The sequence below is a fragment of the Bacillus sp. RB3 genome (assembly GCF_030164735.1).
GTDB classification, from domain to species: domain Bacteria; phylum Bacillota; class Bacilli; order Bacillales; family Bacillaceae_G; genus Bacillus_A; species Bacillus_A cereus.
Genome location: NZ_JASNGE010000032.1, coordinates 1 through 49,482 on the forward strand (window position 1 = coordinate 1; position 49,482 = coordinate 49,482).

Consider the following 49,482-nt stretch of genomic DNA (forward strand, 5'->3'; position numbering starts at 1 on the left):
TAATTTTCCCCATAAAAAATCCCCTCCATAATAAACAGTAAAGTAACTTTCTTTCAACTGTCTACTATAAGAGGATCATATCAGAATACAGAAATCATCTTCTTAATGTTGCTTAACTTTTTTAACTTCCTTTACATGGGGTACAAATTAAAATTCGTATCCTTTTATATTTCAGAGACTGATAAGACTATTTAAAAAATTTTTAAGATGCTAAATAGAAATTAAAAGTTTGTCTCTCTATGTTCTCTCCTTCTCTTTCTATATTAGCCTATAACTTACAGATAAGAGATTATGTTACGATTGATCTTGGATTAAATGCCTAGTCTCAAAGTACCAATTTAAATTATTTATTACTCAATAAACCTTTGATAAATCAAAATACAAAGATCTATTTCTCTAAACAATAATGCTTTAGAGAATATTTATACCCTTGATATAGAACTGCCAGTAAAGACACCTTCTGAGATTTTCTGTTCAAAATATTCTCGTACCTCTGGGTCTTCAAAATAAACTCTACATCCACTAATTCCTCTCGTTAATAGTATATAGTAGATATTTAAGACATAGTTAGTAAACTCTTCTTCATTAAACTCTGACAATAATGGCGTACCACCTTTATCTTTGTAGTTTTCTTTAACTACTCTAAGTTTACCCTGCTCCCCAACTTGAATATCATTACCGATAATCACTCCTATATGATCAAGATCTGCTCCTTGAATAGCATGAATAGAACCGATTTCTGTTTTCGACTTCTCAAGTTCAACCCATCTTTCATGTTGGCTGTTCCAACGCCACTTGTTACCCTCTTCTATCCAATCATAAGGTAGATTTTCTCTATTAATCCCTTTGTTTTTTTTCAAATTCGGATTAGATGCCCATTCTTTCGTATATCCAGCAATAACTCGATTCGTTGTATCACCCCAAGAACAATCCATGTCCTCCACATAATTAAATAATTCTTTAATCGAATTCACCACTCTAAAATAAGAATCCTCATTTTTATAGGTAAATATTTCCGGATTAAAATTGTTATCATTCGAGAGATTGAGTGCATATAAAACACCTTTAACGAAATTATCACCGCTAAATTCACCATTGCTTGCTATCCTGAATTGTTGATTTAAAGGTAACGTTGTAAAGGATGAGGTTTGTTCAAGATAAGTCCCTCTTAAAATATCTTGAGGTCGCACCGATTGAAACGGGTCGTAAAATAAAACAACTCTCTCTGAAACCTCCTGTAGCATTTGGAGCTCATTAATCATCGGGTTTTCTATATCAAAATGTTTTTTAGCCTCAGGATGCCCCTTTGGATAATACCTCTGTAATCGATGTGACTCATCTACCAATATAATATGATATTTTTCATTGTTTTTCCTAGCATCAAGAATGAGCTTACCTGCTCTTTCGAACCTTAGTTTATCCTGTAATTTTAGTTGTTTTAATATTTTATTAAACTTATTTGTTAAGTTACCCGTCGTTACTAACCCAATTTTCATATTTGGATTTTCAGTAGTGAGTCTATACATTAATGACATTAAAAGTACAGTTTTTCCTGTACCTGCCCCACCGGTAATCAAATGATTTATTTTAGGATTACTTACTATTTCATTTTCATACTGTGATTGCATTTTACTTAATTGTTTAAATGGTGAGTATTTATATAAAATCTTATTTTTAATTTGTTGTAAATTTTTTGTTTTCACCAAATTCCGTTTAAATAATTCTTCTTCCCATAAAGTTATGAAATCCCCTGGATTAAAAAAATCTTTTGGTTGTCTTTGTCCACTATTACCATTATGAATAGTGAATTTTGTAATATCAGTCTCAGCAAACATATGATTAATTAACATATATTCTAGATCCTTCACATGGGAGGCTGAGAATTCAGAAGCATTATAAACAATCAGACAATTATCAAATTCCCCTTTTTTAAATTTTTCCTCATTTATATGCTGATTATGTCTAATTAAAAAATGCTTCGTTTCTCCAATATAAATTCTTTTTTTCGTTAAGTTATAATAAATGTAGGTAACAAAAGAATTTTCCAGGATATTGTACTTGGTATCTGTTACAGACTGTAAATCATCTCGATTGGAAATTTTTTCATTAACTTTTAATTCTAAATCTATCAAACGATACGTCATAAATAACCTCCTAGCCCCAATTCCGATCATACACTACTTCATACTTACTATACTTTTATTCTATCTTCATTATCGATGTACCCAAAAGAAAAAATATGTATCTTCAAGCAATGAAAGGGATGTGGCATATTATATTAAAATTTTGATTTTACAAACTAGATACTTATAATCAGATAGCGCTGTTAAGATAATAATAGCTAGAAATACTATCACCTGCATGAATTTTAAAATGTTATTACTATACATAAAAGTATCTTTTACTTTCAGGCTTAATAAAATTCGATAATAAGAGATACTTTTGAGTAAAAAAGAAAACTTATAATACGTACCTATTTGTGTTCAGCAAATAAATACGCCTTTCCATTTTCACATTTAAAATTAGGGTCACTTAGTCTAACAGGTATAGGTATAGAATTATCCTCCAGATCCCCCTATAACACACACATATATGTATAATTGACACTTTTAATCATATATACACAATATACTAATATATATTATAAACGAATACTATTATCTCGGTAAGAAAAATAATCCCTGAAATTGTTCTACCTATAATATATTTACTCACTTCATATACCTTATTGTCTTCTTCAAAAAGAATAGGAGCTTCATTTCTATAAACTATGCCTTCTTTATTTAAGTCTCAATTTGTATTTTTTTGATCTAATGCATATAAAATTAGTCCAGCATTTATCATAATTAAAAACACCCACGAAGAGAAAAATAAGTGAGAAAAGAAAAGTATAGTTTATAAAACCTTAACTTTTCTAAAATTACATCCATTCTATACATATTCTTGTATGTACAGCAGGAAATCTTATAAACTGATACTTACTAGATCTCCATAATATATATTTCTTATTTATCTTTTTTCCTTTTATATATTTTCCAATAAGCTCTAAAAATATATAAATGTAGAGATAAATTTACTTATAGCGACCTTATTAGTTGTAATTTTCTATATTTTTAGATAAAATATATCCAAATTCTGTTATTATTAATACATATACTGCAATAGGATGAGGAGGATACAATGGATACTTTAGTCACAGAATATGAAGTAGTCGCTAATATGTTAAATGATTGGTATATTGAAATCCGTGCGAGACGCATTGATAATGCTCACCAGCTAAAAGAAGAAATTGATAATAGAATGAAAGATGTCTCGGATCAGAGCTTACACTTATATTATTCACTATTAGATTTTCGTTATAAATATATAGTAGACAATTTAAATATTTCAAAGGATTGCTTCGACAAAGTAGAATCTTTTCAAATTCCACATGATAATATATTAACCTACTACTATCACTTCTTTAAAGCAATTCATGCAAGTACTGTAGGCAGCTATTCATTAGCAAGAGATCATTATGATAAGGCAGAAGAACTTCTAGATGAGGTATCTGATGAAATTGAACAGGCTGAGTTTTACTATAAAATTGGTGCTTTCCATTACGATATTTACGAATCACTCCAATCAATTAAGTATGTTAACAAAGCTAAAGAAATATTCTCTAAACATGAAGGCCATGAACGAAATATTGGATTCTGTGAAAACCTTTTAGGCATGGCATGTACCAATTTAAGAGAATGGGCATTAGCGGAAGAACATCTTGTAAAAGCAATGGATCTGTTCCAAAAAATTGGAGAAGAAAAATTCACTATAATGGTTCGTCATAATTTAGGTTTATTATATGCAGGGCAAAATATGTCTGAATTAGCTATTCGCTACCTCTCTGAAGTATCCGAGAAGAAACCTAACCACTATAAAGCCCATTTCATCGAGGGCAGGGAACACTCTAAACTAGGAAACCAAGAAACTGCTAATACTTTATTTGAAAGAGGATTACAACTCTGTACAGAACTAAACAATGAAGAATATCAGCATCGGTTTAAAATTTTAAGAGACATTAATAATAATGTCCCTGCCGAGAAATTAGAAGCTACCGTTCTTGCAGGAATTGAATACTTTGAACGAGAAGATTTATATGAGTATATCTATGAATGCTGTAATGTTCTAGCAGAAAAGATTTTTGAACAAGGGCAGCATGCCAAAGCAGGTACATACTTCTATAAAGCAATTCAAGCTAAGAAAAAAGCCGATGCGAAAGGAGCTTTAAAATGAAAAAGCTAATTAAAGTGATGAGTATTGCTACTGCTCTAATATTTACATTGGGAATTACATCTCAAACAGATAGTCACGTAGTAAAAGTCGTTCAAAGTATGATGGCAGACGGAGACCATGGTGGTTGATGTCCTTTGACCCGGAATATATTTCTGGGTCTTTTTTATTGATACAAGATATAAGTCGTTAGTTTAAACTATATTGTTGGGAAGGAAGGCTTATAAAAAGGAGGGGGAAAATGATTAAATACCCAGGAATTTCACCTTGTATTAGATCCGTTGTAATATTTTTCAAAAAGCATCTGTTAATAAAAATTCTAATCTGTCTAAATAAATTAAAAATTCCGGTTTATTATAATCTCTAATAAAATCCCCTCAAATTAGAAGTGTAACATCCATGTTTACTCACAGTCTTTTACACATTCTACTTTAAGGGGAGAGTATCCTATATTCTTATATATTCTCATAATAATTTGATAAACTAAAGAAAATTTCTATGAAGCTATGAGTTAAGAAATTCTTTGTTTACAATTAGAAAACTAATTAACTATGTCATAAATACAATAAATATTACATTATTATAAAACGATATATTTATTATTAACTTTAACCTATAATGTATCGATATTAGTAAGCTTTATTATAATTTAATATGCAGATCGTTTTGGATTTGCTAGTCCCCATTCTTTAATTTGTGCCACCACTCTCCCTCTCATCTATTCAATCAGTAATTTTATAAAGCTCCCGTTTAAAAATATTCCAATTTGTACGAATATGAAACAAATTAATAGATTGACAACAACTAATCTTTAAGTTTCACATACATGTATTTTCTTAAAAATTTCTTAAATTATTAAATCAGCAAAAACAACATACTTAGAGCATTGAATAGAATGTCCTTAAATGTTGAACATAAAAAAAGAGCGGTGTGTATTTTCCGCCCACAAATTAGAGAACATAATCGTTTTAATATGTGTTATTTTTTAATAATATCTATATCATTTACTTTTTTAAACTCAATAACTGCGGTTTCTATGTTGGCACTGTACTGATTAAGGTACTCATGTGCCTTATTTAGAGCTTCAGGGTCGTTTGTTTCTTTAAACAAACTAATAGCTTTTGCTGCTAATACAAGGTAACGCGTAGCTATTTCCAAATCTGTATGGGCGGAATTGTATTCATCAGGTATTTTCATCTTTTTGATTTCTCTTTGTGATTCTTCTAGATTTTTTACAGTGTCCTGAATATTAAGTATATCTGTTAATATAGTATTTGCTTCTTCTTTCGAATACACTACATTACCCTTTTCATAGTAGTTAAAGGAGTTTTCAATAGCTTTTTGAAATTGTATAGCATCATGTTGGAAGCCTTCAACATTAGATACAATTTGTTCTTCATACGATTCTTTTGATATAGGTACGCAACCTTTAGTTAGCCAAATTAATACAAAAATACAAATTACACTTCCAAACATTTGTGAGATAGTAGCGTCTCCGTTACGAATCCCTGATATTATAACCCATACAAAAACAAGTATTAGCAGAATACCAACAATTAGTCCTAAATTCAATTTGAATTACCACCCTTTTGAAATGATTTTTTAAAATTATATATCTATATATAATCTTATTATAATTAAAAAAATAGATAGTTCAATGTTCTTACTAAACATAGTTTGTAACGACTCTCAATTCAACGCAAGGGGAGTATTATACGGAGAATATTTTAGAAATGGCAGCAACCCGCTGAGAAATTAGAAGCTACGGCTCTTGTAGGAATTGAATACTTTGAACGAGAAGATTTATATGAGTATATCTATGAATGCTGTAATGCTTTAGCAGAAAAGATTTTTGAACAAGGCCAGCATGCCAAAGCAGGTACATACTTCTATAAAGCAATTCAAGCTAAGAAAAAAGCTGATTTGAAAGAAGCTTTAAAATGAAAAAGCTAATTACAGTGATGAGTATTGCTGCTGCTCTAATGTTTACATTGGGAATTACATCTCAAACAGATAGTCACGTAATAAAAATCGTTCAAAGTATGATGGCAGACGGAGACCACGGTGGTTGATGTCCTTTGACCCGGAATTCAGTTCCAGGTCTTTTTTTATTGAAACAAGATATAAATCATCAGTTTTAACTATATAGTTGAGAAGGAATGCCTAAAAAAAGAAGGAGGATCATGATGAAATATCAAACCTTATTTCCCTTATTAAAAAAATCGCTTTTTATCTTTATACTTTCTTTCAGTATGTTAATTTTCACACTCCCTACCTCTACCTTTGCACAATCCAATAGCAATGTAATTTCTGTTACAAATTACTATGTATCTTCAACAGGGAGCGACCTCAATCCCGGTTCATTAGATCACCCTTTCGCTACCATTCAAAAAGCTGCTAATGTCGCGAAAGAAGGAAGTACAATCTACATAAGAGGCGGAGTTTATAACCAAAAAGTTCGTGTCACTCATTCTGGTGCCTCAGGCGCACCCATTACTTTTCAAAATTACCAGGATGAAAAAGTCATTCTCGATGGTTCTAAAGTCAAGTTAGAAGATGATGGGTTATTTACAATAGAAGACAAAAACTATATTCAAGTAAAAGGATTAGAATTTCGCAATTTAAAATCAACGAAAGTTAACGAAACCCCTATTGGTATTTATATCACTGGAACAGGAAGTTACATTGATATTAGAAATAATTATATCCATCACATTGAAGCGAATGTAAAGAATGGGAATGCACACGGGATTGCTGTATACGGTACTTCATCTAGTGCACAAAATAATTTAAATCATATTGTCATTGATAATAACGAAGTAGCAAATTTAAAATTAGGATTGAGTGAAGCAATTGCTGTGAATGGAAATGTAGATTCTTTTGAAGTTACCAATAACAAAGTGCATGATAACAACAATATTGGAATTGTACTGATTGGACATGAAGGCGTATCTCCAGTAGCTGCTTTAGATCAGGCACGAAATGGAGTTGTTCGTAATAACATTGTCCATCACAATTCATCCATCAATAATACGAGTTATAATGAATATTCAGCTGATGGTATTTATGTGGATGGTGGGAAGCAAATTATCATTGAGCAAAATCAAAGCTATGAAAATGATCTCGGTATTGAAGTAGCTAGCGAACATGCAGGAAAAAGCGCAAGCCGTATTACTGTTAGGGACAATACAATATCCAATAATATCATGAGTGGCATTGCAATTGGTGGATATGATAGTCAGCAAGGATATGCAGAAAATAACACAATTACGAACAATGTAATTTATAAAAATGATACAAAAGATCAAGAGAGTGGCCAAATCGAATTAAATTACGATACTCGGAACAATGTAATTACCAATAACCAAATCTATGCAAATAATAGCCGTATCTTTATTAGCAATAGTTTTAATAAAAACACTGGGAACAAACTTGATTATAATCATTACTATGGTGATTTCGATCAAAGTAATGGTTTGTGGCAATGGAAAAGAAAAACGTATAAAGGATTTTCATCTTATCAAGCAAGTATGAAACAAGAAGGAAATGAACAACATAGTGAATTTAGCAAATTATCCCCTTCATTCAAACTAATTTCAAAATAAAACAAATTTACTAACACTTCTCTATTTCTGCCCAGTACCTCTCCCATGTAAAAATTATACAAAAACAAAAAGTTGTAGTTTCATTTTCATTGAAACTACAACTTTTTATTTTCCAAACTCATTTCAATTAAATTATAACAAAGTACTATTAGTGATGATCTCCATCTGCAAATCTTGTAAACTTTGTATTATGTTGTTTTTCTACAGATGTTTGCACGCCCAAAGTTAAAGTTAATACCGTTATCATTCCCATTAAAATAGTCATTGTTTTTTTTCATTTCAAAGCCTCCTTATCAAATACTTTTTTTCTCGCCTTTGTACTTAAATAAAAATACTTACTAGCATTAGAGTGATTATCTTCTTGATAAAACTTAATCGCTAACTCTTCCATAGACTCTTGCATATACATGTATAACTCTTCTCTCTCAAAATACTTAACTCCTGCTAATACTACTTTTTCAAACTTTTCTGCAGGAGCATCTCCATTCAGCGCTTCTAAAATCATAAAACGATGCTGATATTCCTCAAGTTTCAATTCCTTACAGATTTCCAATCCTTTTTCAATAAGTTCTCTTGCTATTTCATGTTCCTTAAGTTTATAATGCTCCTTCGCTTTAACAAAGATAGCTTTATAATGGTTAGGCTTCTTCTCAACCACTTCAGAAAGATAACGAATTGCTAATTCAGAAAGATTTTGACTTGCATAAAATAAACCAAAGTTGTGTCTAGCCATTAAAATATAATAGTCTTCATCAATCTTTTGAAATTGACTCATTGCGGCCGCAAAATGTTCTTCAGCTAGTCCCCACTCCTTTAAATGGGTACAAGCCAAACCTAATAGATTTTCACAAGAAGCAATGTTTGTTTCACATCCATTAAATTTACGGTAAATCTCTTGTGCTTTAATAACATACTTAATTGCTAAAAGCCCTTGAAATATATTATAATAAAACGAACCTAATTTGTAATAGAATTCAGCCTTTTCCAATTCATCAGGTATATTCTTCAAAAAAACTTCTGCCTTTTCAAAATATTAGCTCGCTTCATTATATTTGCCTGTTACACTCTTATGAATAGCTTTAAAAAAATAATAATAATAAGATAAAAGCTTATCCTCTGGTATTTCGAAAGTCTCTATCTTATTAAAGCTTTGTTCAGATAAGCTTACATTATCAACTAGATAACTATATCGAAACTCGAGAAGAGAATAATATAGTAGTAACTTCTTAGTTTCTAATGAATCCCATTCATCCTCTTTTAATTCCTGGATCAGGCTATCAATTTGCTCTTTCATACGGTGTGCTTTAGAAATGTTTCTTGAACGAATTTCTACATACCAATTATTCAATAACTTTGTAACTTGTTCGCTATCCATAATTACCGACATATAAATCCCCCTCACCCATATTATGTATATCCATTTAATCCTATCAGAATATTCCGTCTATACAGATGCCCCCTTCAATCCTGATATTTCTAAATAGGAGATTGAGTATTCCGAATTTCAATCTTTGCAAAATTAGAATAAATAACCCTCGACTTAGGAATGAAGTGTCAATGGTTGTATCAATTCGTAGAGAATTTCATATGAAGATAGATTGAATAGATGTTGGAGTTAATTGAAGGAAAAATCATTAGTTGCTTTAGGTCTTATATCAGGAGTTTTATATGTTGGAGGAACCGCTGCTTTTGCTGGATTAGATTCTCTAAATATACTTAATTACACATATTCATCAGGCAAAAATGTGAGTTCTCCAGTAGAGGGGAAACATAAATATGGTACATGGACAGTTACAACAAATGCTCGAACAGTTAACTCAGCATTATATGAGAACTGCGGTGGTACAGATAATATAGTTGCTAGAATGTCAGGAGACAATTCTAATGATTATTATATGAATGGCTCTTGTACGTATAAGGTAGCAATTAGTTCTGGAGATGGACATGCTACAGTATCTAATTATAAACGGTAATATATAAACGTATATTTCGTCTAATTGAAGGGGATATTACTCTTAAACTCACGAACAAAAAGGAGGATATTTATGGCTAGAACAATTCGTGTTTATTGGGAAAACCAAACTTCAGGATGGTTAAATTACACATGGCGGGGCGTTATGCGAGGAGATTCAGTAATTCATATTTCTGCTAGTGAAGCTATTTATGATTATAATACACCCTCATTAAGTGGACCCTTGCAGAATATGAGTTTTTATAAAGGTGATTTCCCAGTTTATGTAAAAAATGTAAGTCCACATTGGTATAATGATGGTACAGCTGGTTGCAACTTTTGGCTACAAATAGATGGGCCACATTCACTTAATATAATTACTGATATTACTGTTTTTGATCCACCGGAACAGGGAGATACATTTCCCCCGAACCTCTAATTAACAGCTCCCTAAATAAAAAAGCTTTCCATAGCAGTGATATTATCCCCTTTAGGTAGACAGTGTGAAAAAGACCATGTATAAACATGGATGTTACACTATTACTTGGAGGGGATAATATCACTTTTATCAAGGAAGTAGTCTTTTTCTAATTAACTATTTATACATTGCACAGCTTCACAAAGTGATACTTATTACATCATTCAGCCCATATAGTTGCAAACTGTAATATGTTTAACCACAGTAGAAACAAACTACGTAAAATCAAGGTTCTGCAAGTACGAAGTGTAACATCTTTAACCTGAATTTAATGTGATTTATTAGATTTCGTTAGCAAAATGTTTGCATGTTGTTAGCAGTCAATGATATTTAATTGACTTGATGACTCTTATAACGAAAGCGATGCAAGGTCTAGACGCATCGCTTTTATACAGTGGTTACACATACCATATGTGCGGCGTGTGTGTGGCAACACATGAGGTGTTGGTGAATTTTCAATTACTATATTTACCGAGAACAAATTAAAGGGGATGGGGCTTTTAAAAATTACTACAATTCTAAGTTCATTTGTTCATGTTCAAATGCTTCTTTTTTTTGCTTCTTGATACCTACTGGTACTTCTTCTTCAACAATCGCAATATCCTCATTAACTTCGCACAATTCCATCATTTTCTTTAATATTAGTTTTTTTCTTGCTGCTATAAATCCTTCATAATCATCTTCAAGTGCACATCTATAAGCATCATCATCTATGAAATTACTTAACAGTATATCTTGTAAACTACTACCTAGCCTACTTTTAATGGTTAAAAAATATTCACTTGGTGCTTTATTTGATATCGTTCGATTGTTTCCAAGGTTTAACATACATATGTTTGCATGCTGATTTATCTGACTATTATCGTAATCTCGTTTCTTTAAATAATCCTTGGGAAAAATATGGTGAAACTCATTTTTATTAACTATTGCTAATACTGACTCTATATTTATACCAGCACCATCCAGTAGGCTTTTGGGTTTATTACTTGCCAAAATAAGTGCAAGTGTTTTGCTTAATGCATTTCTTAATACAAATGAACCTTCCATAAACTCTTTATAATTAATTTCCTTATTAATTGAAATAGTATTTGTCATACCTGCGGCAAAATTTCTTATAGTTCGTAGTTCCGCATTTAATTGTGCAGTATTAAATGATGCAAAATACCTAGTTATAGATGTTCTCCAAAACCATTTTTTAATTTCGTTTCTTTGAGCAATTGTCGGTACTGGACAAAGATTAAATAATTCCACTAAGAATGTTAGTTGTAATGAATAAGGTAGGTATCCATGACTAGTAACCTGTAGATCAGTTGTAATGAAATCTACGGCGTGCATGTATGCCTTCTTACACCTTTCCGCAATGACCTTCAATTCTTCCGAGGAAAAGCCCCTTAATTTATTTATATCATCCCTTGTTACCCCTAATCCGGCACATGTAGAAAGGTTTCTAAGGATTTCTATTTCTGGGACTGTTTCAAAATTTTTCTCTTCCAATACTCCCCTAACCATATTTATAGTATCACTTAAATCAAATTCTCCGCTCCATGTTGCTGCTCTCATTAAATCTACCATAGTAAGCCTGCGACCTGTACTATTAATCCTTTCAAAAATAGGAGCAACCTCATCGAGACTCATATCACCTATTTTCACAGATGCAATTTTATAGTCTTTTATTGAACTTAATAATTTTTGGGCATTTTTTGTGTATAGAGCTTGTTTGGGATGACCCGCAAATCTTGAGCATTGATTAATAAAATCCATTGTTTCTAGAAGTTTATTTAGTCTAAAATATTCAATCTTTTCATTATCAGGATCATATAAAAATTCTTCTCTTTCCAAGTCAAACACTATATTCCATACACTCTTTTTATTTTTTCCATCCCAAAATAATATTCCGCATAGGCTTGATAATCTTTGTTGACCATCTAATAAATAATTTGTGGGATATTCTTCTTCTAACTCATTTATCTCTAAATCTGCTATATTTCTTTCACTTGCCAATTTTTGCTTAGTCAACCATAACAAGATACTTCCAATCGGATACCCTTTATATATACTATCCATCAATTCCAGTATATTACGCTTAGTCCATACGAAGGGCCTTTGAAATTTTGGTAATTTAATATGCCCATCCTTTACCAACCTTACCAAACCCTCTATTCTTTCTACTTCTGGCTTTGGTTCATAATTTCCCATTAGCTTGCCTCCCTTAAAAAGCTACTATTAATATTCTATATTACATAAAATATCATTAACAGCTATCAAAATCCATATATTGTAACGAAAAGTCCCCTCAGTGTACCAGATTTTTCAATTCGCATTTTCATATCACGCTCAAATTATCCAGCCAACCGCCCATTGGAAACAGTGTCACGCCTCGAAGTTGAATAGATTTTGTCAAATTTTTTATTTATACGGAAATGTTAGCATACAATAGGGTAGATTACGCCTATGCAAAAAAGCGATGCAATTCAATATGCATCGTTTTTTGCAGTGATGACACACTCAACATGCCTGGAGTATATGCGGCAATACATGAGATGCTGTTGAGTTAGTTCACGTGCTTTTATCAAGAATTTATCCTTAATTAAAAACAGCTTCCCACAAATTACAAATTCGCTAATTTACATGAGTAGGGATTTTTTTGCTGCAGCATCTCTTTAGTCTTCTCTATATAAATCCCTTATTTATTCAAATTAAGAATGAATGGGAGTAACAACATTTATCAAATTATGAACCCTTGTAACACAGTAGCTGGCCATTTTCATCTAATACTCTTACCCCATTATTTTCATACAAAAAACTAGTTACAGCATCTTGTTTTTCATCATAAACGAGTTCCACTGAATTTCCATAAGTAATAAAAAAGTATTTTAAAAACATAAAATACTCTTTGTGATGGAACATAAGTTGTATATTCGGTTTATTTCCTATATATGTAAGTGCCTCTTCATCCATAATTATCAAAGAGTAGTTTTCATAATTCACCTGTGAACGAGCGTATGTAAACCTTGCCGCTATTTCTTGCAACTGGATTGGATGAACTATTAATTCTTTGAAGTCACCTATTAATTTACTATTTCCTGACCTAGCATACCCCCAGTCGCCAAAACTATATACAATTCCAATATCCCCCAAACGAATGCAGCCTGTTATGAATATTGTATCTATGTATTCGTAAGCTTCCAGTTTAGAATCATTATGCACATGAAAAATTTGTATAGACCAAGGAATATCACCAGTAAATCTTATAGGCTTACGCAGGGATTGTAAAAACTCATGTAAACCTCTATAAGAAAATATTTGTTCTTCATTTATCATTTTTCCTAAGCTTTTATTTTTTCTATCAAATAGAAGATTTAGTTTTTTGAATAATTTTCCATAGTATAATTTTGTAACCCATTGCAGTATTGTTAATTCGTCTAATTTCTTAAATCTTTCATACCCACCATCAACCGCCTCTTTAATTTTATTTTCTAATTGGGATAAAGATTCATTATTACAATTCTTACAACAAGGGATTTTTAAATCTTTGTATTGTATAGTAGTTTCATTAGGGAATTGGATTCTTTGATTCCAAAGATTATACTCTCTCTGCAGCCACTTAGGGAAAACATGCTCTTGTGAATCTGCTATACTTCCGCATAGAAAACATTTATCATAATCAAAATGTAAGTCCTCAAATGGGGAATAAATTTTTGATCCCACGTAATCATCTCCTTATTTTCCTATGTATAGTAAGCCTTACATCTTTCTCTTGAGTACTCTTAATTTTAAATTATACATATTAACTTCACTGATCCAGCCCAATTTTAAAAGTTGTGCTGAAACTGAATGAAATTACTCCTCGACTTCATATCCTCTTCTCAATAGGATAATTTGTAAGTCAACTGGTACTGTAACAACTCATTATAATTTTATAAATCCATTTTAAGAAACCCAAAAGACAACGCCATACAGATTAGTTGCCTTCTTTCAATACTATCTTAGCGACCATTTCAACATTTCCAGAGTGAATGTAGCAACAGATGAGGTGTTGGTGGTTTACAATATACCAGATCATTTCTTAGACTTTTTTGCAATAAGTTCTTTTGTTTTATTAGTAACAAACGCCTCAAAATCTGAATGCTGAATCACATCTTTAAGTATTTCTTCCCCTAAAAACCTCATTTTAAATTGTTTATAAAATTCATCAAAATCTGTTAAGTTTTTATTATTAAGGGCTCCTATCATCCCATTAATTTTCCTGCTATATTTATCTCTTAGAGATTGACTATCATAACAGTCATTAAGAATTTTTTTAAGAATATCTTTGGATAATCTTTGATCAATAACTTGAGCTATAGAGGGGATTTCTACTATAAAGTGGCCCCAAATATAATAATATCCATTGTATTTAAAGTGACCGCTTTTATAAGAATTTTCTTTAAACCATCTAATTGTATCTACCAATTTTGTATAATGAGGTGGCGCTATATTAGTACTTGGAGCTTTGAACAGTCTGTTGTAATCACCTTTACTCACTTCTACTACATACCCCTGTGGAAGAAGTGGTACTAAATTTGCAAATGTGGCAGCAAAAAAACCTTTACCAAAGCTATTAATTTTTTTGCAAATTTCATCAAAATTGGATTGACCCTCATCTTCGATAATTTCTTGCAAGTCCTCTTCCGATAAACTCCCAGGAAGTTTCCACCAATTAACATTAATTGAATCAAAATCAAAAATACCTTTATCTATTGCACAATTATCTAACCAATCCGTATCATACTCACTGTTTTGGGTGGGAATAGCGATATTTGTTCCCTTTGCTCTTCGAAAACTCCCAAAATGCCAATCATCATTTTCTATATAAAATATATAGCAACTTGGTAGATGATCTATTACAGAAAAAAAGGCTGCACTTAAAGAAACTTCAGCACCCTGTGAAATTTGCTCTAATAATTCAGTAAATCCCTTTTTTTCGTGCTTAGTTACCATTTCTTCTAACCACTCTGATGGCATAAGAATTTCGGCTGCAAATTTATTTGCTTCAGCCTCCATTAATTGATAAGAATCACCATCCACATCGTCATTCTTATCGGTGTGACAAGATATCATACCACTATGCCAAGGAATAATTAAATGACCTAATTCATGTGCCAATGTAAATCTCTTACGATTATCAGATTTAAAACGATCTAATATTACTAGCGGTCTATCAATATTCATAATACAAATTGCATCTGTATTATTGGGTAAGGAATCTTCCACGCAATTCGCATAATTTTCTAGTAGTTCTCTAATATTAATTGGCGGAGAAAGGGAATATTTATTTATAATCCTATTAGCAAGTTTTTTTACCCTCAGAAATGAATTAGCCATTTTATTTTAACCCCTATAATAATATGCCTTTTCTCTTTAGCCATTCTCTAACCTGCGTGGCCTCTTCTGGAGTAGAAGCTCTTGCAACAAGTTTTTGTACATCATTTTCTTTAATATATTCAGTAATAGATTTACCTATTTCTCTAGCGTAAAAAATAGTCTTCAGCATAGAATCATTTTCTACCCAGATACCATATTCTTCAAATGTCATACCGAGGTAATCATGTAGCTCCTCTTTAGAATCACTTTCATGCCATTCATCAATATAATCATCTATTTCCTCTAGTAGAGCATCCCCTTCTAGGCAAGCTTCCATAAATTTCAACTTAGACATCTAATTTCCTACCTTTCACTGGTGGTTTTATAGTTAACCCTGTTATTGGATCAGCACTCCCTAAATGTCTACCACGTTTATTAAAAACCTCGATTTCACCATGCAATGAATCCCATGTATAAAGCCTTTTACCATCTTGGGATTGCCAAACCTTTCTATCTCCAACAACCTTTAAATAGATACATGTATCTAAAAATGAAGGTCTTGGAAGTATAACGTGAACCATTACATCTCCCCCATAAGTTTAGATATGAAATTTCTACCATTACCTCCTAATTATACATAATTATATCCGAGTCTTCCAAAAATTTCGATTCCTAATAAAAATCTATAGTAAATTCTTGCAATATATATCTGAAAGGGTTGTATTAATCTCAACAATAAATAAATTCCAACTGGATCAGAGCCGCTACCTCTGTCAAAACGCTGTCGTTTTAGTAAGTTCGACATGGAAAACTACTGAAAAGAATAACCGTGGGAGCGCCCTTAAGTCACGCAAAAGAAGAGGTCTTGTGAGTTGGGCCGACGCAGAAAATCAACGTAGCAATCATTAGGCAAGGTCTTTACTGCTGTTTTCAGACTGGATTGTGAGCCTTAGAGGAGTGGGAGCGACTTCTTGCAGTAACAGTTCGGTGGAACGTTTCGATTGGCTATGGTCAATGGTACTTGTTATTGGCGGTTCAAGTATTCGTTCTCCACTTACTTTTCCTTGATAGCTTTTAGAATTGAACCAGTTGCGATTAACATTGTACCTGCTACAAAGAATGACGCACTAAGTACAAAGAAACCTGTAAGTACATTTGTATTGATAATATAATTATACGCATCTCCGCCTACGTAGGCATATTTATTCGAATCGGTATATGATTCAGAATTTTGATATCCTCCGAGTCTATCAAATCCTAAGAAAAGTAATACTGCTGAATGGATGTAAAAGATAATTTCCCAAATTGTCCATTTTTTGTTTTCACGATAATTCTCCTTTTTGTGTCTATCATTAATTAATTCATTTATAAAGCTTAATTGTTTTTTATTGTAATGTAAACTATATTAATTTCGACTTTCTTAACCTCAACATCTTTTCCTAGCTTATCAACTTCTGATGTTAATTGATTCTTATTATCAACAAGATTTAAAATCTCTTCGACTTCTTTCTATTGTCAAGTTTCTTTCGCTCAGCATCCATACCTTCTTTAATCTTCCTCTTTATGTATGTTAATTCATTCTCTTTATCATCAAGTTTCTTTTTCAACTTCCACGCTCTCATATTTCTTTCTCGGACACTCAACATCTCTATACCATGTGTATGAACCATACCTATACCTATTCCCTCCATAAGTCCTCCTCTGATTGTGGAAATTGTCCCTCTCTCTACTTCAAAAAAAGGAATGAGTTCCCTCATTCCCCTTACCATTATACAGACAGCTAAGCACATAATTTTGTGGTCATAAATGGTCAAAGAACTTGCAAAAATCACTGCTTTTTAATAGAATTCCGTTAATACAAATCCGTAAAAACATCTTTAAATCATAATTTCTCCCGTAGCTCAGCAGTGAGAGCGCCACCTTGCCGGAGAAGAGATCGCAGGTTCGAATCTAATTGGAATTATTATGAGTCAGATTTATTCTATTTGACCCATACTGGCCTACCGAAAACATGTTGAGGTAACACTATGCAAAAATTAATAGTACTTTATTAACTTCAGGTGTTTTGAATAGTAGATGTTTAGGTTCTCTTTGCTATCTACCAATAAACTCTTCCACATCATTGTTTTAAGTATTTTTCATATCAAATTTTATAGTGGGAGTGGGAGTAACAGATACTCTCACTAATAAATTGAACGAATGCTTCTTCAAAATTTCAACCTCATTTTTATTAAATAAGATAAAACTTCAAATTATAGTTTCTTCCAGCTAGGGGAAATTACTAACAAATGATTATCTTCATTCAAAACTAGATACCATTGATCATTGTAATTTATAAGACTAGGTAAAGGTTTTTCTGGTGGAACTACAAGGAAATTAGCTGCATCATATTGATAGTTGTAACAATTTAACATATCAATATTTAATGATACTTCTTTTCTTAATGAATTTTCTATAAAATTAGCATTCATTAGAACCGTCTCAAAATCATTATGATACTTTAAATATAGGGCATTTAATGGAACTGTTTTAACTTTATTATCTTCCTCTATTGTCAGTGTATACGATTGATTAAAACCAAGAGTTATCTCAAACTCTTGAGTAGAGAAATTTTTATAGATATTCATTGCTACTTCTTTAATTAATTTTGGTCTAGTCTTATCAAAGCTAAATGCTTTAGTTTTATTTAAATCTTCATGGGCAAACGCTAAGTTCTCTATACTGCAATTGTGAGGATTATTATCCAAGTGTTCTATAATAAACTTATTATCTCGCATTTTATCAACTATCTTTTTTCCGTACCATAAACACATTACTATTTCATAAAGTTTCCTATACCTTTTAGTAAAAGGAGCACTTCCAGTATAAATGTATGTTCTCTTTCCTTTTTTTATATTACCATCACTAACATACCAATTTAATTTACCGACTATATCCCAGATTTTTTTTGTATATTCAGTAAAACCGTACACACTTCTGTCTTCAGAAATAAATATAATTCTTTCATTATCATGTGAAACTTTTAATTTCATTTTTTACCTCACTTATGATTTATATAAAAACTTACATACTCAATTTTATATGTAATAAACTAAGTACAATTTCTCTTATTCTCCTTCAGCTTTCAGATACGAAAAAATTACTATCCCCCAAATAAATAATAGATAATACATTTTAAAGATGAACCATCTTATTTATAAGTTAAATTACATTGTTTAGTCGCGCCAATTTGAAATGATATCATTTTAAATCCTTCAATTTTATTTTAGGAGAAAAATCTTCTTTTACATTATATATACTTCTTTATAGGAATATAGTTACCTCAAAAAAACTTACAATATCTTTTTTCATTCCTTTAATCAGGCTATCATAACTAGCATTCAACATCAGATGGTCTTCATCACTATATTCATCCTGATAAGTACACATTTTTATACGTTCGTCCATTTCCGCTACTATTAAAAGCATATCCTAATCTAACAAATGATAATTTCCATAAATACTAGGACGGAAATTATTATTGTAAGCTTTTGTATAAAACTTTAACATTTGACTTCCCACATCATTATGCATCATGTATTCCCCATCTAGTTTAATAACACGGTTATACAGCTCTAATACGTTGTTAATCCAGTGTATTTTTATTTTGTAAGCTGTAAAACTTTCATAACACCCTCATTCACTTTTAAATTTTAATCTCTTCATGTGCTATAGTACGATGTATCTCTTTTTTATTTCAAGTAATATAATTAACAATCCCCCCATATTAACAAAAACTCTCTTAATTTATTATTAAGAGAGTTTTTAAATCAAATTTAAATTCTGTATGAATTTTACTATATAAAACTAATCATCACGATAAAACTAAAAGAAGACCTACAATTAAGTTCTATGTAATATGCAAAATAATACCGATTAAAATAGATTGTGTTTTATGATATAGCATCACAAATTTTATTCCCATAGTCCTTGCTGTAAAATGAAGCAAATTTACTAAAACAACTTTATCTTAGCTCACTTCATCTCACCTTCTCAACCTCTTCATTTTAATCGGAAAATTAAGAAAGAAAATGCTAAAATAAAGGGATTAACTCTTTTCTTATTCCAAACTAGTTATATCATTTCGTATAATAGAAATATACATATATCCTACTACACTTCAAGGGGGCCTTTATCTTGAACTATGGCTGGGCTGGAACTATTGAACAATTTAAGAAATTAGATGTACAGTTTTTCGTTAAACAATTGCTAGATCATGTCTATAAAACCAATACAAATGATCCAAAAATAGCTTCTCAAAAGAGAGCATGGATTGATAGTTATAATAAACTACAAGATTTATTTAATCGATTTTCTAATTTAGATGCATCACTTATTTTTGAATATGAGATTTTACGCGGAGGCGGTCGTCGCCCAGATGTACTTTTACTGATCAATGGTTATCTGATAGTCCTCGAATGTAAAAGTTATAATAGCGTTTCACCTTCTGAATATATTCAAACATCTCTTTATATGCGTGATCTTGAACATTATCACTCAGCTATTCAACAATCTAACATGCAAGTCATAGGTGTTTTGCTGCTTACAAACTATGAAGGTGAACGCTGGGTTTTCCAAAAAGAATATCAAGTAACCCTCTCCACTGTTGATGGATTGGAAAGCATTCTTAAACGAATCATCAATAAAACAAAAGTACCAACTTTGACGCTAGAGGAAATAATCGATGGTGTCTATGAACCCTCACCTTCTATGCTAGAAGCTGCTCGATCCATTTTAAATAATGAACCGCTCCCTGACATTAAAGCTGTATCAAGCAGTAACTTTCCAGAAGTACAACAAACTGTACGCTCAATTATTGAAGAAGCTCAACGTACAAATACCCATCATCTCATTTTAGTATCTGGTGAGCCGGGAGCAGGTAAAACATATTTAGGTTTAACTATTGCACACGAGATGAAAAATGCAGTTTATTTATCTGGTAACGGCCCATTAGTAGACGTATTACAAGATACGTTAAAAAATAGAACCTTCGTACAAGGTTTATATGGATATAAAATGGATTTTCTCGAAAAGAGAATGATTCCAAAAGAACAAATCATCATTTTTGATGAAGCCCAACGAGCATGGGATGCAAAAAAAGTCGACCAATCACTAACTCGAAAAAATCGAGAAGCTCAAAACTTAAGCGAACCGGATATTATAATGAATATCACAACAAACAATAAACCGTGGAGTGTAACAATTGGCTTAATTGGTGAAGGACAAGAGATCTATTCTGGTGAAGAAGGCGGTCTCGCTCTATGGAATACTGCGATCGCTGGAAAAAACGTGACTGTTCACTCTAAACATCCTAATTCTCTATTTACAAATGCAGCACATTATAGAACTCATTCTCAGCTACATTTAAACTCATCTTTCCGTGCTCATGCAGCTTTAAAATACTATGAAATTATTAATACTTTATTAGATGCTAATTTTGAACAAACAAAACAACTTATTCATAAGCTACCAAAAGAACATTATCAACTTTTTATTACGCGTGATTTAGCCAAAGCCAAACACACTTTACATCAGCTTTATCAGGATGATACAAAAACAGTTGGCGTTGTCTGTGCTGGTGGCGCTGATCATCAAAAAGAAGTCCCTGTTCTACCAAGAGATGAACGATATGAACGCCCTAGTAAAATCGCTCAATACTTTAACTATCCCGAATCCCAGTACTATTGTAGGACGCTTAACTATAGCTCAACTGAATTCCAAACACAGGGACTTGAACTAGATATGACGCTTGTTCATTGGGATGATGATCTATATCTACAGAATGGGACTTGGAAGGGGCAGCACTATCAATGGGGTGTTGAAGATCCGTTCCAAATTAAGCTCAATGCGTATAGAGTTATTTTAACAAGAGGTCGGGATGGAACAATTATTTACATACCACCAAAACCGATTCTAGATGAGGCTTGGAACTTATTAAAAAACCATTTGCACATTCCTGAATTGAAGTGTTAGAGCTTAGGAATATAAGAAGTGTAAAAAACGTTATTCTTTCTAAAAAGATACTAGAAAGAATAACGTTTTTATGAATTTTTCGATTCAACATGAATTACAACCTTTTGCAGGAAAATTACAGTGATATTTGACAATTTCATACATAGACAATTATTCAATGGGATTATCTGTTCCTTTAAAAACTTGCACCAGAACCTTTCTTAGATACTAGTAGGTTCAGAGACTAATATTGTTTTAATGGAATTAATCTCTTTTCTTTCATTAGTAGTTGGATCAAATCCCATTAAGTTATCAATAGCTGTATCAAAATTTTCAAGTGCTACCTTTTCCGTAATTAAATTCGATAATTCTGGAAGATCTATAGCACAGGATAGAGCCTTTTCCATCATATGATGCGCTTCTCCAGTTCCAATAATTGTAATACCTTTTGATAGTAATTCAAACGGTTTAACCGTAAACTCATAGGTATCATCAAACCCCATTGGAATAAGTCTTCCACCTTTTTCAATCAATGGATATGCCCAATCTAGTTGATTACCTATGGCATCAAAAATTACATCGAACTTTCTTCCTTGATTAATCCGGTAGATTTCTTCTAAAGTAAGTTTTTGCGGATGATATACATATTTAGTTATTTTTCGTGCAGCTTCTGCTCTAATGGGACCAATTTCCGTGGCAACTGTAATTCTAGAAAGCTTTCTAGCAATCATCTGAACTAATAGTCCAATTGGCCCAGACCCTAAAACTAGAACGGAGTCATCTGGTTTTATATTAGCTTTTTCTATAACGCTAAGAACACATGAAAGAGGTTCAATTAATGTTGCTCTCTCCCATTCCATTGATTCAGGTAACTTGTAAATAAATCTATCTTCTCCAACGTAATATTCTCCAAAAGTCCCATGAGCACCATTTCCTAGCTGCCATTCATCAAACTCTTCGCAATAGCATGTTAAACCTTTTCTACAGTAATAACATTTCCCACAAAACTGGGTAGGATCAATTACAACACGATCTCCCACGGTTACATTTCTAACCTCTTCTCCAACCGATTCATGTCCCATAACCATATTTGGAGCGGCATACATCTTCCCTTTTAATACATTTAAATCGGTCCCGCAAATCCCAGTACCATAAATCTTGATTTTTACATCATTATTTTTTTGTATTTGAGGTTCTTCCACTTCTTTATATTCTAATGCTTTATTTTCAGTCCATACCAATGCCTTCAAACTTTTTCACGCTCCGTTTCCAATTAATTTTCTCCAATAAATTTTGGTGTAATTCTTTGGTAGAAGTTGCTATACATGACTGTTGGTTAGTATAACTGAGATCTGTTAAAAGAGTTTCATCTAAAGAGTTACCTTAATATATGGAAGTTTTCGTAATTCCCTCCATTTTTTTAAGTTTCTTTACAATTAGGAGATTTATGTATTCATGATTTGGGTTATTTTTCATTGGTAGACTTAGATCAAATGGATCAACGAGGTACATACTATTTTTCTCATTTGAAATTAAACACGAAGGTATATGTAAAAAATCTAAACCTGGATATCCCAGTCAGTAGTCGGGATTAGATTTGGCTTACTACGTTAGGGAAAATTTCCAAATCAGTAAATAGTGGAATAAATCTCAATAAAATATACACAATAAACATATTGAAAAGTCTTTTCGAGGGGAGTCTATGTTGTGTTTCCTATTTTTAAATTTTTGAAACAAGGACGTTATTCTGTAGATAATCAAGACAATAGAACTTCAAATATACAGAAAGAAAATGTAGAGAATCATAACATCCACTGTGACTTATTCCAAAACATAAATAATCTTCAAAAAAATTTTCAACAAGCTCCAGATCTGGTAATTCGTCAATTTCAACTAGTAAATAGATCAGAAGCTGCTCTAATATATTTATCAGGATTAACAGATACACAATCTATTCATAATAATATACTGTCCCCTTTGATGCATACAACGTTTGAAATTAGTAATGGTCTCCCTGTCACAATAGGAGAAGTTCAAATAATTAATACTTGGAATCAATTCGAAAATGCTATTTTTCAAGGGGACAGCATATTATTAGTTCACGGTCTAGACGCAGGATATCAACTAAATACAAAAGGGTGGCCACAAAGAGATATAACAGAACCTAAAAATGAAATCTCTCTAAAAGGGACTCATCAAGGATTTGTAGAAACGTCTAGTCAAAATATAGCTTTAATACGAAGGTATATCCCTAACAGAGAATTAGTATTAAAAGAGGTTTTTATTGGTAGTAGAGGAAAGACCAAAGTATCTATTTTATATTTAAGAGATGTAGCTTCTGAAGATGTACTTAAGGAATTGGAAACTAGAATTAAAAATATTGTGGTGGATTCGATTATTAATACTGGTGAAATAATCGAGTTTATTGAGGATAACCCTTATTCACCATTTCCACAGTTCATCTTGACCGAAAGGCCTGATTCAACTGTATCTCACATTCTTCATGGGAGATACGTCATTGTTGTGGATCGAAGCCCAAATGTATTGATTACTCCCGTAAATTTCATTTCTTTCTTTCAAGGGATAGATGACTACAACACACGTTGGTTAGTATCTTCCTCTGTTAGATTACTACGTTTTATAGGTTTTTTTATAGCTTTATTATTACCTGCAACATATGTAGCGTTTATTTCATTTAATTATGAAGTTATCCCTGTACAGCTCTATTTATCAATTGCAGAATCAAGAGAACGTGTTCCGTTTCTTCCAGTGATAGAAGCTTTACTTATGGAGATTACCTTAGAAATGATGAGAGAGGCTGCCCTTCGTTTACCCACTCCCATTAGCCAGACCGTAGGGATTGTTGGAGGTATTGTGATTGGACAAGCTGCTGTTCAAGCAGGGATTGTGAGTAATATTATGATTATTATTGTTGCTGTTACAACTATAGCTTCTTCTATTGTTCCTAATTATGAAATGGGTTTGGCAATAAGATTATTACGTTTTCCTATGATGTTATTAGCTGCTTTATTTGGAATGGTAGGAATTATTATCGGCTGGATGACTATAATTGCACATCTTGTAAGTTTAGAATCCTTAGGTACTCCTTATGGTAGTCCTTTGTCCCCTTTTCACATTTCAGGTATGAAGGACACGTTTGTTCGCTTTCCTTTGTGGTCAATGAAGAGAAGATCCAAAAATATTACAAAGAATGACAAAGAAACTAATCCTGATAAAGGGTGAAAATATGAAAAAATATGCACATAATGACATCACTGTCATGCAATATATTTTTATTATTAATGCCTCACAAGTGGGAACTGGAGTCCTATCCCTTCCAAGGGTACTTGCAGAAAAAGCTGGCACAGATAGCTGGATAGCACTATTTATTGGATGGTTTTGCGCTATGACCGCCAGCATTTTACTAATTCAAACAGCGAAAGACTATCCAAATGATACCTTATATGAAATTCTTATTCGATTTTTTGGGAAAATCATTGGTAGCATGGTAATTATTCTTTATATGATATATTTTGCTTTTTACGCATGGACAGTTCTAATTAATGGCATGCTTTATATTAAGGCCTGGCTTCTTCCAAAAACAGCCGACTATATTATTTTGTTTTTGTTCTCTATTCCAACCTTTCTGGTTGCACGCAATGGTGTTCGGATAATAGGTCGATACTGTGAATTATGTTTTTATATGACAATGTGGATTCCATTTTTTTTCTTCATACCATTAAAAGATAGCAATTGGTTACACTTTCTTCCATTATTAAAGGAGGGTTGGAAACCTATATTTTCGGCTGTTCCATCTACTATCTTTTCCTTTATAGGATTTGAAATGGCATTTTTTCTGTATCCTTTTTTACAAAAAAAGCAATATGCAACGCAAGGCATTATTATAGCAAATACCTTAACATTTGTATTTTATCTATTTACTATAGTTATTTGCTTTTTATACTTCAGTCCAGATGCAATTTTAGAGTTTAATCAACCCGTACTAAACTTACTTAAAGTTATTGAATTTCGTTTTTTAGAACGGTTTGATATGATTTTATTATCTATTTACTTACTTGTCGTCTCTACTGCATGGATTCCTTGTGTATACGGAGCTGCGTTTTGTTCTAGTCGACTAATTGGAAAACAAGATCATACTCTTCAAGTATTTATTTTATTATTGGCAGTAATTATAGTAACGTTTTGGATTCATCCCTCATGGAATGAATCTGAACTATTTCAAAGTCTCACATCGAAAGGTGGAATTGTATTAGCTTTCTTATTCCCTGTATTTTTATGGATATATAACTTAATCTACAAAAAATACTTTCGGAGGGAAGCACATTGAAGCAAAAAATATTATGCTGTGTTTTAATTCAGCTACTGTTACTCACAGGGTGTTCAGATTCAGACCAAATGAATGTAGAAGATGTTACACTCACGCTTATACTGGGTTTAGATTTGGATGAAAATGATAATTTGAAAGTATACTTATCCAGTCCTGTTTTCAATAAAGAGGCTAAGATTAAAGAGGAACAATATGGTGTAAAATCTGTTACTGTGCGAAACTCTCGTGAAAAATTTGATACCATGGTTATGGCCTTGACATCAGGGAGCAAGACACAACTTATTTTGATTGGTAAACGACTTTTAAAACAAAAGAAGTGGGCTGATTATTTAGATCCTTTTTATCGAGATCCCAAGAACACGGTTACTTCAAAAATTGTTGCTGTGGATGGATCTGTTTCAGACATAATTTATTATGCTCCTAAAAATAAACCTCGTCTTCCTATATTTTTGACAAAACTAATTGAGACTGGACATAGAAGAAATATTACTGTAAAAACGACTCTTCAAGATTTTCATAACCAAACAAAAGAAAAAGGAATGACAGCGAGTGTAAGTGCACTTAAAAAGGATAATAATTTAAAGTTGACAGGTTCCACATTACTTGATGAACAGAATAGATATAAGCTAACTATTACACCAAAAGAAAATTTATTATTAAGCATTTTACAAAATAAGATACAGGGAGAATTTCCATTTACTATTGCCGTACCACTACAATCTGAAAGCAAAGAAAAACATTGGTTAAGTTTTAATGCTCAAGGTACCAAAGTAAAAACAAGCGTACAATATAAAGAAAATTTTTTGTTTAATATAAATGTACATATGAGAATTCTAATTTCAGAACGAATGTTCTCTTTTAATGTTAGGGATAAAGCGGAGAGATTAGAAAAAAGCATTGAAAAGGAGTTGGAAAGTGATTTAGAACATTTCATAAAAAAAATACAAAAAGCAGAAATTGACCCTATAGGATTTGGAGTGTATGCACGAGCGTATACATATAAGGATTGGAAAAGGGTCCAAAAGCAATGGGGAAAAGCATTATCGAAGGCTGATGTTAAAGTTAATGTACATGTTAAAATTAGTGGAATGGGTACAATCAAGTAAGATGAACTCAAAATAATAATTTTTAAGCAATTCTTGGGTAGCACCACATTACCATCAACTTAAAAAATAAAGTCTCAAAAAAGAAATAATGAGCCGAAATCTTATGAATAACTATGAAAAAATAAAATTTTTATTATGGGGCGTCTTAAAATCTTAGGTTGATAGTGATATGGCGGCCCCCTATAATAAGTATCTTTCCACAAAGAAAAGACACCCTAAGGTGCCTTCCTCCGACTTGATAACCACTTTAATTTTAATAATATGTATTGGACTTTCATCCAAAGATAATTCTAACATGTTTTCAGAAAAATGAAAGCGGATTCTTTAACTTACTTAATTACTTTGTCCATAACCTCTTTATATTTGTTAAATTGGGCATCTTCCATATCACCGTTCATTTGTATAAGGAAGTTACCTTTTGCGTAAGTATGAGAGAATAGCATTTGATTACCATTGCCTAAATCATCATAGTATTTCTTAGCTTTTTCAAGATCTTCTTTGTTTTTAAACTCAAATATTCGACCGCCACTATCTTCACCTAATGCTGGAACCAGAATGCGCTTTGCTTCTTTTCTAGTATTTCCAAATTCTTTTTCTGGTAGGTCACTAGGATTTTCAGCTTCCAATCCTGCAGCTTTAAATTCTTCAATTACCTTACCAACCGTGACATTACTTGTCATTGATTTAACGCTGTCACAAGCAGCTAAACCGAATAATAATAGAGCTCCAATAAATAATACTGCTAATCTTTTAAACATAGTTGTTCATTCCTCCTAATGTAAATAAATCCGTATATATAATAACAAATTATTAATTTATATATTGTCATATATTGTCGAACGAAAATAAAAAAGGGTGTACCCATGTTCTAAAATTAACAAGACTTATAATAAACATTATAATGCAAAGGATACAACCTATAATATCAATGCTAAGAAATAACTTCCCCTTTATTGTTTTCATTCATAACTATTCCCTTCCAGATGCCACCTCAAATTTACAATTCTTAATATAATAATATATATTTTGACCTTTAACTATTTTTTATATTTAATTATTTTTGTTGGTTCTGGTGCAAGAAATACTGTTATTGTGTGCACCCGGGTAGCAAAATAGCAATAACCCCTGAAATTAAAATTAAACCTGAACAGATTGAAGAATCCACTACAAAAAATCTAACGAAGCAAAAGTAAACAACATATAGATTTGAATTATATTTCTCAACAACCAAAATTACTTAATGTGGCAAAATAATACTCGGGTTGGCACCCAATACCATATTACGCTGGTGCCAGTCGCAGTAAGGCACCTTTGGGTGTCCTTTCTTTTGTTTGAAACACATTCTGGCAAAATACCTGTATCTTTGTTGATTTACGACTCACATAAACCAACAAACTTCGTATATATAATTTGTTACCTTAAATAGGTTGACGATACGAACAGTTATAGGAGGATTTTGTGAATGGTAAAAACAGCATGTGTAAGTATGATTACTGGCATTCTTTTAATATGTTCAACAGGATGTGCCACTCAAACTAATTCCATTACAACTAAAACTCAATCAGTAGATGATGGCACATATACAACAAAAGAGATCACAGACGCATTTCCTGTAGGAACACCCATAACTACTTACATTCAAAAAGAAGAAAAACTGAACGTAAAACATCTCACCAATATTTCACTTACAGATGGTGGCGTCGGTAGAGTTCTGGAAGCAACAGATGGTTTTGTTGTCGTATGTGGGAATGAAAAAGGAGTTTTTGATGTGTTAATATTTAAAACCATGGAAGATGTAAAGAAATATGAACAGAGTTTAAAGCGATAATTAATATCCTTCTTATGCCTTTTACACAAACATTGTCCTCTAGCTCTTGCTATGGCTTTTTCTATGTACTGTATAATTGCATCATGAATACACACACGTTATAATAGTCACCTAATTACATATTAAGAGGTGCAGAAAATGAATAAAACAGAATTAACAAAAGTAGTAGCAGAAAAAGCTGAACTTACACAAAAAGATGCTGCAGCAGCAACACAAGCATTATTAGATACAATAACAAATGCGTTAGCAAATGGAGAGAAAGTACAGATTCTTGGCTTTGGTACATTTGAAGTACGTGAAAGATCTGCACGTACAGGACGTAACCCACAAACAGGTGAAGAAATGCAAATCGCAGCTTCAAAAGCACCTGCTTTTAAGGCTGGAAAAGAATTAAAAGAGGCAGTGAAATAATTTTACATATTGAAAAGATCTTGTTATGAATATCAAGATCTTTTCAATATCCTTTTTGTTTTATTCTAAGGACATATCTTGCAAAATCTCTATATATAAAAGAGATCCCCAAAAGAATGTAACCAACTTGTGTTATGAAGAACATTTTAAGTTCGAAACCAGTGAGCTTTCTTTCCCTTTTTATTTTTCGCAAATATAGAAGCATTATATATTCTCTTTATTTATATACAGCTAGTTTTTGTAAAAGTTGTTCTTTTATAACCGGCCATTCGCTTGCAATAATACTATATACAATTGCATCCCGTACATAACCATTTGGCAATTGTCTTTCGTTTCGCAATACACCTTCTTTTACAGCACCTAGCCTTTCAATTGCGCGCTGTGCTTTTTCATTTCGTAAATCCGTTTTTATTTGCACACGTAACATGTGTAACTCTTCAAAAGCATATTGCAATAACATATACTTACACTCAGTATTTATACTTGTACGATGTACACTTGGATGATACCACGTTTGCCCAAGTTCAACCGTTTTGTTATCATTTGAAATACTGTACAAACGTGTACTACCTACAATTTCATTCGTTTTTTGATCTACAACAACAAATGGTAAATCCGTTTCCCCTTCAAAACCTTTTATTGCTACTTGAACATACTCCTCCATATCTTGAAAGCTATCCATTTTTGCTATTAAATACGTCCATACTTCTTTATTTCCTTCCACAATGTTAAATAAGCTTTCGATATCATTTACTTGCATTAATCGTAACATGGCTCTATCATTTACTATTTCCATAAACTATTCCCCTTTTCAATAGATGCTCCAATAGTTGGCATTTCACAATCATTTTTTCAAATGATTGTGAAATTGGGCATAAATCGAATGATTTGCTACAAGCCTAAAATCATTAAACATTTCCTGGCCCTTCTTACTATAATTTTCACGTAATTACATCTATTTTAAAAGGTCCACCATATATACATTCTCTTTAACTAGTGGTATGGTTTGACACACCATTCCTACAGCTTTTTTATAAACAGCATAATGTTATTTTAAACCTAGATTGCTGGCTGTACTCCATCACTATCAAGCTAACAAGAACAAATTTATCCCCAAACAATAAATACGAACAACACTCAAAAAATTATCGTTCTTGGAGTGTTGTAACTTCTTAACTTAATAGGCATGTGTGGTAGGCACCCTATTTTGAAAACCAACGCTTATAATCAAAAAAGCTCATAAGTATTTATATTGGAAAGTGGGATACTTCACCATCAGATGGTACTAAAATATTGTCGGAAAGTCCTTTTTCATTGATGAAATTTTTTAATTCTTTTCTAGTCAGTAAGCAATGGTTGACAGCTTCCATATGAACAACGATAATAGTTGAATTTTGAGCTTCCATGTATGTTTGATAAATATCTTCTTTAGTCATAATTACAGGATTTCCTTGAAGAAATTGTGCCCCTCCTCCATTTACAACAATTACTTCCGGATTATGCGTTTTAAGCACCTTTTGAACATCGTTACACCATATTGTATCTCCTGCTATATAGAGTGTTTTTTCATTTGGGTGCTTAAAGACAACACCTGAAACTTCCCCCATAAGATGTCCTATGTCTCCTGTACCGTGTTTTCCATCGGTTTTAGTTAGTGTAATGCTCCCCATATTAATGGCATTAGTTAATGCTTCAACGTTCTGAAAACCTTCTTTTTTAATCGCTTCCACGTCTTTTTCATTTTGTGCATAGATTTTTATATCTTTAGGTAGAACCTCTTTTGCAATCTGGTCAAAATGATCAGGATGTAAGTGTGTGATGATAACAGCATCAACCTGAATGATTTCTTCTATAGAAGTTGGTAAGCTAACCAGAGGATTTAGCATATGTTGATTTGGTGTATTAGGAAACGGTGGAATTGATCCTTTTTCAGCTAAAAAAGGATCAATTAGAAACTTCTTATCACCATAATGTAAAACTAGCGTTGCATTTCGTATGAGTCTGATATCCATGAGGTACTCCTCCTTTTGCAAGATTTATTAATAGTATAGAATAAGAAGTAAATAATTTTACATGGTCAAAATCAAGTGTTTATATGATTTGACTTGAAATATGAAAGGATTTGAAACGATGTTAGATGATACAGATAAAAAAATATTAAGAGAGTTATCGAAGAATGGTCGTATCTCGATGAAAGAATTAGGAAGAAAAGTTCATTTAACAGGACAAGCAACGTCTTCTAGAGTAATAAAGTTAGAAGAAAACGGTGTCATAGAAGGTTATACAATTAAATTAAATAAACAAAAATCAGGCTACCCTGTACATACATTTATAAACATATATACAAAAGACGTTCAACATCAGCCCTTTTTATCTTTTATAAAAACACAACATGAATATATTATAAATAACTTTAAAATTAGTGGTGAAGGTTGTTATCTTCTTGAGTGTAAGTTTTCTTCTAATGAAGTACTAAATCAATTTCTAACCCAACTAAACCAGCATGCCAATTATAAATTATCCATAGTGATTAATTAATATGGGCCAAAAAACATTTAATTATTTTTACATTTAAGTTATTGGATTACATCAGCCAGTATAAGTAAAACCACGTGAGAATACGCACAAAGTTGTCTCGAAAAAAGAAACATATACCTGCATAGAATGCGAGGTTATGTTTCTTCTTTGATATAGTGTGTAAGATATACAAAATCAGTGTATATTTAGTACAAATAATCATTGATTTATACTATCTTTTCCTCATTTGGCATTAGAAATTGAAATGGATGAGAACAGATTTGGAACGCTATTCTCAAAAGCTAATGTAAAGGAAGGGATGAGTTCATGTATTCTTTCTTGCATTGGTTTCTTATCTACTTCTCCAAGTTCGTTCAAAAGTTCATTCTCTTCTGAAGACTCATCTCCATTGATTAACATCCTTAACATATCTGAGTTAATGATTTCATGAGGCGAATGAACTAGCCCATTCATCATTATATATTTTTGGAGCATGGATGAATTACCTTCATTTGCTTGCTTTACAGCTTGTTTAAGATATAAATCAAAATATTTCTGTGCAAATTTCACACCTTTTAGTGGAACAGCTCCTACATGTTCAACACCTTTCCAACGTAAATCCGCAATTGAACTCAGCCACCATGCCGGCTCAATAGCTTGTTGCATACGTTGCAGCACCTTGCGTTCGAATCCAGGTTTATGAGTAGAATGTTCTTTTAAACAAGTATCTAACATTTCAGCTTCAATGGCAGCTACGGTCATCCCCTGTCCATAAATGGGATCAAAGTTACAAAAAGCATCACCTAACACTAATAATCCAGATGGCCAATTTTCCATTTGTTCAAAATGTTGACGAGTTGACTCCTGCGCTCTAAATCCTCTTGGGACACTAATTGGTTCTAATTCTTTAATTAACTCTCTCATCATAGGGGTAACTAAAGAATCCAGTTCTTTTTCATATTCTTTTGAATTGGTTGGTGGATAGTGCGTACCTCCAGCAACAAATAGTAGCGCTTGAGCTATGTTATCTTCAATATATAATAGCCCTACAGCACCAACGTTTTTAGCAGGATCTCCTTCAGAAATTGCACTCAATTTCTCTTTGATATGTGAAGGTACTTTATAATATCTCGTGCTATATCCAAAATTCACCTTTAAACGTTCTGGTTCTGGAACATCATATCCCATAGATGTAAGCCATTTATTGAGTTTAGATTGACGACCACATGTGTCAACTACCAAATCGGTTAACACAGTTCGCTTTGTTTTTAATTCGTCTCGTTCTTGAATATTAATTCCAATAACACGCTTGTGATCAGACGAAGCTAAAAGGCCTGTCACCGCTTGCTTTGAATAAAAATGTACATTAGGAATTTCTTGCACACGTTGGCGGATTGTCCATTCTAACAATGCTCGACTGCTTGCTGCACCTTTTCGTTCTATAACTAGTTCCAGTGCCCCATACGGAGAAAATCGAATCATTTTATCATTCTTGACATTATGGGCCCCTAGATTTAATAAATCATCAACATATCCAGGAAAGAAACGGTTCATAATTATTTCTCCGCGTGGTAATACACGATGAGGATGAAAGTCTTGGGGTGTACCTGGACGTTCAGATGGTTTTTGAGGTAACTCATCTTTTTCAACAACTATCACTGTCTCAAAATAACTGGAAAGCACGCGTGCAGTAAGTAAGCCTGCAATACCAGCTCCAATCACAAGTGCCTTTTCTCTTTTTTGCTGTTGATATAGTAATTGATTATCCATCAATAATCTCCCCTCTTTCTAAAAAGTATGTTTGTTCAACATGAATCTATTAAAACTTTTCCAGAAATCAGAATAAACAAATGATGATTCTTCATTATTTTAGTAAGAAGCCCGTTGATATAATAGTTCATATAGGGAAACAAAAACAGATACATTTCAAAACACTACAATCCTCCCTATTACAAGTGAGAAATAATTAACGTGACTAGTAGAATTGTAGTATCTGATAGCACAGGTCTTAAATAGTTTGTTTTTTCGGTTATCAATGTGTCAGTAAACTCAGCACATTTATCGATATACTTTCAAACTCAGTTCTCTTAAAATATATATGTTTATATTTTTTAGATATATGATTTTAAATCCTTCTGAAAACCCAATGGACAAATGCCAGTATTATTCCATTACAGAATTCATCCTAAAATAGTAATCTGTTGAAAAACTCACTTTAACGAACAGGTGCTTTAATTAAATACCTTTATTATCTCTGCAAAGGTATTACAATTTTAAATACGTTTTTCAATCCTTTGAATTTAGTAAAACAATTCATTTAAATAATAAGATTTTACTGCATGATAGGATACCTAAAGCGCTGTTGGTATTTCGTTTCATTATGCCCCTATTGGGATCTGCCTCCATCATTCATATTATTAAAATTACGTTAGTCCAAGTCAGAAAAAGTACACTTAAATGAGTATCTTTTTAACAAAATTCAAGTTCATGTAACCTGTATAAATGCCCACCGCTTATAATAATTTTTTTAATACTGCTTTATTCCCCCTTTAATATTTTTTATAATTTGCACCTTAAATGTATCACTTTTATTACCCTTTTAAATATTTAAGGTTTTTAGAAATATTTATTTGATTTTTAGTAATATTAGGATTCTATTTTATCAAATAAAAACTAGGGAGTTTGAGAAAAGTATGTAATAATGCATAATAAATCAATCAGATATTATGATATACTTTCAAAGAGCTGATACAAAATTTCTTTAGATTGGAAAACTAAAGTCTTATCTACCTATTTGTGGGGACGCCTTATGGCGTCTTTTCTTTTTTAATATAAAAAACCCCCAAGCATTCATATGCTTAAGGGTTTATCAATTGAAAGGTAGAGCTGTTTGGAATTCCTTAAATTAAGAACAAAGCGGGATTACTCCTAAACCAATTAATAAAGCTGCAGCAAACGCTGGAATTGGCGCAGGAATCTCCGATACCTTCTACAACTAAAAGTATTGTCCATTTACTACTTTAAAACAAACTAATTGTATGGCTAATCCTCCCTTATGTTAGGATTAATACATTATATTAAATAATCTTATTATCGATATAATTAAATGGTTTGTTTTTTAGAAAATGGGTAATCAATATTCCGGGGAAGCACATTAAATGGTCTCTCCCTTATTTTCAAAAGGACCTGCTCAATTCATTCTTGAAAACATAAGGTAAAGTGAACCCATTAAAATCCATGAAGTGAACCCTAGTTTTACCCTCTGATCTAAAGGAGGCACTATTATTATGGGATATGGTGGTAGTTGCGGCGAAGGCTGTGGTTTTGTTGGAGGATTCGCTTTACTCGTTGTACTCTTTATACTATTAATCATTATCGGATGCAGTTGCTTCTGCTAAAAAACTATTAGAAAAGGCACCTTGGGGTGTCTTTTCTTTATGCGTAAGAACCTCGCCATCTTATGGAAATGGCGAGGTTCTTATCTATATTATTTATTATCTTGTTCCAGATTTTTATAAATTTATTACTTTTATCTTTATTTACTCATAAAATATCCAATTGTATAGATAATCCATAAGTGGACCGGGTAGAAAATATAAAACATATATTTTGTGAATGCATTATTTAAACCACGTTCCCCGTTATATAAGAAGAAGAACGGTAAAGCAAATACCATCATCCATTGGTTATTAAAACCAAACAAACCCATGTCTGTAAAAATTTCTCCCGCCATAAGTAACGATGGGACATCCATTAATGAAAATAATACATATGTGATAATTAACCATTTTTTCTTTTCTTTAAAGAAATAAAAGATTAATGTCATGAAGACGCCTATAAAACTTGCTTCTGTAAATATTCCTAATGTACCCACAATAATTGTAGCTGGAATTCCGAGTAAATAGTTTTTTGTACGTTTCATATAATCAATGGAACATAATAATACTATCCCAAACCCAAGTGATAAGAAAATATTATTTGATAATCCAGTCTCTGTCGGAAAGATATATTGAATAGTCGCTGAACCAGCAAACATAATTGCTGCCCACATAAATACACGTGTAGCATACTTTGTACGACTTCTTGTGTAAAAGAATCCTTCCACTACAAAATAGAAGAAAATTGGTGCCACAATACGTCCTGGATGATGCATCCACATTGGCATACCTGGAATGTAAGTATATACATGATCAATGACCATAAGGATCATTGCAAAAATCTTTAATTGAAAAGCATTTAATCTCATAAAAATATAAAACCTCCACTTTATATATTACTCAAATACTATTAGTCCTTTAGGAGAACTATATTGTTTCTTAAATCAACGATATACTTATATAAAGTTTCTATAGTAAGAGCATCTCTTATTTATCCAAGGGGTTCTTTTTCATGAAAAGACCCCCTTGAAAAGTATAATTTCAGGTATACTTTCTATATTATTTTTAGATCAAGCACCTATATTATTAGAAACATGCATTGTTAATTCATAAGTTTTTTCAAATAACTTCGTCGAATGATGAAAAAGCTTATAACAAATAGCAATAAAAATATTCCTACGCCTATTGCTGTGACTCCATAAAGTGCTGATGAAAAATGGTTACGCATTGCAAGCATTATTCCACATAGAAGAATAGATGCAAGTGTAAACGGGACAAAAATTAAAGTTGCCAACTCCTTAGTCACAACAGCAACTAATTCTTTCACAGAAAAGCCAAGTTTTCGGATTCCTGCATATTTTTCTTTTTCTCCTTCAAATGACGTTTGCAGATAGAAATAAAGAATACTCATTGCCGCGCTCAAGAAGATAAGGCTCAACATGAAACCGATAAAGAATAGAAGACTCACTGTCGTTTTTTCAATCTCGTAAAAATTAATTTTAGAAGAAATTAGGCGCTCATTTGGTATTGTTGAAATTTTGGAAAGAATCGTTTCGGACAAGTCGAGCTTTTCTGTCCAATTATCAATTTCATAAGCAAATACTTTAAATACAGGATAATCAATAGTTTCATAAACAGCATCTGGGACGATATAGTACATCTTTTGGAAACCTGAAGTTAAAATATTTCGTTTCTCAAGGCCCGCATATTTAAGTTTTCCTAACGGGTAGTCACGAATAAATTCTATACTTGGAAGAGCATAGTTATTTCCTGCTGCAACATAGTATTCATCATCCTTTAGTGAAATTGTCTTATGAAAACCAAGGGCATTATAATTTGAAACTGACATAAAGCCAATATTATGATTTTTATCTGTTTTAAATGCAGAATAATATGCATCGTATTTACCTTGTTTTGCTAATGCATTTTCAATAAATGAAATATCTTTCTTTTCAACTTCCGGTGCATTACCTGAGAGTGAGATATATTCAAAGCTGTACGGATCTATTGATTCTGCTCTCGTATTTATATTGTAATAGGAACTGTACAGTACATTTGTACATAAAAATACACCTAGCAACAAGATTGTTAATAAATAGATAAGATGGGAATGTGAGCGACCTTTGGCCTTTATGTTCGAAACGTAAAGCATATTTGTTTTTTTGTAATACGACGGTCGTTTTTGTAATACATGAATCGATACAAACATTCCCTGCGTGATAATAAAATATATGGCTAATAGCGAACTAACAAATAGTAAAATGTAATGGATGGTTCCAGATGATTCAACCCAATTCATTTCTAATATGAGCGATAGTGCTAAGAATACGCTGGTAATTACTGATAGTAACAACTTCCATGGTGCAGGCACAATTAATTTTTCCTGTGTTACATCTGCTTTTAACAGATGTACAGCTTCTTCTTTGTTAATAAAACGTGTGATAAATTTAGAAACGATACAGAATAAAATTGCAAATAAAATAATAGTTAATGCGATAGCTTGTATTGGTATATACATACCAAAGCTATTCACTTGTAACACCCTTTTGGTAACCATTAAAAACAACGGGGCGATTACAAGCCCAAGCACAATCGCTTTTATAATCGCTACACTAGCAATAAGCATATTTTCTCTGAACACCATCTTACGCACTTGCTTCATAGATGCTCCAGTAATCATAAAAATGCCAAGACTTTTTGTTTTCTTTTTCAAAAACGAAAACATCGAATAAATGATAAAAACGAATGAAAAAATATATACAATACAGCTCGTAAGTATCATTACAAGGCTAAGTGTGCTTCCTGTTTGAATGCTCGCTAACATAGGATGAAATGCTACAATCGAAAATAAGAAAAATATCAAAATAGAAAATACACTGCTCAAAAAATAAGAAATATATGTCCATTTATCGCGCAAAATGTTTTGAAGGACAATATGATTAAAACTCATGCTGTCCACCACCTAAAAATGTAAGTGTGTCCATAATTTCTTGATAAAACTTCTGTTTATTATTGCCTCGATGCACCTCATTATAAAGAATACCGTCTTTTATAAAGATTACGCGATGTGCAAAACTAGCAACATAGGCATCATGTGTCACCATTAAAATAGCTGTGTTAAAGGTCTTGTTAATTGACTCAAACAATGTCATAACATCATTTACCGCTTTAGAATCTAGGTTTCCAGTTGGTTCATCAGCTAATAATAACCCTGGTTCATGAATAACAGCTCGAGCAATTGCCACACGCTGTTTCTGTCCACCTGAAATTTCAAATGTACGTTTCTTTAAAATTTCTTTAATACCTAAAAAATTTGCAACTTTCTCTAAACGTTTGCTCATTTCTTTAGCTTCTACAGAATCAAGTACCAAAGGTAATAAAATATTTTCCTCTACTGTTAAGGTATGAACAAGGTTAAAGTCTTGAAAGACAAACCCTAATTCTTTGCGACGAAACTTCGCTAGTTCATTATCATTTAATTCATAAGGATTTTTTGAATTAATTGTAACTGAGCCATTAGTTGGGCTATCGATCGTTGAAATGCAGTTAAGAAAAGTTGTTTTTCCACTACCAGAAGGCCCCATTACCGCAACAAACTCATTCATGTTTAAATTAAAATCAATACCTTTCAGTGCTTGATAGGAAATTTCTCCTGTATATACTTTTTGAAGCTCTTTTACATTTAAAATGGTGTTTGACATCAGTACCTCACTCCTTTGTATCTTTCAGTATTTGATTATAGATGGGCCTTTTACTTCTTAACATCTTTCAACGTGACAGCAATATGACAAAATTGTCACATTCAAAACGGCTACCTTATTTGGTAGCCGTTTCTATACTCCTTGAGAGGTCTATTGTAAATGTTGTTTCATTATCTTTAGAATATAGATGGTATGGATGATTTAATGTAGTAAGAATACTTTTTACTAAATAGAGACCGATACCAGTTGCTTCTCCTTTTGTACGTCCTTTCGTTCCCGTGTAAAATAATTCAAAAACACGTTTTATTTCACTTTCAGGTATCGTTTCTCCTTTATTTTTAATAAGTAACTGCCCATTTTCATAGTGGATTATAATGGATGAGTATTTTTCTCCATATTTAACAGCGTTACTTAATAACTGGTAAACCACAACCTTTAGCCATTTACGATCTGAATAGAGAAATATCTGCTCAGGTATAGTGCTCTTAGGAAAGATTTCTTCCTCAATAAAATAATCCCTTAAATCATTAATAACTTCCTGCACAATATGTTTTAACGGAATTGGTTCTATTTTTAAATCTGCTAATAATTTAGTAGAGCGACTATACGTTAGTAACTGATTTAAAGAGAAGTTTAGTTTATCGCACTCAACTTTTACTTTTTGCCATTCTGCAAGGGAATTTGGTTCCTTAAACTGATTAGATTGTATAAGCAGTTGAATGACAGAAAGTGGCGTTTTCATTTGATGAACAGCATGAGAAATCATTAATTGCTGATTATGTAAAGAACTCTTATATTCCTCTTCTTTTGATAGAAATAAGGATTGAATATATTGCAACTGAGATGCGTATGCTTTTTCGTATGAAGCTATTGGCTGATAAATCATAAGACTGTCCGTATGGATGTTCTTGTTCTCAATATGTGCATACATTTTTTTACGGCGTAAGTAACGACAAAAAAGTAGTATGATTAATAGAGAGAAGGCTAGAAATATAAAATAGGTATAATGATTTTCAAAACCATCTAATCGATGAATCATAATTGGTAAGCTAATAAATGTAATGATATACAAAATAATAAAGCTCATATGGTCTTTTAAAAATAACTTCATGTGAGTTTCTCCGTTAATTGATAGCCAATTCCTCGTATAGTTTTAATTTCTAAAGTAGAATGAATGGCTTCTAATTTCTTTCGTACTCTTGCAATATTTACTGTTAAGGTATTTTCCTCAACAAATTCTTCCTCATCCCAAATGGCTGTAAGTAGTTGCTGTCTTGTTACAACATTAGGATACGCTTCAAAGAACATTGTACATAGCTGGATTTCTTTTATTGTTAATAGCTCCTCCTGATTAGGTGTGCATAATCGTACAGTATCCAGGTTTAAAGCTGTATTTCCTATTTTTATAATTTTCCCTTGTACATTTCTTGCATATTCGCCATATATACGACGAATTTGTCCATTAATTTTTGCAAGTATCACTCCTAATAAAAAAGGCTTAGTAATGAAATCATCTGCCCCATTTTCAATGCCATACACTTGATCTGCCTCACTCATACGAGCAGAGAGAATCACAATAGGACAATTTGATATTTGTCTTATTTTACGGGACCAATAATAACCATCAAAAGCAGGAAGGGTAACATCCATTATGACAAGGTGGGGTTGAAAGTCTTGAAAAATTTCTAATACCTTTTGAAAATCTTCTACAACGAGGCAATGATATCCATATTTTTTAAGATGGTTTTTTAGCGTATATGCTATATTCATTTCATCTTCAACAATCAATAATTTATACATTTCATCCTCCGATTTATTTATTAACTTTGTCTCATACCTTAATTTTAAACCATTATTGCTTTTGCTCAAAATGAGGGCAGTCTTATACTATATGGGCTGGCACCAAATGTCCATCAACTTAAAGGTTTTATAGCACCAAAAAATGGGCTTTTTTAATACAAGTTAGCAGAAAATTTCGTTTTGGGGGTATTTGTTTTTCTTAGCTTGATGTGCATGGAGTACCGCCACATCAAGCTAACAGAACAAAATACACCCTAAAATAAAAAACGCCATCCTTTCCTATGATTCTACAGAAAGAATAGCGTATTTTTTCTTTTTATGGATACATTTTTTAGCTCGATAGCGATGTCGTGTTACCTCAAATATAATTATTTTATTTGAAAGTCTCTTTTAAATTTGTTTCAAATCTCTTTATAGGTTGGTATACAAGAACGTGTAGTGATAAACCTATCACTGCAGTAATGTTTAAAATAATACTTATAATCATTAAAGACCCTTCTATAACTGGAGAAAAGTATCCATTCGTACTTAACGTAGAAGAACTTATACCAAGTAGTAAAATCACTATTAGTAAAGGTAAGTTTTTAACCAATTTGAATCCCCCTTTAAATGCAATATCTTTATATTATTATATCACACAGTAGTTTATGTAATTAATATAAGATAGTTATCTATGGGCAATTTCACATTTTTTTGTTACAAGTTAGCACGAATTTTTGTCCTGGGGTACTATAAATTTTCCGCTTGGTGGCGATGTGGTTCTATCCCATCGCTATCAAGCTAAGAAATTCATTGTACACCCAAACGAAAAAAGATGAAAAAATAATAAAAAGCTTATCATTAAGTGCTAAAAGATAAGCTTTTTTGTCTATACTTATTAAATTTTATTTGATTTCTTCCATGCTAATACTGTAATAAGATATTGAATACCAAATAGGAAAGCGAAAAGTATAATAAATCTTGCTATTACTGATAACCATCCAACGAAATCTTCAGGTAAGTTATATTTGTATGTGGTAACACCTATTGCGACAAAACAAAAAATAAAGGTATTGCTCATTTTTTCTTTTAATTTTTCTTTTAATTGTTCTTTATTATTAATATCCGTTTCATAGACACCAGTTAGAATAGATTTAATAAAAACGAATATCATATAACAAATTATAATGGCTAATGAAGCAGCCCATTCTAAAAATGGACGGTGTAGATATGCTCCTCTTATTACAAAATCAACAAAAGCTATAAGTAGGACAATAATTCCAGATTGAGCCCAAATTTTCATTTCAATTTGTTGGATTCTTTCATCTGGGTGTGTACTGAGTGAAAACCATTTTTTTAGTTTTTCCATTTTAAAATTCCTCCCAAAATAATTTATCTAAACTTTTATCTAGTGTTTTAGCTGTATGAATGCAAAGTTTTAAAGAAGGGTTATAATTATTACTTTCAATAATACTAATGTTATGTCGTGTAACATTTACAATATCGACCAACCCTTGCAATCTTCACTTTACTTAAAGACATTAAATACACCTCACTTGTAAAGATAACTTCACACCATAAATCTTATATTTTATATATTAAATTATTAACAACATTAATGCAATATATATTTTACATTTAGTCATGTATAGGTTGCAAATTCCTGTGTTTTTGTATCTAAAACTATCCTACAAATATAAAAAAATTCTTTCTGTAGAATCATAGGAAAGGGTGAATTTATTATATCTGTTTCTAGATATAATAAATTAGAAGTATTTGTTCAAGAGATTCAAAGTTTTTTATCTCCAAATACCTTACAGTATCTTGCTAGAGATGTTGGTTTTGTGCAACGAAGCAGTAAGTACTAAGCAAAAGATTTATTAGATTTATGTGTATGAGTTGGCCAAAATCTAGCTATGACTTCTTTAACTCAGTTATCCAGCTGTATAGAAGCATCAACAGAAGTACTCATCCGTCTAAAGGACTGAATCAACGTTTTAACAAGGCGGCCGTACCGCTACTATTTTTACAACACCTACTCTTTGACAAAGACAGGCCTATTTTCTCATTTTGAGGATATTTGCTATTGTTAGCTTGATAGTGATTGGGTACCTTCAGCATTTCGAAGAAAACTCTCGCTAAGAAAAAATAAAATGAGCCGTCCATATGGACAACTCATTTACATGATTTTCGTTATTAGGAGCTATTGCAAACTAATTCTATTTTGAGTAAGGTCAATCTTTGTTTTGTTTTTCTAACAGTTGAATAACTTTATCTAACTTTTGCTCAACTGAATCTTGCTTTTTGTGATTACTAGAATATTGAATTATACGTATAATTCCCCCAAGCAATGCACCGATGATCATTAATATAATAGCAACTCCAATGTAATAAATAGAGTTTTCTAAAGGCATTATACAGAACCTCCTTTTCCCTATTTTACCATTTAAAAGGAGTGATTTGTTGTTTGACTTTTGTTGTATACTCTATACATGTCAGGTTCGTATAACATCTCATTATCGTTACCAAGAGCAAAGAGGCCCCCTACCCTCGAAAGAAACCTCCTTTTTCTTTTAGCTATTTATGTATCCGAGTTTTCGTGCGATTTATATTAAATATGCATAATTACATAATTATTCCTTATATAAAGATATTGAAATTTACATTTTCAACCTGTAAAATACAGGATGTTAAATAAATACCTAAGGGGTTGTTAATATGAAGAAATTTATGAGCATTTTAGCTATGTGTTTTGCACTTACACTAGCATTTTTACCATCTGTTTCAAAGGCGGATTCTTCTCCACTACGAAGTGTTAGCATTAGTGCTGTAGGCGATAATAACAAAATGTATAGTGCAAGTTCTTACTTATCTATTCCTGTTCTTAAGGGCGATTACCTTTATGTAAAAGTTAGTGAAGTAGGCACACCGGATTCATATTCTGAGGCTTTAACTGTTAATGGTGTTAGATATGCGGGAAGTTCTTTAGACGAAGTCAGTTCTTATACTGGTCCATTCGGATCTGAAAAAACATTTAGATTACGTATCAAGGATTCTTACATCTTCTCAAACACATCAAATTCAACAAACACTATAGCTTTTGAAGCTAGAGTTCCTTTCTCAATGCAAGTATTATCTAAAAGTATATCTGTTCATGTAGAATAATTTATAACATTATTATTAATAAAAAATACATCCCTATAGGGATGTATTTTTTATTTAATAGAAACATAAATTGAACTTACCGTTATAGAAAAAGGAGCACCATAAAAATAGTGAACTTAATATTGTTCAAAGTTACTTGTACTTATCTCCCAATTAATTGTGCAATCTAACCTTTTCATCTACTAAGTTCTTTTACTAAGGAATAGAAACTAAAAAAGAAATAGAAATGAGCCTTTTTATTATTTTGTTCATATTTTTTCGTTTTAGGAGAGATTTTATCGTTTTCCGACAGAAGGCTCCTTCTTCAAAAATGTGAAGGTGTGAAACACCAATTTTAGGTGGGAGATGAATGTCGGTTGGCATAAGCCAACATATTTGCTATCATTTACTTGTACAGATTGCTCTTCGAAAACTGAAGATATGAGGTTGGTTGCAGAAAAACGTTGCAACCGTAAAATCTTCAACGTTCTATCGCCCCACGCTTCTCAAAATCGCGAAAACCAAGCTAAAGTAGGGAGTGTGGTGAGTCAGCGTACAAGATACTTATGTTCTCACCGTAGGGACTGCGGGTAGAGCCTGCTAAGATAACTGATGGATACATCGGTGTTCGCAGGAATCTCCCACTTCAAACAGTCCGTTAGGACGTTAAGTGGTGAGTAGTTCAATCTAAAGGGAAATAAATAAGCCTTCTTTAACTATCTATTCAACAAATTGTTTTTTCATCAGAAACAATCCTAATTGAGGTCCCATTACCATCAAGCTAGCCAAGTAATTTACTAGGTACGAAGTGACTCTTGTTTAAAAACTAGCAAGTGATAAAAAAGTAGGCATGCTAAAGAAGCCTATTAAAATACAATTTTTTCACTGAGCAGCTCGTCTATGCTTCATCGTCGTTTTATACACAATCTCTAGAATATCAAAGACGGGCATCTTCTTATGTCTATGACAGTTACGACTATTCTTTTTGAACAATTGATAAAGAAAGTGCAAAATTTTTAAAAGTTCTTCTATTAATCTCTAAAAAACGCGCTGAATTAACATAAATAAATGTCAAGAGATAGAATTTTTGTTTTGAAGGTGCCTCAAAACATTGGCTTGATGGGCATTTGGTGCTAATCCACATTAGAAAAACAAGGAGGTTATCAAAGGCTGAATGAACTCTCAGCAGATGATAATCTCCTGAAATGGCGTATCAATAATTTAAATAGATATCCTCAAAAATATATTATTGAGTCACTCCAAATACATTGATTTCAGCTGCACTTGCCCATGGATTATTGTTTACCTCGCTTAATGCACGTAGTTTAATATAACGACCTGTCTTGTTTGCAAAGCTGACTTCTTTCAAATTAGTATTATTGGCAAAAACACCTATGGATACAGCTGTTCCCCAATTCACTCCATCACTACTAACGTAAAACTCATAGTCCTTAATCGTTCCGTTGATTTGACCATCTTGCCTTGGGAGATAGCTAAATTTGGAGAGGTTATAGATTGCACCTAAATCAATTTGAATCTCGTGCGGCATTGGAGCTACGGGGCTCCAGTTTGTATGCCAAAATGTGTCTTTGTTTCCATCAAAGGCATACGTACCTAAATTGTACCAATTATAGCTATCTACATATTTTAGTGTCCAGTTTGTTTGCGGAATTAAACTAGCTTCTTTTGTTGTGACTGCTACATTCATGGCAGAATTACTTGTACTTGTCGTTGTAATCGTTACTCCTGATTTTTCTCCTGTGTAGGTATTACTATTCGGATTAGTGTCTGGACCAAAGGTAGCAGCATGATTTTGATTCGTATAATAGAACGGGTCTTGGTATTCACTGACTGATTGCTCTATATCAATGAAAGGATGAGGATCACTGGAATTATTATTCATAGATTCATCAATATGCCAAACCGCAATACCACCAGAATTTGTTGGTAAGCTCGCATCATACCCGACCTTTGCACGATTCTCAACTAAAAAATACGTATTATCCTTTAAAGGAATCTTTAACACATTATAGTTATTTGGGATCGCATTTAGAGTAAAGTTATTAGTGGTATTTACTACATTTGGTGTTACAAATCCTAATTTTACTTTTGACCAAGCATCCATATGACCGGGTGTAGCTCCATAATCTTCTCCTTGAAGACTATTCCAAGATCCATTACCCATTATACTTAGGCTACCCACACGATTATTATCACCATATAGATCTGGCAAGCCAAAGGAATGACCTAACTCGTGAGCAGGGATACCAATCGTTTCCATATGACCATATTGTTTTTCACCCTGCGCCGTATACATACCCGATACCGTAACACCATCATGATTTGTATTTGGAGCATACGACTGATGTGCCCAAATATAAGGAAGTGGAGCACCAGGAGCAGCCTGTTCATTACCAGCAAGAAAACTTACAATGTAGAAGCCATCTTTAGAGTCAACGACTTGATCATTATTAGTATCAAGACTAGCAAAATTCACTTGAGAATCAGCTTTAGCCAGTGCATCTGTTATAACCGTACCCATACTTTTTCCCGATGTACTCGGATGAGCGTAATCTAATTTTACTTTAACCACTCCATCATTTTGAGTACCATATGTTTCAGGAGCTGGAGTTATCTGTACTTTTCCGTTACTTACCTCATTATAGTAATTCTTAACTGACTTTTGATTTGTAGAAAAGAATTTGTTACTCCAGTCGTTATCGTTATATGCAATATCAACATCTGTAAACCCAATTAACAAAACAAGTATTTTTTTTGTCCCTAAAACTGGAGTGACAGTTCCATCAATATTTTTTAGTGATTCTTTTTGTAATTTATTCATGTGCTCCTGTTTTTTCTTTGCTTGAGGGTTATATTTTTTTATCCACTTATTCAAATTTCCCTCATTTACCGCCATTGATGGCTTCTTATCAATTTTATATTTTGTACCCGTTGATTTCAGTTCATCTGATGTAAGCTCAGCATAATTCCAATATCCCTTCTGATCTTGTAAAAGTACGTCGCCATCCTTTGTACTTACCCAGTGGAACCATTCATCTCCATGTAACGTGCCCTCAAAAGTTTCGCCTGAAGGCTGCTTCATTTTGACAACTCCTTCGTATGCTGGTGCGGCAAAAGCGTTTGTTTGAACATACAAAACACAAATTACCGAAAAAACGGACATAAACAGGAATTTAAAAACCCTTTGCATAAACTTCCCCCTTTTTCAATGGTATGTGGAATATTCTGTTGATAGCCAGACTAGATTCATACTTGGAATAGTTCGACAGATACATCTGTATAACACTAACAGAATACCTTTAATTAAAATTACAGGAAATTGAAAAAATGTTAATTTTTTATTTAAATAAATATTTTCTCAAGATTATTTCATAAAACAGAATTGATGAAAGTTACAAGTGAGTTTCAGAAAAAATTATACTTTTTAAAATGTATATAATGCACATATTAACTAATCCAAATTAAATAAAGCAGTCAATTCTTGTGCACCATAATTATTTTTAAGTTTTGCAAATCCTAACTCATTTGCAAATGTTTGAAGAATATGTAGGGATCCAACGAAGAAGTGAAATTCATCTCAAGTTGATAGACACATACAAAAACGCCATCTTTCCCTATGATTCTACAAAATGAATAGTGTATTTTTTCATTTTAGGAGCTATTTTGTTTTAAAGCTTGATAGCGATGTGGCGGTATCCCATACCCATCAACCTAACGGAATAGGTGGCCCCAAAACGATAAAAATGAACTTCATAGCTATAAAAGACTCTATTTTTTCGTTTTGGGTCATTATAAAATTTGAACTTTATGGTGATGTGGTACTCCCCCTATAAGAATAGATACATTCTTTTACCTTGAATAAGCCTTATTCCATATACCATCTGCACTAGTACCCTCAAAAATCCGTTCCGCTTTCATATTTATTCATTCCCCTTTCACGCAAGCGTAATATTTTCCGACTCACTTCAATCACATCAGGTTTGCGTGAATTGTTAATGAGAGAACTATGAATCAAATATAATTGGACTATCATAAATAACTTATCTTTCTGAATTTTATTGAAAAATAAGTATAATAAAATTAAAAAACTGGATACTTTGCTATAATGGTAATATATAACATTAGTAGACTTTTATGGGATGGGGGAATATATAATGATGGTTTCAGCTAAGGGGAATAATGAAATTACAAAGCTATTAAACGATTGGTATCTTGAAATCCGCTCAAGGCGTATAGGTAATGCACATCAATTAAAAGAAATAATTGATTCTAAGATTCATAGTATTGAAGAAGATCAAGATTTATTACTCTACTACTCACTACTAGATTTTAGATATCAATTTGTAATTGATAATTTAAGTGTTTCCAAAAGCAGCTTTGACAAAGTTGAGGCTTTTGATATGCCTACAGATAATTTCTTAGCTTATTATTATCACTTTTTCAAAGGGATTCATGCCTCTACTATTGGCGAATATCAAATTGCAAAAGAGAGTTATGAAAACGCAGAAACACTTTTAGACTGCATTCCTGATGAATTGGAAAAAGCAGAATTTTATTATAAAGTTGGAGCTTTCCATTATGACATATATCAAGGACTCTTATCTTATAAAAAAGTATCAGAGGCAAGAGAAATCTTTGCTCAACATGCTGGGTATGAGATCAATGTAGCATTCTGTGATAATCTTATAGGCTTAGCTTGTACTCATTTGAGAGAATGGGAGCTCGCTGAAGAATATTTTACAAAAGCAATGGATATGTTTCAAAAAATAGACGAAGGGCAATTTATTTTAATGGTGCGTCAAAATTTAGGATTAATGTATGCAACTCAAAACCTTTCGCCATTAGCTATTAGATATCTTTCAGAAGTAAATCAAAAAATGCCTAACAATTATAAGGCACTTTTTATTGAGGCAAGGGAACACATGAAGGAAGGAAATCACTCCGTTGCCAAAGATCTCATAGCAAAAGGATATTCCTTTTGTCAAGAGATTGAAAATATAGAGTATCTTCACCATTTTAAAATATTAGATGCAATGAATGGAGGTTTTCCTGCCGAAGCACTTGAAAGGACAGTGTTAAAAGGCGTATCATATTTTAAAGAGCAAGAACTTTTTGAATTCATTAAGGAATACGAAGAATATCTTGCTACTGCATTTTATAAAGAGAATAACCATATTAAAGCAAGTCATTATTTCTATTCATGTTCTCAAGCAGGAAAAAAAGTTATTGAGAAGGAGGCATTAAAATGAAAAAGGCAATTCTCGGTTTAGTTGGTGTAATTACTATTTTTACTTTAATGTTTGGTGCCCAATCCCCTACAGAAACACATAAAGCTATTGATGTTATTCAATATGCTCACGGAAATCATGGTGGTTAAGATCTTAATTTAGCGAGGATAAAATCGCACAATACACTCATAGCCATACTGACGGATATTAAATGAATAAAGGTCTTCACTTCATTGTGAGGGCTTTTTTTTATAAGAACCCCACTTATAACATCTTTAAAATCTACTATATGTGAACTACCCGCCACTTAACGCCCTAACGGACTGTTTGAAGTGGGGGCTTCTCGGTTAGTCGTTACTTTTGGTAGCTAACGAATTCGTCCTAA

The 49,482-nt window shown here is 32.3% G+C and carries 40 protein-coding genes and 5 pseudogenes; 18 read left to right on the forward strand and 27 right to left on the reverse strand.

Features of this window, described 5'->3' with window-relative positions; translation table 11 throughout:
- Positions 1-422 precede the first annotated feature (422 nt).
- Positions 423-2,144 carry a DUF2075 domain-containing protein gene (locus tag QO049_RS25495; RefSeq protein ID WP_284489600.1) on the reverse strand — a complete coding sequence of 574 codons (1,722 nt, stop codon included), beginning with the start codon at positions 2,142-2,144 and terminating at the stop codon, positions 423-425.
- A gap of 1,036 nt (positions 2,145-3,180) precedes the next feature.
- On the opposite strand from QO049_RS25495, the gene QO049_RS25500 reads away from it, so the two are divergent.
- Positions 3,181-4,272, forward strand: a complete 1,092-nt coding sequence (locus QO049_RS25500; protein ID WP_284489601.1) for a response regulator aspartate phosphatase — start codon at positions 3,181-3,183, stop codon at positions 4,270-4,272.
- On the forward strand, positions 4,269-4,400 hold the full coding sequence (locus tag QO049_RS25505; protein ID WP_000733477.1) for a hypothetical protein: 132 nt from the start codon (positions 4,269-4,271) through the stop codon (positions 4,398-4,400). Before QO049_RS25500 ends, QO049_RS25505 begins: the two co-directional genes overlap by 4 nt.
- Positions 4,401-5,247: 847 nt before the next feature.
- Here the strand turns inward: QO049_RS25505 and QO049_RS25510 are convergent.
- Complete coding sequence (locus tag QO049_RS25510; protein ID WP_001048486.1) at positions 5,248-5,841, reverse strand: hypothetical protein; 594 nt, start codon at positions 5,839-5,841, stop codon at positions 5,248-5,250.
- 368 nt (positions 5,842-6,209) lie between these two features.
- Here QO049_RS25510 and QO049_RS25515 point away from each other — a divergent pair, with 368 nt between their 5' ends.
- On the forward strand, positions 6,210-6,341 hold the full coding sequence (locus QO049_RS25515; RefSeq protein ID WP_000733997.1) for a hypothetical protein: 132 nt from the start codon (positions 6,210-6,212) through the stop codon (positions 6,339-6,341).
- Between the two features lie 114 nt (positions 6,342-6,455).
- Entirely contained in the window at positions 6,456-7,874 is a 1,419-nt protein-coding gene (locus tag QO049_RS25520; protein ID WP_284489602.1) for a right-handed parallel beta-helix repeat-containing protein, read from the forward strand.
- Positions 7,875-8,148: 274 nt separating this feature from the next.
- On the opposite strand, the pseudogene QO049_RS25525 reads toward QO049_RS25520, so the two are convergent.
- Positions 8,149-9,261 (reverse strand): annotated as a pseudogene (locus QO049_RS25525) (response regulator aspartate phosphatase).
- 232 nt (positions 9,262-9,493) lie between these two features.
- On the opposite strand from QO049_RS25525, the gene QO049_RS25530 reads away from it, so the two are divergent.
- Together QO049_RS25530 and QO049_RS25535 are read left to right on the forward strand one after the other, a co-directional pair.
- Entirely contained in the window at positions 9,494-9,847 is a 354-nt protein-coding gene (locus tag QO049_RS25530; RefSeq protein WP_284489603.1) for a hypothetical protein, read from the forward strand.
- A 72-nt stretch (positions 9,848-9,919) separates the two neighbouring features.
- Entirely contained in the window at positions 9,920-10,264 is a 345-nt protein-coding gene (locus tag QO049_RS25535; RefSeq protein ID WP_098505031.1) for a hypothetical protein, read from the forward strand.
- A 549-nt stretch (positions 10,265-10,813) separates the two neighbouring features.
- Here the strand turns inward: QO049_RS25535 and QO049_RS25540 are convergent.
- The 7 genes from QO049_RS25540 to QO049_RS25570 all read right to left on the reverse strand — a co-directional run bounded on the left by QO049_RS25540 (position 10,814) and on the right by QO049_RS25570 (position 18,678).
- Positions 10,814-12,499, reverse strand: coding sequence for a GmrSD restriction endonuclease domain-containing protein (locus tag QO049_RS25540; protein WP_098505030.1), 1,686 nt, complete (start codon positions 12,497-12,499; stop codon positions 10,814-10,816).
- A 534-nt stretch (positions 12,500-13,033) separates the two neighbouring features.
- The gene (locus tag QO049_RS25545; protein ID WP_284489604.1) at positions 13,034-14,011 is read right to left on the reverse strand and encodes a hypothetical protein; all 978 of its coding nucleotides are present in this window, start codon (positions 14,009-14,011) and stop codon (positions 13,034-13,036) included.
- Positions 14,012-14,362: 351 nt separating this feature from the next.
- A complete protein-coding gene (locus tag QO049_RS25550) occupies positions 14,363-15,667 on the reverse strand; it encodes an ImmA/IrrE family metallo-endopeptidase (RefSeq protein ID WP_284489605.1) in 1,305 nt (434 codons plus the stop codon).
- 13 nt (positions 15,668-15,680) lie between these two features.
- Positions 15,681-16,001: a hypothetical protein gene (locus QO049_RS25555; protein WP_098505027.1), complete on the reverse strand. Its 321-nt coding sequence runs from the start codon at positions 15,999-16,001 to the stop codon at positions 15,681-15,683.
- Positions 15,994-16,227 carry a colicin E3/pyocin S6 family cytotoxin gene (locus QO049_RS25560; protein ID WP_098505026.1) on the reverse strand — a complete coding sequence of 78 codons (234 nt, stop codon included), beginning with the start codon at positions 16,225-16,227 and terminating at the stop codon, positions 15,994-15,996. Before QO049_RS25560 ends, QO049_RS25555 begins: the two co-directional genes overlap by 8 nt.
- Positions 16,228-17,133: 906 nt before the next feature.
- A complete protein-coding gene (locus QO049_RS25565; protein WP_098505025.1) occupies positions 17,134-17,337 on the reverse strand; it encodes a hypothetical protein in 204 nt (67 codons plus the stop codon).
- A 561-nt stretch (positions 17,338-17,898) separates the two neighbouring features.
- Complete coding sequence (locus tag QO049_RS25570; RefSeq protein ID WP_284489606.1) at positions 17,899-18,678, reverse strand: hypothetical protein; 780 nt, start codon at positions 18,676-18,678, stop codon at positions 17,899-17,901.
- Positions 18,679-19,822: 1,144 nt separating this feature from the next.
- Here QO049_RS25570 and QO049_RS25575 point away from each other — a divergent pair.
- The gene (locus QO049_RS25575) at positions 19,823-21,658 is read left to right on the forward strand and encodes a DNA/RNA helicase domain-containing protein (protein ID WP_284489607.1); all 1,836 of its coding nucleotides are present in this window, start codon (positions 19,823-19,825) and stop codon (positions 21,656-21,658) included.
- A gap of 200 nt (positions 21,659-21,858) precedes the next feature.
- Here the strand turns inward: QO049_RS25575 and QO049_RS25580 are convergent, their stop codons facing one another.
- Both QO049_RS25580 and QO049_RS31010 read right to left on the reverse strand, forming a co-directional pair.
- Positions 21,859-22,887 (reverse strand): zinc-dependent alcohol dehydrogenase, encoded by a 1,029-nt coding sequence (locus QO049_RS25580; RefSeq protein ID WP_284489608.1) that lies wholly within the window; start codon positions 22,885-22,887, stop codon positions 21,859-21,861.
- Positions 22,865-23,020 (reverse strand): annotated as a pseudogene (locus QO049_RS31010) (inositol monophosphatase family protein); the annotation flags it as partial. The pseudogene QO049_RS31010 and the gene QO049_RS25580, both read right to left, overlap by 23 nt.
- Before the next feature lie 324 nt (positions 23,021-23,344).
- On the opposite strand from QO049_RS31010, the gene QO049_RS25590 reads away from it, so the two are divergent.
- Genes QO049_RS25590 through QO049_RS25600 form a run of 3 tightly spaced genes read left to right on the forward strand, consistent with a single transcriptional unit; the run spans position 23,345 to position 27,091 of the window.
- Positions 23,345-24,880, forward strand: a complete 1,536-nt coding sequence (locus QO049_RS25590) for a spore germination protein (RefSeq protein ID WP_284489609.1) — start codon at positions 23,345-23,347, stop codon at positions 24,878-24,880.
- 4 nt (positions 24,881-24,884) lie between these two features.
- Positions 24,885-25,985: a GerAB/ArcD/ProY family transporter gene (locus tag QO049_RS25595; protein WP_284489610.1), complete on the forward strand. Its 1,101-nt coding sequence runs from the start codon at positions 24,885-24,887 to the stop codon at positions 25,983-25,985.
- On the forward strand, positions 25,982-27,091 hold the full coding sequence (locus QO049_RS25600) for a Ger(x)C family spore germination protein (RefSeq protein ID WP_098570454.1): 1,110 nt from the start codon (positions 25,982-25,984) through the stop codon (positions 27,089-27,091). The genes QO049_RS25595 and QO049_RS25600 overlap by 4 nt, the downstream gene beginning before the upstream one ends.
- A 329-nt stretch (positions 27,092-27,420) precedes the next feature.
- On the opposite strand, the gene QO049_RS25605 is transcribed toward QO049_RS25600, so the two are convergent.
- The gene (locus QO049_RS25605) at positions 27,421-27,849 is read right to left on the reverse strand and encodes a hypothetical protein (RefSeq protein ID WP_063538911.1); all 429 of its coding nucleotides are present in this window, start codon (positions 27,847-27,849) and stop codon (positions 27,421-27,423) included.
- 704 nt (positions 27,850-28,553) lie between these two features.
- Between QO049_RS25605 and QO049_RS25610 the strand changes: the two genes are divergently transcribed.
- Together QO049_RS25610 and QO049_RS25615 are read left to right on the forward strand one after the other, a co-directional pair.
- Entirely contained in the window at positions 28,554-28,919 is a 366-nt protein-coding gene (locus tag QO049_RS25610; RefSeq protein WP_098570459.1) for a hypothetical protein, read from the forward strand.
- Positions 28,920-29,057: 138 nt separating this feature from the next.
- Complete coding sequence (locus QO049_RS25615) at positions 29,058-29,330, forward strand: HU family DNA-binding protein (RefSeq protein WP_001043941.1); 273 nt, start codon at positions 29,058-29,060, stop codon at positions 29,328-29,330.
- A gap of 217 nt (positions 29,331-29,547) precedes the next feature.
- Here QO049_RS25615 and QO049_RS25620 read toward each other — a convergent pair whose 3' ends face one another.
- Entirely contained in the window at positions 29,548-30,126 is a 579-nt protein-coding gene (locus QO049_RS25620) for a GNAT family N-acetyltransferase (RefSeq protein WP_284489611.1), read from the reverse strand.
- A 451-nt stretch (positions 30,127-30,577) separates the two neighbouring features.
- The gene (locus tag QO049_RS25625) at positions 30,578-31,342 is read right to left on the reverse strand and encodes an MBL fold metallo-hydrolase (protein ID WP_284489612.1); all 765 of its coding nucleotides are present in this window, start codon (positions 31,340-31,342) and stop codon (positions 30,578-30,580) included.
- A gap of 118 nt (positions 31,343-31,460) precedes the next feature.
- On the opposite strand from QO049_RS25625, the gene QO049_RS25630 reads away from it, so the two are divergent.
- On the forward strand, positions 31,461-31,868 hold the full coding sequence (locus tag QO049_RS25630; RefSeq protein WP_000883328.1) for an Lrp/AsnC family transcriptional regulator: 408 nt from the start codon (positions 31,461-31,463) through the stop codon (positions 31,866-31,868).
- 222 nt (positions 31,869-32,090) lie between these two features.
- Here QO049_RS25630 and QO049_RS25635 read toward each other — a convergent pair whose 3' ends face one another.
- Positions 32,091-33,617 carry an NAD(P)/FAD-dependent oxidoreductase gene (locus tag QO049_RS25635; protein ID WP_284489613.1) on the reverse strand — a complete coding sequence of 509 codons (1,527 nt, stop codon included), beginning with the start codon at positions 33,615-33,617 and terminating at the stop codon, positions 32,091-32,093.
- Positions 33,618-35,134: 1,517 nt separating this feature from the next.
- On the opposite strand from QO049_RS25635, the gene QO049_RS25640 reads away from it, so the two are divergent.
- Entirely contained in the window at positions 35,135-35,245 is a 111-nt protein-coding gene (locus QO049_RS25640; protein ID WP_088325598.1) for a YjcZ family sporulation protein, read from the forward strand.
- Positions 35,246-35,382: 137 nt separating this feature from the next.
- Here QO049_RS25640 and QO049_RS25645 read toward each other — a convergent pair whose 3' ends face one another.
- The 8 genes and pseudogenes from QO049_RS25645 to QO049_RS25680 form a co-directional block, all read right to left on the reverse strand.
- Positions 35,383-36,093: a TraX family protein gene (locus tag QO049_RS25645; RefSeq protein ID WP_065705331.1), complete on the reverse strand. Its 711-nt coding sequence runs from the start codon at positions 36,091-36,093 to the stop codon at positions 35,383-35,385.
- A 233-nt stretch (positions 36,094-36,326) separates the two neighbouring features.
- Positions 36,327-38,174 carry an FtsX-like permease family protein gene (locus QO049_RS25650; protein ID WP_242806898.1) on the reverse strand — a complete coding sequence of 616 codons (1,848 nt, stop codon included), beginning with the start codon at positions 38,172-38,174 and terminating at the stop codon, positions 36,327-36,329.
- The gene (locus QO049_RS25655; protein ID WP_060852662.1) at positions 38,164-38,925 is read right to left on the reverse strand and encodes an ABC transporter ATP-binding protein; all 762 of its coding nucleotides are present in this window, start codon (positions 38,923-38,925) and stop codon (positions 38,164-38,166) included. Before QO049_RS25655 ends, QO049_RS25650 begins: the two co-directional genes overlap by 11 nt.
- A 115-nt stretch (positions 38,926-39,040) precedes the next feature.
- Positions 39,041-40,036 (reverse strand): sensor histidine kinase, encoded by a 996-nt coding sequence (locus QO049_RS25660; RefSeq protein WP_284489614.1) that lies wholly within the window; start codon positions 40,034-40,036, stop codon positions 39,041-39,043.
- Positions 40,033-40,725, reverse strand: a complete 693-nt coding sequence (locus tag QO049_RS25665) for a response regulator transcription factor (RefSeq protein WP_065705325.1) — start codon at positions 40,723-40,725, stop codon at positions 40,033-40,035. The genes QO049_RS25660 and QO049_RS25665 overlap by 4 nt, the downstream gene beginning before the upstream one ends.
- 373 nt (positions 40,726-41,098) lie before the next feature.
- Positions 41,099-41,317 carry a hypothetical protein gene (locus QO049_RS25670; protein ID WP_000240397.1) on the reverse strand — a complete coding sequence of 73 codons (219 nt, stop codon included), beginning with the start codon at positions 41,315-41,317 and terminating at the stop codon, positions 41,099-41,101.
- 285 nt (positions 41,318-41,602) lie between these two features.
- Positions 41,603-42,073 carry a DUF6773 family protein gene (locus QO049_RS25675; RefSeq protein WP_284489615.1) on the reverse strand — a complete coding sequence of 157 codons (471 nt, stop codon included), beginning with the start codon at positions 42,071-42,073 and terminating at the stop codon, positions 41,603-41,605.
- A gap of 1 nt (position 42,074) precedes the next feature.
- Positions 42,075-42,246, reverse strand: a pseudogene (locus QO049_RS25680) (helix-turn-helix transcriptional regulator).
- Between the two features lie 200 nt (positions 42,247-42,446).
- Between QO049_RS25680 and QO049_RS25685 the strand changes: the two are divergent.
- Positions 42,447-42,745 (forward strand): annotated as a pseudogene (locus QO049_RS25685) (IS4 family transposase); the annotation flags it as partial.
- A gap of 193 nt (positions 42,746-42,938) precedes the next feature.
- On the opposite strand, the gene QO049_RS25690 reads toward QO049_RS25685, so the two are convergent.
- Positions 42,939-43,118, reverse strand: coding sequence for a DUF4083 family protein (locus QO049_RS25690; RefSeq protein WP_001127748.1), 180 nt, complete (start codon positions 43,116-43,118; stop codon positions 42,939-42,941).
- 304 nt (positions 43,119-43,422) lie between these two features.
- On the opposite strand from QO049_RS25690, the gene QO049_RS25695 reads away from it, so the two are divergent.
- The gene (locus tag QO049_RS25695) at positions 43,423-43,869 is read left to right on the forward strand and encodes a hypothetical protein (protein WP_098295942.1); all 447 of its coding nucleotides are present in this window, start codon (positions 43,423-43,425) and stop codon (positions 43,867-43,869) included.
- A 1,225-nt stretch (positions 43,870-45,094) separates the two neighbouring features.
- Here the strand turns inward: QO049_RS25695 and QO049_RS25700 are convergent.
- Positions 45,095-47,059 (reverse strand): M6 family metalloprotease domain-containing protein, encoded by a 1,965-nt coding sequence (locus QO049_RS25700; protein WP_284489616.1) that lies wholly within the window; start codon positions 47,057-47,059, stop codon positions 45,095-45,097.
- 639 nt (positions 47,060-47,698) lie between these two features.
- A pseudogene (locus QO049_RS31015) lies at positions 47,699-47,787 on the reverse strand (helix-turn-helix domain-containing protein); the annotation flags it as partial.
- 236 nt (positions 47,788-48,023) lie between these two features.
- Here QO049_RS31015 and QO049_RS25705 point away from each other — a divergent pair.
- Positions 48,024-49,118 carry a response regulator aspartate phosphatase gene (locus tag QO049_RS25705; protein WP_284489617.1) on the forward strand — a complete coding sequence of 365 codons (1,095 nt, stop codon included), beginning with the start codon at positions 48,024-48,026 and terminating at the stop codon, positions 49,116-49,118.
- Complete coding sequence (locus QO049_RS25710) at positions 49,115-49,246, forward strand: hypothetical protein (RefSeq protein WP_016090607.1); 132 nt, start codon at positions 49,115-49,117, stop codon at positions 49,244-49,246. The genes QO049_RS25705 and QO049_RS25710 overlap by 4 nt, the downstream gene beginning before the upstream one ends.
- Positions 49,247-49,482: the final 236 nt, after the last annotated feature.

Coding starts and splice junctions, on each gene's coding strand:
- QO049_RS25655 (WP_060852662.1), bottom strand. CDS start 38,925: ATGTCAAACACCATTTTAAATGTAAAAGAGCTTCAAAAAGTATATACA.
- QO049_RS25640 (WP_088325598.1), top strand. CDS start 35,135: ATGGGATATGGTGGTAGTTGCGGCGAAGGCTGTGGTTTTGTTGGAGGA.
- QO049_RS25695 (WP_098295942.1), top strand. CDS start 43,423: ATGAAGAAATTTATGAGCATTTTAGCTATGTGTTTTGCACTTACACTA.
- QO049_RS25660 (WP_284489614.1), bottom strand. CDS start 40,036: ATGAAGTTATTTTTAAAAGACCATATGAGCTTTATTATTTTGTATATC.
- QO049_RS25610 (WP_098570459.1), top strand. CDS start 28,554: ATGGTAAAAACAGCATGTGTAAGTATGATTACTGGCATTCTTTTAATA.
- QO049_RS25700 (WP_284489616.1), bottom strand. CDS start 47,059: ATGCAAAGGGTTTTTAAATTCCTGTTTATGTCCGTTTTTTCGGTAATT.
- QO049_RS25520 (WP_284489602.1), top strand. CDS start 6,456: ATGAAATATCAAACCTTATTTCCCTTATTAAAAAAATCGCTTTTTATC.
- QO049_RS25665 (WP_065705325.1), bottom strand. CDS start 40,725: ATGTATAAATTATTGATTGTTGAAGATGAAATGAATATAGCATATACG.
- QO049_RS25540 (WP_098505030.1), bottom strand. CDS start 12,499: ATGGGAAATTATGAACCAAAGCCAGAAGTAGAAAGAATAGAGGGTTTG.
- QO049_RS25620 (WP_284489611.1), bottom strand. CDS start 30,126: ATGGAAATAGTAAATGATAGAGCCATGTTACGATTAATGCAAGTAAAT.
- QO049_RS25560 (WP_098505026.1), bottom strand. CDS start 16,227: ATGGTTCACGTTATACTTCCAAGACCTTCATTTTTAGATACATGTATC.
- QO049_RS25605 (WP_063538911.1), bottom strand. CDS start 27,849: ATGTTTAAAAGATTAGCAGTATTATTTATTGGAGCTCTATTATTATTC.
- QO049_RS25565 (WP_098505025.1), bottom strand. CDS start 17,337: ATGGAGGGAATAGGTATAGGTATGGTTCATACACATGGTATAGAGATG.
- QO049_RS25630 (WP_000883328.1), top strand. CDS start 31,461: ATGTTAGATGATACAGATAAAAAAATATTAAGAGAGTTATCGAAGAAT.
- QO049_RS25505 (WP_000733477.1), top strand. CDS start 4,269: ATGAAAAAGCTAATTAAAGTGATGAGTATTGCTACTGCTCTAATATTT.
- QO049_RS25615 (WP_001043941.1), top strand. CDS start 29,058: ATGAATAAAACAGAATTAACAAAAGTAGTAGCAGAAAAAGCTGAACTT.
- QO049_RS25705 (WP_284489617.1), top strand. CDS start 48,024: ATGATGGTTTCAGCTAAGGGGAATAATGAAATTACAAAGCTATTAAAC.
- QO049_RS25625 (WP_284489612.1), bottom strand. CDS start 31,342: ATGGATATCAGACTCATACGAAATGCAACGCTAGTTTTACATTATGGT.
- QO049_RS25550 (WP_284489605.1), bottom strand. CDS start 15,667: ATGGCTAATTCATTTCTGAGGGTAAAAAAACTTGCTAATAGGATTATA.
- QO049_RS25555 (WP_098505027.1), bottom strand. CDS start 16,001: ATGTCTAAGTTGAAATTTATGGAAGCTTGCCTAGAAGGGGATGCTCTA.
- QO049_RS25595 (WP_284489610.1), top strand. CDS start 24,885: ATGAAAAAATATGCACATAATGACATCACTGTCATGCAATATATTTTT.
- QO049_RS25500 (WP_284489601.1), top strand. CDS start 3,181: ATGGATACTTTAGTCACAGAATATGAAGTAGTCGCTAATATGTTAAAT.
- QO049_RS25650 (WP_242806898.1), bottom strand. CDS start 38,174: ATGAGTTTTAATCATATTGTCCTTCAAAACATTTTGCGCGATAAATGG.
- QO049_RS25535 (WP_098505031.1), top strand. CDS start 9,920: ATGGCTAGAACAATTCGTGTTTATTGGGAAAACCAAACTTCAGGATGG.
- QO049_RS25645 (WP_065705331.1), bottom strand. CDS start 36,093: ATGAGATTAAATGCTTTTCAATTAAAGATTTTTGCAATGATCCTTATG.
- QO049_RS25675 (WP_284489615.1), bottom strand. CDS start 42,073: ATGGAAAAACTAAAAAAATGGTTTTCACTCAGTACACACCCAGATGAA.
- QO049_RS25515 (WP_000733997.1), top strand. CDS start 6,210: ATGAAAAAGCTAATTACAGTGATGAGTATTGCTGCTGCTCTAATGTTT.
- QO049_RS25570 (WP_284489606.1), bottom strand. CDS start 18,678: ATGAAATTAAAAGTTTCACATGATAATGAAAGAATTATATTTATTTCT.
- QO049_RS25690 (WP_001127748.1), bottom strand. CDS start 43,118: ATGCCTTTAGAAAACTCTATTTATTACATTGGAGTTGCTATTATATTA.
- QO049_RS25710 (WP_016090607.1), top strand. CDS start 49,115: ATGAAAAAGGCAATTCTCGGTTTAGTTGGTGTAATTACTATTTTTACT.
- QO049_RS25495 (WP_284489600.1), bottom strand. CDS start 2,144: ATGACGTATCGTTTGATAGATTTAGAATTAAAAGTTAATGAAAAAATT.
- QO049_RS25635 (WP_284489613.1), bottom strand. CDS start 33,617: ATGGATAATCAATTACTATATCAACAGCAAAAAAGAGAAAAGGCACTT.